The sequence below is a fragment of the Candidatus Odyssella thessalonicensis L13 genome (assembly GCF_000190415.1).
GTDB lineage: Bacteria > Pseudomonadota > Alphaproteobacteria > Paracaedibacterales > Paracaedibacteraceae > Paracaedibacter > Paracaedibacter thessalonicensis.
This window is the reverse complement of the sequence record NZ_AEWF01000001.1, coordinates 403,699-461,369: the sequence shown is the minus strand read 5'-3', so window position 1 is coordinate 461,369 and position 57,671 is coordinate 403,699. Positions and strand designations below refer to the sequence as shown.

51 protein-coding genes and 2 tRNA genes (2 of these 53 only partly in view) are annotated in these 57,671 nt (G+C 41.7%); 29 read left to right on the top strand and 24 right to left on the bottom strand.

Going from position 1 to position 57,671, the window contains the following annotated elements; translation table 11 throughout:
* From HMO_RS0102270 to HMO_RS0102230, 9 genes are all read left to right on the top strand, one after another.
* On the top strand, positions 1-22 hold the end of the coding sequence (locus HMO_RS0102270; protein ID WP_010298216.1) for a class I SAM-dependent methyltransferase. It extends 707 nt beyond the left edge of the window; 22 of the gene's 729 nt are visible here — the last part of the coding sequence; its start codon lies off the left edge, out of view; the stop codon is at positions 20-22.
* A gap of 17 nt (positions 23-39) precedes the next feature.
* On the top strand, positions 40-1,290 hold the full coding sequence (locus HMO_RS0102265) for an MFS transporter (protein ID WP_010298213.1): 1,251 nt from the start codon (positions 40-42) through the stop codon (positions 1,288-1,290).
* Positions 1,291-1,478: 188 nt separating this feature from the next.
* Complete coding sequence (locus tag HMO_RS0102260) at positions 1,479-2,372, top strand: LysR family transcriptional regulator (protein ID WP_010298209.1); 894 nt, start codon at positions 1,479-1,481, stop codon at positions 2,370-2,372.
* Between the two features lie 24 nt (positions 2,373-2,396).
* The gene (locus tag HMO_RS0102255) at positions 2,397-3,125 is read left to right on the top strand and encodes a class I SAM-dependent methyltransferase (protein WP_010298206.1); all 729 of its coding nucleotides are present in this window, start codon (positions 2,397-2,399) and stop codon (positions 3,123-3,125) included.
* Positions 3,126-3,148: 23 nt separating this feature from the next.
* Positions 3,149-4,402: an MFS transporter gene (locus HMO_RS0102250; RefSeq protein WP_010298205.1), complete on the top strand. Its 1,254-nt coding sequence runs from the start codon at positions 3,149-3,151 to the stop codon at positions 4,400-4,402.
* 479 nt (positions 4,403-4,881) lie between these two features.
* The gene (locus tag HMO_RS0102245; RefSeq protein ID WP_010298202.1) at positions 4,882-5,145 is read left to right on the top strand and encodes a hypothetical protein; all 264 of its coding nucleotides are present in this window, start codon (positions 4,882-4,884) and stop codon (positions 5,143-5,145) included.
* 432 nt (positions 5,146-5,577) lie between these two features.
* Positions 5,578-6,108: a TIGR00645 family protein gene (locus HMO_RS0102240; protein ID WP_010298199.1), complete on the top strand. Its 531-nt coding sequence runs from the start codon at positions 5,578-5,580 to the stop codon at positions 6,106-6,108.
* A 327-nt stretch (positions 6,109-6,435) separates the two neighbouring features.
* Entirely contained in the window at positions 6,436-7,764 is a 1,329-nt protein-coding gene (locus HMO_RS0102235; RefSeq protein ID WP_010298196.1) for an F-box/SEL1-like repeat protein, read from the top strand.
* 416 nt (positions 7,765-8,180) lie between these two features.
* Positions 8,181-8,408, top strand: coding sequence for a hypothetical protein (locus HMO_RS0102230; protein ID WP_029448216.1), 228 nt, complete (start codon positions 8,181-8,183; stop codon positions 8,406-8,408).
* 782 nt (positions 8,409-9,190) lie between these two features.
* Here HMO_RS0102230 and HMO_RS16710 read toward each other — a convergent pair.
* The 7 genes from HMO_RS16710 to HMO_RS0102190 all read right to left on the bottom strand — a co-directional run bounded on the left by HMO_RS16710 (position 9,191) and on the right by HMO_RS0102190 (position 17,666).
* Positions 9,191-9,772: a hypothetical protein gene (locus HMO_RS16710; protein WP_139016800.1), complete on the bottom strand. Its 582-nt coding sequence runs from the start codon at positions 9,770-9,772 to the stop codon at positions 9,191-9,193.
* 313 nt (positions 9,773-10,085) lie between these two features.
* Positions 10,086-10,706, bottom strand: coding sequence for a dTMP kinase (tmk, locus tag HMO_RS0102215; protein WP_010298185.1), 621 nt, complete (start codon positions 10,704-10,706; stop codon positions 10,086-10,088).
* Complete coding sequence (locus tag HMO_RS13485; RefSeq protein ID WP_010298183.1) at positions 10,703-11,956, bottom strand: D-alanyl-D-alanine carboxypeptidase family protein; 1,254 nt, start codon at positions 11,954-11,956, stop codon at positions 10,703-10,705. Before HMO_RS13485 ends, tmk begins: the two co-directional genes overlap by 4 nt.
* 17 nt (positions 11,957-11,973) lie before the next feature.
* Positions 11,974-12,987, bottom strand: a complete 1,014-nt coding sequence (locus HMO_RS15370) for a septal ring lytic transglycosylase RlpA family protein (RefSeq protein ID WP_010298179.1) — start codon at positions 12,985-12,987, stop codon at positions 11,974-11,976.
* Between the two features lie 204 nt (positions 12,988-13,191).
* A complete protein-coding gene (locus tag HMO_RS0102200) occupies positions 13,192-14,373 on the bottom strand; it encodes a thiolase family protein (protein WP_010298176.1) in 1,182 nt (393 codons plus the stop codon).
* Positions 14,374-14,624: 251 nt separating this feature from the next.
* Entirely contained in the window at positions 14,625-15,707 is a 1,083-nt protein-coding gene (locus HMO_RS0102195) for a hypothetical protein (RefSeq protein ID WP_010298174.1), read from the bottom strand.
* Between the two features lie 141 nt (positions 15,708-15,848).
* Entirely contained in the window at positions 15,849-17,666 is a 1,818-nt protein-coding gene (locus tag HMO_RS0102190) for an ABCB family ABC transporter ATP-binding protein/permease (RefSeq protein ID WP_010298171.1), read from the bottom strand.
* 140 nt (positions 17,667-17,806) lie between these two features.
* Between HMO_RS0102190 and era the strand changes: the two genes are divergently transcribed.
* From era to HMO_RS0102170, 4 genes are all read left to right on the top strand, one after another.
* Positions 17,807-18,691, top strand: coding sequence for a GTPase Era (gene era / locus HMO_RS0102185; protein ID WP_010298168.1), 885 nt, complete (start codon positions 17,807-17,809; stop codon positions 18,689-18,691).
* Positions 18,688-19,410: a DNA repair protein RecO gene (gene recO / locus HMO_RS0102180; RefSeq protein WP_010298165.1), complete on the top strand. Its 723-nt coding sequence runs from the start codon at positions 18,688-18,690 to the stop codon at positions 19,408-19,410. Before era ends, recO begins: the two co-directional genes overlap by 4 nt.
* Before the next feature lie 146 nt (positions 19,411-19,556).
* Positions 19,557-19,865, top strand: a complete 309-nt coding sequence (locus tag HMO_RS0102175; protein ID WP_029448211.1) for a hypothetical protein — start codon at positions 19,557-19,559, stop codon at positions 19,863-19,865.
* Positions 19,866-19,923: 58 nt separating this feature from the next.
* Entirely contained in the window at positions 19,924-20,595 is a 672-nt protein-coding gene (locus HMO_RS0102170; RefSeq protein WP_139016799.1) for a hypothetical protein, read from the top strand.
* Between the two features lie 161 nt (positions 20,596-20,756).
* Here the strand turns inward: HMO_RS0102170 and HMO_RS0102165 are convergent, their stop codons facing one another.
* Positions 20,757-21,905, bottom strand: a complete 1,149-nt coding sequence (locus HMO_RS0102165) for a flagellar hook-basal body complex protein (protein ID WP_010298159.1) — start codon at positions 21,903-21,905, stop codon at positions 20,757-20,759.
* 396 nt (positions 21,906-22,301) lie between these two features.
* On the opposite strand from HMO_RS0102165, the gene HMO_RS0102160 reads away from it, so the two are divergent.
* The 3 genes from HMO_RS0102160 to nhaA all read left to right on the top strand — a co-directional run bounded on the left by HMO_RS0102160 (position 22,302) and on the right by nhaA (position 25,518).
* Complete coding sequence (locus HMO_RS0102160) at positions 22,302-23,375, top strand: hypothetical protein (RefSeq protein ID WP_010298157.1); 1,074 nt, start codon at positions 22,302-22,304, stop codon at positions 23,373-23,375.
* A 280-nt stretch (positions 23,376-23,655) separates the two neighbouring features.
* Positions 23,656-23,949 carry a hypothetical protein gene (locus tag HMO_RS0102155; protein WP_010298155.1) on the top strand — a complete coding sequence of 98 codons (294 nt, stop codon included), beginning with the start codon at positions 23,656-23,658 and terminating at the stop codon, positions 23,947-23,949.
* 378 nt (positions 23,950-24,327) lie between these two features.
* The gene (gene nhaA / locus HMO_RS0102150; protein ID WP_010298152.1) at positions 24,328-25,518 is read left to right on the top strand and encodes a Na+/H+ antiporter NhaA; all 1,191 of its coding nucleotides are present in this window, start codon (positions 24,328-24,330) and stop codon (positions 25,516-25,518) included.
* 234 nt (positions 25,519-25,752) lie between these two features.
* On the opposite strand, the gene rpmG is transcribed toward nhaA, so the two are convergent.
* The 4 genes from rpmG to tssK form a co-directional block, all read right to left on the bottom strand.
* On the bottom strand, positions 25,753-25,920 hold the full coding sequence (gene rpmG / locus HMO_RS0102145) for a 50S ribosomal protein L33 (RefSeq protein WP_010298149.1): 168 nt from the start codon (positions 25,918-25,920) through the stop codon (positions 25,753-25,755).
* A 169-nt stretch (positions 25,921-26,089) separates the two neighbouring features.
* Positions 26,090-30,406 (bottom strand): type VI secretion protein IcmF/TssM N-terminal domain-containing protein, encoded by a 4,317-nt coding sequence (locus HMO_RS0102140; RefSeq protein ID WP_010298146.1) that lies wholly within the window; start codon positions 30,404-30,406, stop codon positions 26,090-26,092.
* A complete protein-coding gene (locus HMO_RS15365; RefSeq protein ID WP_010298144.1) occupies positions 30,403-31,263 on the bottom strand; it encodes a DotU family type IV/VI secretion system protein in 861 nt (286 codons plus the stop codon). Before HMO_RS15365 ends, HMO_RS0102140 begins: the two co-directional genes overlap by 4 nt.
* Complete coding sequence (gene tssK, locus HMO_RS0102130) at positions 31,260-32,636, bottom strand: type VI secretion system baseplate subunit TssK (RefSeq protein WP_010298140.1); 1,377 nt, start codon at positions 32,634-32,636, stop codon at positions 31,260-31,262. Before tssK ends, HMO_RS15365 begins: the two co-directional genes overlap by 4 nt.
* Before the next feature lie 181 nt (positions 32,637-32,817).
* On the opposite strand from tssK, the gene tssA reads away from it, so the two are divergent.
* From tssA to plsY, 4 genes are all read left to right on the top strand, one after another.
* Positions 32,818-34,023 (top strand): type VI secretion system protein TssA, encoded by a 1,206-nt coding sequence (tssA, locus tag HMO_RS0102125; protein WP_010298137.1) that lies wholly within the window; start codon positions 32,818-32,820, stop codon positions 34,021-34,023.
* 75 nt (positions 34,024-34,098) lie between these two features.
* Entirely contained in the window at positions 34,099-35,214 is a 1,116-nt protein-coding gene (gene ald, locus HMO_RS0102120; protein WP_010298134.1) for an alanine dehydrogenase, read from the top strand.
* A gap of 484 nt (positions 35,215-35,698) precedes the next feature.
* Positions 35,699-36,778: an ATP-dependent 6-phosphofructokinase gene (locus HMO_RS0102115; RefSeq protein ID WP_010298131.1), complete on the top strand. Its 1,080-nt coding sequence runs from the start codon at positions 35,699-35,701 to the stop codon at positions 36,776-36,778.
* A complete protein-coding gene (gene plsY, locus HMO_RS0102110; protein ID WP_010298129.1) occupies positions 36,778-37,365 on the top strand; it encodes a glycerol-3-phosphate 1-O-acyltransferase PlsY in 588 nt (195 codons plus the stop codon). Before HMO_RS0102115 ends, plsY begins: the two co-directional genes overlap by 1 nt.
* A 1-nt stretch (position 37,366) precedes the next feature.
* On the opposite strand, the gene HMO_RS0102105 is transcribed toward plsY, so the two are convergent.
* The 7 genes from HMO_RS0102105 to HMO_RS0102070 all read right to left on the bottom strand — a co-directional run bounded on the left by HMO_RS0102105 (position 37,367) and on the right by HMO_RS0102070 (position 45,644).
* Positions 37,367-37,443, bottom strand: a tRNA-His gene (locus HMO_RS0102105).
* 64 nt (positions 37,444-37,507) lie between these two features.
* Positions 37,508-39,688: an adenylate/guanylate cyclase domain-containing protein gene (locus HMO_RS0102100; RefSeq protein ID WP_029448200.1), complete on the bottom strand. Its 2,181-nt coding sequence runs from the start codon at positions 39,686-39,688 to the stop codon at positions 37,508-37,510.
* A 460-nt stretch (positions 39,689-40,148) separates the two neighbouring features.
* Positions 40,149-40,742, bottom strand: a complete 594-nt coding sequence (locus HMO_RS0102090; protein WP_010298120.1) for a hypothetical protein — start codon at positions 40,740-40,742, stop codon at positions 40,149-40,151.
* Between the two features lie 903 nt (positions 40,743-41,645).
* Positions 41,646-42,926, bottom strand: coding sequence for a proline--tRNA ligase (gene proS / locus HMO_RS0102085; RefSeq protein ID WP_029448197.1), 1,281 nt, complete (start codon positions 42,924-42,926; stop codon positions 41,646-41,648).
* A 242-nt stretch (positions 42,927-43,168) separates the two neighbouring features.
* On the bottom strand, positions 43,169-43,882 hold the full coding sequence (locus tag HMO_RS0102080) for a hypothetical protein (RefSeq protein ID WP_010298114.1): 714 nt from the start codon (positions 43,880-43,882) through the stop codon (positions 43,169-43,171).
* An 11-nt stretch (positions 43,883-43,893) separates the two neighbouring features.
* The gene (locus HMO_RS0102075) at positions 43,894-44,946 is read right to left on the bottom strand and encodes a hypothetical protein (protein ID WP_139016798.1); all 1,053 of its coding nucleotides are present in this window, start codon (positions 44,944-44,946) and stop codon (positions 43,894-43,896) included.
* Positions 44,947-45,218: 272 nt separating this feature from the next.
* The gene (locus HMO_RS0102070; RefSeq protein ID WP_010298107.1) at positions 45,219-45,644 is read right to left on the bottom strand and encodes a hypothetical protein; all 426 of its coding nucleotides are present in this window, start codon (positions 45,642-45,644) and stop codon (positions 45,219-45,221) included.
* Between the two features lie 60 nt (positions 45,645-45,704).
* On the opposite strand from HMO_RS0102070, the gene HMO_RS13470 reads away from it, so the two are divergent.
* A complete protein-coding gene (locus HMO_RS13470) occupies positions 45,705-46,706 on the top strand; it encodes an AAA family ATPase (RefSeq protein ID WP_010298105.1) in 1,002 nt (333 codons plus the stop codon).
* On the opposite strand, the gene HMO_RS0102060 is transcribed toward HMO_RS13470, so the two are convergent.
* Both HMO_RS0102060 and HMO_RS0102055 read right to left on the bottom strand, forming a co-directional pair.
* The gene (locus tag HMO_RS0102060) at positions 46,654-47,970 is read right to left on the bottom strand and encodes a hypothetical protein (protein ID WP_010298103.1); all 1,317 of its coding nucleotides are present in this window, start codon (positions 47,968-47,970) and stop codon (positions 46,654-46,656) included. The two genes, HMO_RS13470 and HMO_RS0102060, sit on opposite strands and share 53 nt — an antisense overlap.
* 485 nt (positions 47,971-48,455) lie before the next feature.
* Entirely contained in the window at positions 48,456-48,917 is a 462-nt protein-coding gene (locus HMO_RS0102055; protein ID WP_029448194.1) for a MarR family winged helix-turn-helix transcriptional regulator, read from the bottom strand.
* Between the two features lie 361 nt (positions 48,918-49,278).
* Here HMO_RS0102055 and proC point away from each other — a divergent pair, with 361 nt between their 5' ends.
* Positions 49,279-50,049, top strand: a complete 771-nt coding sequence (gene proC / locus HMO_RS0102050) for a pyrroline-5-carboxylate reductase (RefSeq protein WP_029448192.1) — start codon at positions 49,279-49,281, stop codon at positions 50,047-50,049.
* Positions 50,046-50,612, top strand: coding sequence for a hypothetical protein (locus HMO_RS0102045; RefSeq protein WP_010298096.1), 567 nt, complete (start codon positions 50,046-50,048; stop codon positions 50,610-50,612). The genes proC and HMO_RS0102045 overlap by 4 nt, the downstream gene beginning before the upstream one ends.
* A gap of 9 nt (positions 50,613-50,621) precedes the next feature.
* Here the strand turns inward: HMO_RS0102045 and HMO_RS0102040 are convergent, their stop codons facing one another.
* Positions 50,622-51,218 (bottom strand): histidine phosphotransferase family protein, encoded by a 597-nt coding sequence (locus HMO_RS0102040; RefSeq protein WP_010298093.1) that lies wholly within the window; start codon positions 51,216-51,218, stop codon positions 50,622-50,624.
* 163 nt (positions 51,219-51,381) lie between these two features.
* Between HMO_RS0102040 and HMO_RS13465 the strand changes: the two genes are divergently transcribed.
* Entirely contained in the window at positions 51,382-51,771 is a 390-nt protein-coding gene (locus HMO_RS13465) for a hypothetical protein (protein WP_010298090.1), read from the top strand.
* A 106-nt stretch (positions 51,772-51,877) separates the two neighbouring features.
* Here the strand turns inward: HMO_RS13465 and HMO_RS13460 are convergent, their stop codons facing one another.
* Positions 51,878-53,089: a hypothetical protein gene (locus tag HMO_RS13460; protein WP_052571970.1), complete on the bottom strand. Its 1,212-nt coding sequence runs from the start codon at positions 53,087-53,089 to the stop codon at positions 51,878-51,880.
* A 180-nt stretch (positions 53,090-53,269) separates the two neighbouring features.
* Here HMO_RS13460 and rnhA point away from each other — a divergent pair, with 180 nt between their 5' ends.
* The 5 genes from rnhA (at position 53,270) to HMO_RS0102005 (ending at position 57,414) form a co-directional block, all read left to right on the top strand.
* On the top strand, positions 53,270-53,788 hold the full coding sequence (gene rnhA / locus HMO_RS0102025) for a ribonuclease HI (RefSeq protein ID WP_010298086.1): 519 nt from the start codon (positions 53,270-53,272) through the stop codon (positions 53,786-53,788).
* 75 nt (positions 53,789-53,863) lie between these two features.
* A complete protein-coding gene (locus HMO_RS0102020; RefSeq protein WP_010298083.1) occupies positions 53,864-55,006 on the top strand; it encodes an FtsW/RodA/SpoVE family cell cycle protein in 1,143 nt (380 codons plus the stop codon).
* Positions 55,003-56,076: an undecaprenyldiphospho-muramoylpentapeptide beta-N-acetylglucosaminyltransferase gene (gene murG, locus HMO_RS0102015; RefSeq protein ID WP_010298081.1), complete on the top strand. Its 1,074-nt coding sequence runs from the start codon at positions 55,003-55,005 to the stop codon at positions 56,074-56,076. The genes HMO_RS0102020 and murG overlap by 4 nt, the downstream gene beginning before the upstream one ends.
* Before the next feature lie 33 nt (positions 56,077-56,109).
* Positions 56,110-57,264 (top strand): isovaleryl-CoA dehydrogenase, encoded by a 1,155-nt coding sequence (locus tag HMO_RS0102010; RefSeq protein ID WP_010298079.1) that lies wholly within the window; start codon positions 56,110-56,112, stop codon positions 57,262-57,264.
* Positions 57,265-57,339: 75 nt separating this feature from the next.
* Positions 57,340-57,414 (top strand) — tRNA-Val (locus HMO_RS0102005).
* On the opposite strand, the gene HMO_RS16020 is transcribed toward HMO_RS0102005, so the two are convergent.
* Positions 57,393-57,671, bottom strand: the 3' portion of a protein-coding gene (locus HMO_RS16020) for a metallopeptidase family protein (RefSeq protein ID WP_010298078.1). It continues 177 nt past the right edge of the window; 279 of the gene's 456 nt are visible here — the last part of the coding sequence; its start codon lies beyond the right edge, outside the window — the gene reads right to left on this strand; its stop codon occupies positions 57,393-57,395. The genes HMO_RS0102005 and HMO_RS16020 overlap by 22 nt on opposite strands.

Here is a 57,671-nt window from a genome sequence, read left to right as displayed (position 1 = left end):
CGCAATCGCAATTAAATCTTAAACAAGAAAGAGAATAAAATGGCAAATAAGTTGTCAAATAAAAAAGTTATCTTGGCTTCAATGGTGGGAAACACTCTCGAGTTTTATGATTTCTCCTTATTCGTTTTTTTGAGCCCTATCTTAGCTCCCTTATTCTTTCCTGCGTCCGATCCATTGATATCTCTTATTGCTACCTTAGCCACATACGGAGTCGGGTATTTTATGAGGCCTTTAGGGGCCATTTTTTTTGGCCATCTTGGTGACAAATATGGGCGTAAATACGCTTTAAGTTTTTCGATCATTTTAATGGCTATTCCCACTTTACTGATTGCTTTTTTACCCACCTATGCCCAAATTGGTAAAACTGCTTCCTTAACTCTCATCATTTTACGGCTTATTCAAGGTTTTTGTGCAGGCGGAGAATTTAATGGGGCCGGGATATTTGTTGTAGAGAATACCCAGCAGAAGAATAGTTTTTATGGATCACTTATCAGTTCTTCCACAGCAATTGGTGGACTATTAGGGTCTTGTATTTCCAGTATTGCTACGCTACCTGGAATGCCTAGCTGGAGCTGGAGAATAGCTTTTATGCTGGGCGGTGTCGTGGGGATAATTGGATTGTATATGCGGCGTCAGCTCATTGAGACTCCTGTGGATTCTCAAGTTGAAGAAAAAAGACTTACGACCTCGCCTTTGCTCCATTCCCTAAAGACAGCATACCCTCAAATATTAGCTACAATTGGCATTGCAGCCTTTGCGGGTTCAATGTACCACTTATCTGTTTATTATATTAGCGTCTTCCTGGCGACTCATGCGGAGTGGCAGCTATCAAATTCTCTTCTGTTAATGAGCATTGGTACGGTTGTCTATATCTTTATGGTTCCATTTTTCGGATACCTGGCTGATAAATATGGAAATAAGCGAGTAAAACTAACCGGCGCGTGGGCGACATTATTAAGTATATATCCTTTATTCTCTCTCCTTCTTTCTGCGACTTCTTTTTATCAGGCGATGGCAATCCAGATATGTCTGGCTTTATTGTCTGCTTGGTTCCAAGCGCCGATGACAGCGTACTTAGCAAAGCTTTTTCCTTTAAATATTCGTTATAGTGGTCTGGCCTTTGGATATAATATTGGTATTGCCTTATTTGGAGGAAGTACACCCTTAATTTGTTCGCTTCTTATTCGCTGGACGGGGTCGTCAATGATGCCTGCTTTTTATATAATTGTGATGGCAATCGTGGGAATATGCGCCGTGCGGTTCTCTAAAGAACGGGAATCATTCGCATAAAGTGGCAAGGTTAATTTAGGTTGGAAACAATTCAACAGCAGCACTGTAGGTCTGTGTTCTAGAAATGAGAACACACCTTTCTTAAAAATAGAAAACAATCAATGAATGTTTGGTGCTATTAAGGACGTGTTAAATTAATAAGGCGTATATTTTGAGATAAATACAAGCCATATGGAATATGTAAATTTATGGAATGGAATAGGCTAAAAACATTTTACTACGTGGCAAAATGCCAAAGCTTTAGAAAAGCGGCTGATGAATTATGCGTTGCTGTATCAGCTCTTAGCCGCAGCATCTCACTTCTTGAGCATCAATTAAAGACCACTCTGTTTCATCGCCATCCCACGGGGATCTCGCTGACCCAGGCGGGCGAGACATTATTTGAGACTGCGCAAGCGGTTTATTCTGAGATAGAAAAAGCTGAAAACCAGATATTAGAAGGTCAGGCTGTTCCAAAAGGACCTCTTACAATTTCAGCCACTCAAGGGATGGTTAATTATTATTTAACACCTTTCCTACCAGAATTTCAGAAGCTTTATCCGGAAATAAATCTAAGTATTTTTGCGCGCGACGTTATCCCTGACTTTGATCATGGGTATGCTGATATAGCTCTGTGCCCACCTAATCCGTTACGAAAGGATTTGGAACAGAAGCATCTCATTACCAATCATGTGGTTCTGTTTGCCAGTCCTGAATACTTAAGTAAGCATGGGACGCCTCAGGATCCCCAAGATTTAGATCACCACCAACTGATTGGGATTGGAGATTTCCCAGGCTTTATGGAAATGAACTGGCATTTAAGTTTGGGAGTAGCGGACGAGAGCAACCGGAATCCCTACATCTCAATCAGTTCTCCCCAATCACGGCTTTTTCTAGCCGAGCAAGGCTTAGGAATCGCGGCTGTCTCGAGAGAGCACCCAGGACTAGATAAAATGAATTTAGTTCAAGTTCTTCCACATATCACCGGACCGGCGATCGATATCTATATTATATACCCCAAACATCTAAAAAACTCGAAACGGATTCAGGCTTTCGAAAATTACATGATTCCCATGTTTAAGAAAACCTATAACCCTGATTAAATAAAATAAAAAAGGAAGCTAAGAATGAAGCATACCCCCCCAGAAATAGATGGCCTTATTGTTACTCTTAACAAGATGGGCTATATGAATACTGAGCCAGAATTTTATAATGAGGCGTTCATTGAATTTTCAGCTCAATCTCCTGCTCCCTGCTTAGAAATAGGAACTGCTTATGGGAGAACGGCGATTGCTGCCTTAAAAAAAGGGGCAAAAATTATTGCAAATGATTTGTCGAAAGATCATTTAGATATCCTTTGGCAGAATACTCCCGAAGATTTGAGGGCAAATTTAACTCTTATACCCGGTGCCTTCCCAGAAGCACTTTCCATTGAAGATAATACCATCGGAGCCGTCCTCTCTTCGCGCGTCTTAAACTTTGTGGAACCGGATACCCTACCTTATGCCATCGAGAAAATCTATAATTGCTTAAAACCAGGAGGCAAATTCTTTTTCCTCGCGGGTTCTCCTTTCATGCATAACTTTTTCCGCTTCCTTCCGGAGTATTGGGAAAATAAAGCAAAAAATGCTCCTTGGCCGGGGCTTCTAAAAAATATACCTGCGTACGTTCCAGAGCGAGCAGAGGATCTACCTTATTTCATTAACCTTCTTGATATCGAAACAGTAAGCTTACTGGTCAATAATAGGGGCTTTATCATTGAAAAGATTGGTTATTCAGGGGCTACTTCTTTGCATCCTGACGATATGAGGTTAGATGGTCGTGAACATGTTGGAGTGATTGCAGTAAAACCATAATATAATAAACAAGGATAAAGAAGATGCAGCAAACTGCGCCACGCAAAATTGTTACAGCCTCTATGATCGGTAATATATTGGAGTATTACGATTTCACGCTTTTCGGATTTTTAAGCCCGCTTCTAGCTCCGTTATTTTTTCCAGCTTTTGATCCTTTAACTTCGCTGATTGCCGCCCTCGCTACTTACGGCGTTGGATATTTTATGCGTCCCTTAGGGGCAGCCTTTTTCGGGTACGTGGGCGACAAATATGGGCGTAAAAGAGCCTTAAGCTTCTCGATTATATTGATGTCGGTTCCAACCGTGTTAATAGCTTTCCTCCCTACCTATGAACAGATCGGAATTTTAGCGCCTATTATTCTAATTCTGCTCCGCCTTTTACAAGGATTTTGTACCGGAGGAGAGTACAATGGGGCAGGAATCTATGTGGTCGAAAATGTAAACATCAAAAAAGCTGGCTTTTTTGGCTCTCTAATTACAATATCTAGCGCTATTGGGGGGCTTTCAGCGAATGTGGTTTCAAGCATTGTAACCTTACCCCTCATGCCCACATGGGGATGGCGATTAGCTTTCTTAGTCGGGGGGGTCATTGGCGGAATTGGTTTATATATGAGGAAAAAGCTACCTGATAATAGTTTACAAGAAATTAGAGCGAATAATGAAGTCCGACCCAAGGTACCGCTTTACCAAGCTATTACACAACATTATCGCTCAATGATTTGTACGATAGGAATTGCCGCTTTTTCCGGCGCAATGTATAACATCTCTTTTTCTTATACAAGTGTATTCCTGTCAACGCATGCGGAGTGGCACTTATCGGATTCACTTTTTTTGATGAGTTTGGGAACCATTGTATATATTCTCACTGTTCCCTGCGCCGGTTTTCTAGCAGATAGGTTCGGAAATAAGCGGGTCATGCTCACAGGAGCGCTCGCAACCCTTATTTGTATATATCCCTTATTCTTAACACTTTTATCGGCCAAGACTCTCTATCAAGCTTTAGTAGTCCAAGTTTGTCTTGCTTTACTCGCAGCATGGTTTCAGGCGCCAATGAATGCCTATATGGCAAAGCTATTTCCTGTAAAAATCCGCTACAGTGGGTTAGCTCTCAGCTATAACATAGGCATTGCTCTATTTGGGGGAACCACGCCGATGATCTGCTCTATACTTATCCGTTGGACAGGCCAACAAATCATGCCCGCATTTTATATTATTCTTATTTCATTGATTGGCATAGGGGCAGTCTTGCTTTCTAAGCCTAGGGAAGCTCTAGCGTAAAAGCTTACGCTGTCTTTCCAATAGAGAGGGGATGAGGATAAAGAGGAGAGCTACTTCAGATATAGCTTTTCCAATATTAGCTTGTACTCTAATAGAATAATTTTTTATCAAAGTGCTGCCATTTCATCGCCTAAGAATCAGCATTAATAAGATAACCTGTTTCTTGATCTTAGATTAAAATCCATGATTTGTATGCGGTAGAAGAGGGGGCAGCTTAGAGCATTAATTGAAAATTAGGCTCTCTAATCTAATTTATTGGACGTCTATTAAATTAATAACCGTCTTAATTATTTGATGGAGAGTTTGCAATGTTTCTTAAAAAGCTTTTTGCCCCATTACTGTTAATCTAATTCTTATATGCAGCGGATACCAATGATCCAATTATTCAAGAAGCGGCCACTAAGTTCTCACAAGGTTTACAATCTTTATCGGCTCCTCAAAATGTGAAAAGTGATATAGAGATAACAACTGTAGCTTTCATGCAAGGGCTCAAAACTCTGGATAATCTCCAAATAGAGGCTAATACTATCATTGGAGTCCTGGATTCTATTGAACAATCAAATCCAGCTTTCTCAATGCTTATAGGGAAATTGCAGCACAATGCTGATCAATTTGAACAAGAAAAGGCGAAAGTATTAGTAAGTCTCAACACGCTAAAATCCAAGCTTAACGGGGTTGCAGGCAGCCAAACCTTGATGGCACCGCTCCATCGGATGGAGATACGCCTTACAACTGCACAATAAAGGATTAAAACCAACCAAGGGGAGAACAAATACTCTACATATGCTTGGTTGGTTTAAAGCTTAGCAATAACGAGAGATGACAAAAATTAGAAAAACGTATTAATGATCACGTTTATTTCTTGTCTCTCTCTCATCCCTCATTTAATTCACATCTAAGAATTGTTTCAAATTGTTCAATGCCTCTGTCGGTATCTAAGATTACCCCTGCAATGTAATCAATTTTAGCTCACCCTTAACATGGTTTAGGAAGCTAATTCTCTGTTTGGTAGCTCATCAATATTGCTAATGCTTCAGCGAAGGCTGCCTTGCTTGTGGAACGGTTAATCATAAATTAAGAACTGATTACGATTTGTCATAAATTGTTATTAGCCTTATTATACTTATGTAGATGTTTTTTATGTAAAAATTGGGTTGATAGCGGAGAATAAGGCCATGAGTTTTTTAAGCAATAGTTCTCATCGAATATTGGCTTTTGCGATTTTTTCAAGCCGATGGTTACAAGCGCCGCTTTATCTTGGCTTAATATTTGTTCAATGCATTTATTTATATCAATTTCTGAAAGAACTCCACCAGCTCTTTAATGAAATAAGTAAAATGGGAGAGGACGATATTATGCTCGTGGCTTTGGGGCTGATTGATGTGGTCATGATCTCCAATCTCCTTATTATGGTCATTATAGGAGGGTATGAAACCTTTGTTTCGCGCTTGAGAATGGACCGGCATCCAGACAGTCCTGAATGGCTGTCCCAGGTCAATGCCAATACTATGAAGATTAAGCTAGCATTAGCCCTGATTGGAATCTCCTCAATTCATCTGCTCAAAACATTTATTAACCTTCATAAGATTCCAGATCGCGAAGTTTTATGGCAAGTTATTATACACACCGTCTTTTTATTTTCAGCTTTCTTCTTGGCCTATACTTCTAAATTGGCTCAAGACATAAGCCATAGTCCGGGTGATTAAGTCGACTGTCTTTTTAGAGTTAGGTTCTTTTGATCCTAACTCTTATAATTAGTCGCTATCGCCAAAAAGGTCTTCTGATGCTAAGTTGATTCCGGCCCTTCATGTGTTATAGGGGGACTATATCCTAGGTCCATGTGATGACTCTGGTAAAGGCCAGAAGAGCTCTTCTTAAGGTAATCCTCTTAAAATTATTTGCAATTTACAGCCTTCTAAGCTCTTGCTCAGGTGACATAAATGTGTTACATGCATCTAATAATTTGTCTTGCTCTATATTAGAGGAATAAGTAAATCTTTATAAGAACTCGATAATAAAGGATTAAAATAAAAATGATAAAAATTTATAAAATATTGTCAATTTTTCTGTGGACTGCACTTATTTCTTCTTTGAGTCTGGCTATGGAGCAGCAAGAAGACAGATCAAATGCAAGCGATGCAAGAAATCAGCAAGTTAGTGACGTATTATCCTCCGTAGAGGAAGGTTCTGTTGGTGAGCAAGAACAGATTGCTCAGCAAAGTAGCCAGCTTGATACGACTCCTAATTCCCGACAGATTCTTTCAATTTTAAGTCTGCCAGAAGAAATTTTAGTAGAGATCTTGAAGTATGCCTCACAAAGAGAAAGCCATAACCATCTGCTCCAATTGCGAAAGGTCTGCTCAAGATTTAATAGCACTCTATTGTCGCAGGGCCAATTCTGTCGAGATTATGAAGGGAAGATGAGATTAATAGCAAATAGAAATACTGAGATTTTTAAAAAAATTACAGATTTCATTATAGCCCATAAAGATAGAAAAAAAGACGAAGTGCATCATTTTAGTGAAGATGACAAAACCTCTTGGGGAACTTTAATAGGAAGTGCTTACTTTCATCTAGGAGAATTGTATCTAGATGATATATTTAATATACCTAACTACCAACATGCTCTTAAGTGCTATATTAAAGCTTGTCAGTATGGATCCAAAGCAGCTTTAGCAAGACAAGTTTTAATGTATCAATATGGTTTAGGGGTCCAAAAGAATGAGGATGAAGCCCAGGTCTTGTGCGAAAAGGGACCATTCCATCCCCGTTATGGTGCCTATGAAGCTTTAGGAGACGGTCACAATGGCACACATGAGATGTTGGGGGAAATCAACAAACCTTTGATTGCAGTTGAAATGTTGCAAAGAGCTGTCCAAGAAGGATCAATAGAGGCCATTTATACCCTCGGAATAATGTATTATTACGGCAAAGGCATAGAAAAAAATCACACAATGGCTATCCAATTCCTTGAGAGGTTTAAAAATACTCCACCCGAAGCATTTGCAGATGAAGTAATAGATGAAAGTGTAGGAGATATGACAGATTTCTATATGGGTAAGGCTACATTTCTGTTAGGAAAAATCTTTTACGAGGGGACAGCTGGAGAAAAGAATTTCAAGAAAGCAGTAGAGTATTTAAAAGAATGCTATCCAACAAAAAAATCCGGCTTTTATCTTGGTGATATATATGAAAACGGGGGCAGGGGTATTGAGACAGATAACAAAGAAGCTGCATATTGGTATGCAAAAGCAGCTGAGGACGGGAATGAAGAAGCGCAGAGGAGATTAAATGTTATGGTGGCAGAAGGACGTATCTCCAAGAGCACCCTTAAACAGATAAGTGAGAGAGAAATGTATTAGGTAGTTATGGACAAAACTCCAATGATAATTGGGGTCAGCAATAAGATCGCTTAAGGATGCTCTACCTGAAGAATGAAACTAAAAGGATAAGTTATGCTTATCCTTTTATATTTTTATTAAGCCTCACAATAACTGTTTAAAACTCTATAAACTAAACTTCTGATAAATAGTGACAAGCGTACAAGAACTTCAGGAGTAGAGAAAGCAGCTCTGCTTGGAGAAAGTATCTGCACGTCCTTCGTGATGAATCGGAGTATAAGCCGAGAAGAGTTAAAATCTTTAGTTTTTTTAAACTCTCACAATATGTTTGATTCTTGACCCTTCTATTTGAGTGATTTATAAAACTCCAAGAATTAATAAAAATTACTTATGCCTAAATATCTATTTAATATCAATTCTGTAATTAAGGTAAAATAATGATAATAATTTATAGAGTACTAGTCCTTCACTTGTGTGTGGCAATTTTATTTTCCTTGAGTCAAGCAGGGGAAGAAGAGATGATCTCAGCCGTAGGTTATAAAAGGGGCTACCAAATTATGGAGAACTTAGCTGCAAATGCATCGGAAGAGCAAGGCGACACTCAAGGAATCCTTGGCTCTGAAGACAGACCAGCCCCCTTTAAAAAAGTCGCACCGGGATTATGATCCTGCTTTTTCTTGGTCTCTGTCCGCAATACCGAGGAATATTCTTGAGAAGATTTTAGATCATACATTTGCTATCAGTACCAATGAAGAGCTTCTGCAATTACGGCTAGTCTATTCCCTTTTTAATGACACAGTTCTAGCCCTAGGCCAAATATGCCTCTAAAGGGACAAAAAGTAGTGGTAGCCCACAAGAATGTAGAAGATTTTAACAGACTCGTAAAAATTATTAACATTAACACAGATAACACGTTAAAGACGAAACTTTGCTGGGAGAGACTTACTTCGCTTTAGGAGAGTTATATTTTCAAGGTATTTTTAAGTCTCTGAATTATCAAAGTGCTCTTAAGTATGGCAATAGGAAAGCCGTTGCAAGATTAAAGAGGATGGCTGAAAAAGGTCAGGCCGCCGAAGAGGTGTATCTGCAGGCGTCTGCAAATCTTAAAATAGATGGATAGCTCTTATATGGGGAATAAGCTGAAGAGTATCTAAGACTACAAAAAATGACTGGGACACAGGTGTTCCCCCTCTAATAAGAGAGTAATAGCTATGACTTATTAGTTGGAAATATAAAGCTCAGAGGAAGATAAAGACAAGCAAAACAGAAACTCTCTTGTTGCGTCTCCCCCTCTGTAGCTAGCGATCACCAAGTCTGACCCTAGAAGAGGAGGTGCAGAAAGATGCCAGATTTAGGTTGCTTACTAAAGGGCTTAGGTAGAAAACCTCTGCGTTCAGATGCTTATCTTCTGAACTCTGAAAGCTAAGAGTCGACCTAAATAAACTCCTTAATATAAACGAGGCTGCTTGAACTTTGTCAAACAAGAGTGTGAAAAGTCAGAAATTAATTTGTTATCCCTTTTTTGTAATAAAATCTTTTCAATGTTATCTGAGCCAGTTTTCTTGAGCTCGAAAACTTCTATATTACAGCTAGGTTTATTCCAATGGTAGCTCAATTCGTAATCTTTACCCTCTTCAAATGTTTGTTGTATAACGACTCCACATTTATAAGAATAGTACCCTGTAGCTTCAGTATGTTCAAACATATAAACTTGAGGGATATTAGCAGTGATAAGGAATTCTTTTGCAGCATTTTTATGATAGCCTCCTAAAGGCATGCCAAGGCTCCTCGGATCACTATTAAACAAGAAGCCATTTCTGAGTCTCATCATTTCATGTTCATCATTACATTCTTTAGAACTGTATCCTCGAATAACAGTTATGTATGGTGTATCTGTAACGAATCTGACTCGCGCGACCGGTCCAGATTTGGGCTCTTCATAAGTCACTGAGGCGCATCCTGTTACTGTTGCTGCTATGAATAGTAGGGTAACAGGGGCATTAATAAGGCGGATAAATATAACTTTCATCTCAACATGTTAACTCAATAAAAAATATCTTGTTCTGGTATACATATTAATATTTTTATATTCAAGACTTTTCTTGTTAAATGGCCGAATTTTGATTAGGTCCTCACTTCTGAGCGTTCCCCTAATTTCTAGCACTTTTTAAAAACTGTGAGAACACATTGGTAGGCTAACCCTAAACAAATCAAAAAACAGTTGGGTGTAAGGTCGAAATATCTCTCTATGAGGGGATATAAAAGTGGCAACCCTTTCTATCTTTTAGCGGGAGAATAATAAATATTATAACAGATATAATGTCTACAATCAGATAACAGGTTTATAAGCCTGCTATCATTTGTTGAAGGTGATGGTGAATCGTATTAATGTCTTGGCCGGCATCAACAAGGCGGCAGCGTTGGGGATGATTCTTGGCAATTTCTAAGTAACCATGGCGCATCCGATTATGGAATTCAATATCCATCTTTTCAAACCTGACCTCACTGGTACGCCGCGACAAAGCTCGGTTAATGCCAATCGCGGGATCGAGATCAAAGACAAACGTAAGGTCTGGTTGGACGCCTGGGAGAACCGAGTTATGCAGATTCCACAGAAAATCAATGTCAAGCCCCCGCCCAAAGCCTTGGTAAGCAATGGTGGAGTCCGCAAAGCGATCACAAATAACCCAAGCGCCGCGATTGAGTGCCGGAGAAATTACTTTTTCCCAGTGATCAACCCGCGCTGCATTCAGCAACAAGGCTTCAGTAACGCCGGACCACCGATTAACATCGCCGGACACCAACAGGGCGCGAATCAGTTCGGCCCCATCTGTCCCCCCCGGTTCACGGGTTAGAATTACTTCATAACCTTGTTGGCGTAAATAGTCGGCCAATAATTGGCACTGGGTGGACTTGCCGGTGCCTTCACCGCCCTCGAAAGTTATAAATTTGCCTGCACTCATGACTTAGCTCCAAAGATATGAGTCACCGACCGCCAGATCTTTTTAAAGATTCCTGCTTTTTCAATATCTTTTGTGGATACGAGATTAAATTCTAGCGGTTGGCTATACATGGGGGCAGTCACAATAAGCTTGCCCAAGGTCTGTCCGGTTTTAAGGGGAGCTACCACCGTTTCATCAAACTTAATCTCATATTTAACTTGGTCTTTTACCACCGTTGGTACGGTAACAAAAGCATCCGCGGCTGCGGCTACAGGCACAATATTCTCTGCGCCTGAATAGACCGGGGCATTCTGAATAGGCACACCTTTTTTGGCTAAGGTTAAGGTTGTGAAAGTCTTCAAAGCCCAGGTCGAAAGCTTTAAAGCTTCAACTGCTCTCGTTTTACTGGTTTTAAGGCCATTAATGATGACGATAAATCGTTTATCATTGCCTACCGGATCAGTTTCCTTGACAGAAGCTACCAAACCGTAACCGCCTAGATCTGTCATACCGGTTTTAAGTCCGTCACAGCCAATATTTTTATCCAATAATGGGTGGCGGTTCGGTTGGTTAATGCCATTATAGGTATAGGAGGTCTGGGCGAATAAACCATAATGTTGCGGGTAATCATGAATCACACGATAAGCAATTTTAGCCAGGTCGCGCGCCGTGGTCTTATGGTCAGAATCAGGTAGGCCGCTCGCATTCTTGAAAGTCGTATTAACACAGCCAAACTCTTGAGCCTTTTGCGTCATTTCGGCTGCAAAAATTTCTTCTGAACCTGATAATCCTTCAGCTAAGGCAACGGAGGCATCGTTTCCCGATTGGATAATAACCCCGTGTAAAAGTTCATCAATAGTGACCTGTGAGTTAACGTTCAAAAACATTCTTGAACCACCGGTGCGCCATGCTTTTTCACTAATAAAAACAGGTGTGTCGGCTCGTACTGCACCTTTTTGCATTTTCTCGAAAGCCATATAAGCGGTCATAATTTTGGTCATGGATGAAGGATACATCGGCATATCCGCATTCTTCTCATATAAGACTTTGCCAGAATAATAATCCATGACAATCGCTTGCTCGGCAATAGTGTCAACTCCCAAAGACGCTGCAATAACAGGGGATACCCCGGGAATTTCCAAAGGAGGGGGAGGGGGCGGAACCTGCTCTTTAGCTGGCAGTTCTGCTTGGGGCTTGGGTTTTTTAGGTTTAGCTTCAGCATTAAAAACTAAAGACAATAGCAATAAGCTTAAGATAGCCTTCTTGTTCACGAGAGTACTCCTGGTTGCTAATTTATGATGAGGCGAGCACCGTAATGCCCTTCATTGGTAACATTGGAAAGTTTTTGCTTGGCGATTTGGCGGTTGGCATAGGGGCCAAGTTTGATGGTGTACATATTGCCGCTAGCTTTGTCGCGCACAATAGTAGAGGTACCATGACGTTGGAGCTGTCGTTTGAGCCGTTCAGCATTCCCTTTTTGCACAAAGCTGCCGACTTGGATAAAATGGCCTCCCTTTGATGGGGAAGTGGCGCGTACTTTGGCAGCCACTTTATTTCTTTTGGGGCTAGCTGTATCTAATAGCTCTTCGAAAATAATCTCGTCATCTCGGGTAAAGGTTAATTGTTGTACTTTAGGTTGAGGACGGTTGCTGCGCATAACGGTTTGGTGAATAGTCGGTTGGTGTTTTGCATCACTGCGCATAACGGCCTTCATAACTTCCGGATCTTCAGCCATAACTTCTTCTTGCGGGGTTTTACCAGAGATTTCTTGGAAGTAAATATCGTCCCATTTGCGCCCAGAAGGATCAATTCCATAGCGACCATAACGTTTTAAATAATTAGCTAAGGCATGGCTTTCGTCAGGAATAGCTCTAACTCGGACCCGAACTAGCCCTTTATTAAAGGTCCCTAACTCTTGCGCTGCCTTTTTAGAAAGGTCAATGATACGGTCATCAACAAAAGGCCCCCGATCGTTGACGACTAATTTAATATTTTTACCATTTTCTAGATTGGTAACTTCGACAACTGAGGGGATGGGAAGGGTTTTGTGGGCCGCTGTATAGGAATGCATATCATAGATTGATCCACACGAGGTGGGGCGTTGATGAAAGCCTGGTCCATACCAGGAGGCAATGCCATCCTCTTCATAATCATAGTGATCTTGGGGATGATAAGTTCTGCCTTGAATAGTATAAGATTTCTTCGTACCCGTGCAGATTTCTTTGGCAGCCTTCGAGGGCGGGCTGCATGTACAGCTCACAAGCAATGCAGATGTTGCAATGACAAGTAAAATATTCTTCACGGAAAACCCTCTCTATTCCTGGACATCTTATCCTTTTTTTAGTTGCTTCTCAAGGGCGGTTTAAGGGGAAGAATAATTATTTTAATTTAAGAAATGGGGCATAAATGGTGGCCATCTCCTAATAAGAGAATAACCTGAAAGCTATAAATCCTTTTTATAACTTTCAGGCTATATTGATTCACTAAGAATAAAGTGCGAAGATCTCTATATTTCAATGGCCAGCGCGACGGCTTCGCCGCCACCGATACACAGAGTTGCTATGCCTTTTTTCTTGCCCAAGGTTTTTAACGCATGAATTAAGGTAACAACAACACGCGCTCCACTGGCTCCGATCGGATGGCCTAAAGCACAAGCGCCGCCGAAGACATTAACCTTTTCGTGAGGAATATTGAGATCTTTCATGGCAGCCATGGTCACTACAGCAAAGGCTTCATTGATTTCAAAGAGGTCCACATCAGCAATAGACCAGCCAATTTGCTTGCACAGTTTTTGAACGGCACCCACGGGAGCGGTTGTAAACCATTCTGGTTCGTGAGCAAATGACGCATGGCCTTTAATGGTGGCTAAAGCTTTAAATCCAGCCTTTTCCGCATGGTCTTTATCCATTAACACCACGGCAGCGGCTCCATCAGAAATTGAGGAAGAATTTGCAGCTGTAACCGTTCCATCCTTTTTAAAGGCAGGCTTTAATAAGGGGATCTTTTCAGGATTAACTTTGCCTGGGGTTTCGTCTTCACCAATGATGACATCGCCTTTACGATCTTTGACAGTAACCGCAGTAATCTCGTTTTTAAAGGCGCCACTTTGAACGGCTTTGATGGCTCTTAAAGAAGATTCTTTGGCGAAGTCATCTTGATTCTCGCGCGTAAATCCGTATTTTTCAGCGGTGGCTTCGGCAAAAAGTCCCATCACGCCATTTTCGGTGTAAGCATCTTCTAAGCCATCGAGAAACATGTGGTCAATGATCTTGCCATGACCCAAACGATAACCATTACGAGCTTTCGGTAGCAGGTATGGCGCATTGGTCATGCTTTCCATGCCACCGGCGACAATGGTCTTTGTGTCCCCAGCACGGATTTGGTCGACACCCAACATAATTGCCTTCATGCCTGATCCACAAACTTTATTAACCGTTGCACAGGGCGTGTGTTTGGTGATGCCGGCGTGAATGGCCGCTTGGCGAGCAGGAGCTTGCCCAAGTCCTGCTGGCAGAACGCATCCCATGTAAACTTCCTCGATAGCATCTGGGGATAACTTGATGGTATCTAAAGCGCCTTTTATAGCAGCAGAACCTAAAGCGGTTGCTTTTACGTCATTAAAAGCCCCTTGAAAAGCCCCAATAGGAGTACGTTGAGCAGAAACAATTACAACTTCACGAGCCGGCATAATTTTCCTCTAAATTTGTATCTAGTAATAGTTTTATAGAATCAAGTCTGCGGCAAAGAAGCAAACAAAAACTTAAGGGTTTAACAGAAGGTTAAGAAGATAAAATATTAACTCTGTGCAGAGCTCCTTCTGCAAACCAACGGGTGTGCTTTATGAGAAAGCTGACGTCAAAAAAATAAAATCTCTGAGACTGTATTTCAGAGATTAAGTTTATTAGCGCTGAACTTTCTTATCAAAGATTAGATACTGATTTATTGTTTCGCGCTTTGTTCAGTGTCTTCTTCAACTTGAGCTTGTTCAGAGAGTAAAAGGGTAAGAGTTTCAATAATATTGTCTGGTTTAACTAATTCTAAGTAGCGCTCTTCCCACTTGGTCTGGTGATTTTCGAGCCAGTAGTCAAATCTAAGCTCTTGCTTATCAAGACTTTGGCTTAAAGAAGGGATAGGGTAGGCCATCAAATAAGCTTGAGGGTCGCCCGTCATTAGTTTTATATGGTGCTCAGGCGTGAAATTCGCTTTTGCATCACTAGCGTAATCTCTACAAATCCATTTTGAATGACCACCAAAACCACTTATACTTTCGTTTTTCACATATATGCTGGCGTCATCTAGGTGGGTAGGTATTTTTTTAAGCGAGCGGACAAATTCTGAAATATAATGTTTTGCTGCTTTATTGCCTGTTTTAGCACTCCATCCTTTAAAATTTTCAAGGTTAGTCTTTGTCATTTCAGCTATGGTGGTGGCAATGATAGGATTATCCTTAAAACTTACCAGATCTGTCGCCCGGATAAACGCTAGCATTTGCTTATACAGATTAGACTTCCTTAAAGCATGCATTCTCTGAGTCTCTTCATCCCCGCAATTAAACTTGCCGATGCCGACATCTTTCATTGTTTTGGTATGTTCGGAGCGATTAAATGAATCTTTAAAGATTTCGAGTTTGAGATCACTGTTTTCCAGTTTATACTTTAGGAAGTTAAGAATGCCTCGAGATTTCTTCCTTTCTTCGCCTTCATATTCAAAGGTTGCTTCTTTCAGTTGGCTCATAAATAAATTGATCAAATCTTTTTTGTAGGCTAAAGCTACTGTGGCCCATTCAATCATCTCTTCTTGCAGTTCTTCTTTGCTTTTAGGGGAATCCTTAGTCGACGCTAACAGGCGGCCATAAAACCCTTTCTGTCCAACGACACTTTCTTCAGCAGCCTGCCCTTCAACAATCTCTGCCTCTAAAATAGAGTCACTGGTTGAGGAAGAAGAGGAGTCAGGAGTTTCCATGCTAACAGCTAACTGCACTAAGCAGCTAGTAAATAGAATCTTTTTAAAAAAATTAAGCATTTAGTATTATCCTTTATATAAATTGTTTTTTCAGAAACACTTGCTCATAATAATTTACCGAGAGCAACTGTCAAGAGTGCCCGATTTACCTAAACAGGAGGGGATACTGCTCCAAGTTTGTTTTTTCGTGCTGCTGGGGAGTTAACGCGACGAAGGATTGTTATCGGGGACAGCGGGCGACTGGGTGCTTTGGCGTTCCCACATGGTGGTGTAAAGTCCCCCTTGCGCCAACAATTGTTGATGGGAGCCGCGTTCAGCAATTTGACCACCTTCTAAGACCAGAATTTCATGGGCATGGACGACGGTTGACAATCGGTGCGCAATAATTAAGGTGGTATGATGTTGCGACAAGCTTTCCAGGCTCTTTTGAATCTCTTTCTCCGTGCGGGTATCTAAGGCTGAAGTCGCTTCGTCGAATAAGAAAATCTTAGGTTTCTTTAAGAAGGTCCTAGCAATTGCCACGCGCTGCTTTTCACCCCCTGACAGTTTAAGGCCGCGCTCTCCTACCATGGAGCTGTATCCTTCTGGAAGAGATAAAATAAACTCATGAATTTGGGCTGCTTTAGCGGCTCCAATAATTTCCTCATCAGAAGCCAATGGCCGACCATAAGCAATATTATAACGGATTGTATCATTAAACAGGACCGTATCTTGAGGCACAATACCAATTAAGCGTCGCAATGAATCTTGAGTTACAGTTTTAATATCTTGGCCATCAATTAAAATCTGTCCAGCGATCGGATCATAGAACCGAAACAGCAGACGACTAATGGTCGACTTGCCTGCGCCACTAGAACCGACAATTGCCACAGTTTTACCGGCGGGCACCTCAAAGTTGATGTCTTTTAAAATGGGACGGCGATCATCATAATGGAAAGAAATATTCTTAAAACTAATCGCGCCATGATGGCAGATAAGCTCAGAAGCATTAGGGAGATCTTGGACTTCCCGGGGCGCATCCAACAGACTAAACATCTGTTCCATATTAACTAGAGCGATTTTAATTTCACGGTAAGCAAAGCCCAAAAAGTTAAGAGGTAAGTAAATTTGCAGAACAAAGGCATTGAGGGCCACGAAATCGCCCACTGTTAAATGGCCATTTTTTACTTCTGAACCAGCCATTAACATAATGACAACTAACCCCACGGTGATAATAGCCGCTTGAACAGAATTAAGAAGGGACAGTCCTAAGCGATTTTTAACTGCCGCAATTTTATATCTATCAAGCGCATCACCAAAACGCTGAGATTCATGCTCTTCATTATTAAAATATTTAACTGTTTCATAATTAAGCAGACTATCAACCGCTTTTGTGGTGGCTTCATTGTCAGTTTGATTCATTGTTCGCACATAACTAATGCGCCACTCGGTAATCATTAGTGTCAGGATGATATAACTAGCCAAGGTAAAAATGATGACGATAGCAAAGCTTAAGCCATAGACGTAGGCAAATAAACTGGCAACAAGGATGATTTCCAAAAACGTTGGAATAATATTGAAGGTTAAGAAGGTGAGCAACGTTTCAATAGCTTTAGTGCCCCGCTCAATAACGCGGCTCAAGCCACCGGTTTGGCGCTCAAGATGGAAACGCAGCGAAAGCCCATGAATATGTTTGAAAACCATTAATCCAATTTGACGGATGGCCGATTGGACAACTTCAGCAAATACGCCATCCCGAATCTCGGCGAATAATTGTGAGGTTAATCGGGCCCCACCATAGGCAAGGATAATAAAAATTGGCACTACAGTGTGGGCTCCCAACTCGGGTGAGAGGAAATTGACGGCTTTTTTATAAAGGAAAGGCACATACAGCAGTAAGATTTTACTGGCAACAAGAAGCGTCAGTGCTATGGCGAACCTAACTTTCACGGGGGTATCGGTTGCCCATAAATGGGGCCATAACCGTTTCATATAACGGAAATTAAATTTTAAATCTGTTGGGATCGGTGTTCCTGCCATAATATCCCTATCATTACAGAAAATCGTTTTAGCAACAAGCTAAAGAAATTCTAAGATTTCACGTGGAGATATAATGCTCTGTATTGTTGCAATTTTTAAGGTGCCTGAGCTAATATTAGGGAAATTTTGAAGGAAAAATAATGACAAAGTTCGGATTTATTGCTGTTATCGGTGTGCCAAATGCAGGCAAATCAACACTTATAAACCAATTGGTTGGGCAAAAGGTATCAATTGTCTCCCCTAAGGTGCAAACTACACGTCAGCGCGTCTTAGGAATTGCCATGGTTGACCAAGCACAGCTGGTGTTGATTGATACTCCGGGCATCTTTACTCCTAAGAAGAGATTAGATCGTGCCATGGTCGCCACCGCTTGGGAGGCCGGTAAAGAAGCAGATCAAATTATCTTGATTGTGGATGCGAGTCAGAAAAATCAGTCACCTAGTGAGCAGATTTTAGCCAGCCTTGAGAACCGTCAAATCGTTCTGGTCCTCAATAAGGTGGATGCGGTCGATAAAACTCGCTTGTTAAAGTTAGCTGAGAGCTATCAGCGCTATACGCAAGTTAAAGACATCTTTATGGTATCGGCCTTAACCGGCGATGGGGTCAGCGATTTAGCCGCCTATCTCGCTGATAAGGCGCCTGAAGGACCATGGATGTTTCCCGAAGATGATATCACCGACATGCCGCAGCGATTGTGGGCGGCAGAGATTACCCGTGAACAGCTTTATCATCAGCTCCATCAAGAGCTTCCTTATGATACATTTGTTGAGAGCGAAGCGTGGGAAGAATTTGAAAATGGCAGCGTTAAGATTCATCAGGTCATCTATGTCAGCCGTCCCAATCAAAAATCCATTATTCTTGGTAAAAAGGGTGCAAAGATTAAAAGTATTAGCCAAGCGGCCCGGACTGAATTATCAGCATTATTAGGGCGGCAAGTCCATCTCTATTTATATGTCAAAGTTGCTGAAAATTGGTCAGAAAAGTCAGCGTTCTATCGTAATATGGGGCTTGATTTTAACGCATGAAATGGCAAGAGGAAGGGATCATTTTAAGTGTGCGACAACAAGGGGAGAATTCAGTTGTCGTTTCCTTACTGACCCGAAGTCATGGACGCCATGGCGGGCTCGTCAGAGTTTCTTCTAAAAGTAGACCGGTGATCCAACCCGGAAATTATGTGCAGGCTAGCTGGTCGGCTCGCTTACCAGAACACTTGGGTACCTTTCAGTTAGAACTGATCCAATCTCCGATTGCACGCATTATGGCAGATTCGCTACGTTTAACAGCGATGACCTCTTTGGTAAATACGCTTGACCGTCTTCTAGCTGAACGGCATCTTTATCCCTCTATTTATAATATGACCTATGATCTCATGCAGCAGCTAGCGACAGAAGGGGGTCCCGTATGGCTTAAAGCTTATGCAAGCTTTGAGATAAAAATATTAGAGATATTAGGATATGGCTTAGATTTTTCTCAATGTGCTGCCACCGGACAGCAAACCGATCTAGCCTTCGTTTCTCCTAAATCCGGACGCGCAGTAAGCCGCGAAGCTGGACTCCCTTATGCGGACAGATTATTGGAAATCCCGCAATTTATTCTTACAGAATCAGAGGCAATCTTGCCGGTGGCAGAAATTAAGAAGGCCTTGCAATTGAGTGGCTATTTTCTGGCAAAGTACTTTTTTAACGGAATCATGCCTAACTACCGCTCTCGGTTAGGGGAAGCCCTAAATACTACTTTTGACTAAGAATCAATTACTTGCACTGATATAAGCAAACATATTGATACTTTTGTAGCATTTTTCATAAGTAAAATTTTAGTTTTATTTTACGCAACTTCTGGCATCATATTATAAATCTTTAGTTAAAAGCATATGTCAGAGGGGCAAATAAGGTGTTTTGGAACAGAGTCATTAAGATAGCGTTAATTAGTTTTTGTATGAGCCAATGGGGAGGGATTGTCAACGGAGCAACCATGGAGGTGTCTATGCCGTCTGCCCGCTTATCTTGCTTCGCCAAGGTGATGCTTGATCGCCATAATGGTGAGCGTATTGTTAAGGAAGCTTTTCACTTTGAGCAAATCTATAAGCTCCCTTTTTTCAAGGCGGAGTCTTTCAACTTAGCCGAAGAGTTGGGTGAACTTGAAAAGGGCGAAGTGCTGAACCCAGGACCATTTGCAAAGGAGAGGGGGCTCATCTTTTAAAATTTATTACCACCCTGACCATGCCTCTAATGAAGTGTTAACCTTTGGCGAAATCGAAATGTTCAATGCTTTATTCCAAAGCTTAGAAAATATATTAATGAGCTGCCCTCTGAAAACGTATCCTGATGCCAAGAAGCCAAGAATTTTTAAAGTAGACCAACCCGACTCGGAAAGTGGTGATGAAGAGGGGACGAAACCTGAAGAAGCAATAGATGCCAGTTCCGATGAAGAAGATTCAGAAGCGGAATCCGATGAAGATTATTTCGAGGCGACCCTGTCAGTTATGGAGCGGATCAGGAATGCAGTTCCTGAGGCTCGGCTGATTAAGATTATGGAAAAAAGCATAGAGGAGAAAAAATTTATTGCTGGTTTAACTGCAGCAATTATCACGAAGGAAAGAGAACTTAAGCGCAAGCGACACGAAGAAACCCTATATGCAACTACGGATCAGTATATAACTGATTATCAGAATTATTTAAGCAATCATGAGGATTTCACCATTAGGAGTTCTGCGCTAATTAACGGCGAGGATGGGGTTTTAACAGTTGAGCTCTCCTTACAAGACATTCAACCTGCAGTCGAGACCTATTCTCTGCCTGGAAGGTTGGTCGATTTCCGCTATCACCTTCAGCAGTGGTCAGTAGGAAAACTTATTACAGCACATAATAAACAGATAGAAAAGATTAATGCCAGGAGAAAGAAAGCCAATCATTCTGGCTACTTTCTATAAAGCTTTAAAAAAGTTCGATTGATCGTACAGAAGTTTTCTGGATTACATCCGGTAAGAGAGCATCATTATCAGGACCGTAATTAAATTAGCAGCTGAAGCTTAATGCTTACAGCTGCTTTTTTATAGGAAACTCTTTGATAATTTCGGGCAGGTGCTAAAGTCTAATCTGCCCTCTTATTTTCCCAGGCAAACTTCCTGTGTCCATCCCAATCATTATTAAAGCTTAAGGGATCAATGACATTAGGGTTTATCCTGCTTCCCCTCGACCCGGGTAAAGAGAGTTGGCAGCTTCCGGAATCTTCACTTTCACAATATAGGCCCCATCTTATTTTTTTGAGTTTATGGGGTGCCGGGAAATTCGCTAAGGCAACTCGGGCAAAAGCTTGACAGTGGCCATTATCATAAACACCAACTAAGCTACCGTATTTATCAATAACACATTTTAAAAGATATCCACCCATATTGCCATTGGCTCTCACAGCTGTTGCCATAAATTTATCACCCCAAGCCCGCACGCCTCTGTTGACCTCTCTTCCCCCTAAATTTATTGTAATATTGCTAACAGCTTCACTGTTCTTCCAGATTATGGTTAAAGGAGGGACATTATTAATGTGAAAATCTATAGGCTTACCATTAATTGTGGTTAAGTAGCCCCATTTATTAAAGCTAAGTGGGATCCCTGAGTGATACGGCTCCTCAATGGTGAAAGTTTGATTGTTCTCTGGGCTTTGTACTTTAAGGGTCCAAGTTTCTGGTTTGACTGCTACCTTTTGCCAAACAAGATTTAGACCGTAGGCATAACCTTGTTCATCATTAATCTTAAATGATTCAACATATTCACTGTTAAGATATGACTTATAGGGCAGCGTTGTATCATCAATAAAAATTGCTGTTGTGGCCTTGGCCGCCTGTGCTTCAAAATTTGTAAGTGAAAGCGTCTGTAAGTTGCTAAGTTCTAATGCCTTTTCAGTTAATGTCCCAGAAGCGTCGATAGGGAATCCTTTCAAAAACTGACCCTCATGATTAACAAAGTTTCCATTTTTGTCCGGCACAAATGTGCCTACCCGTGTAAATAAAAGATTCTCATTATCCTCCGGAGCAGAACTGGTTATGAAAAAACCATCCCCATCAATAGCCATATGGGTGCTAAAGTCAGAATCTATGCGCTCTCCACAAGTTTGGTTAGAAACAATAATATCGGCTAACTTAACTGGCTGATCATTGAAATTTCCTTCCTTTTCCATAGCGATGAGCTGAGTTAAGAAGAAAAGGCTAATTATACCTAAGTCAATACAGGATTTTTTGAACATAAAAACCTCAATAAAATGATTAACAATTACAGAATAAAATCTGTTTTAAGGCGGTGTACAGTGGTTAAAAGTCCGTTAATATTGGTTAGCTACAAACTTAAAGAAATGCTTTGAGGAAGGGGAATACTTATCAAGAAAGATAAGTTTCTAGTGCCAATATAAGGCAGAAATTAGGTATTATATGCCCCTATAAAATTTGACGACTGGAAAATGATCAATTTATTCTGCTCAATATCGCCTTAACATTTGCTTTTAAGAGTATATATTAGTAAAAATATTTTCTTTTGATTTTTTAAATTGATAGATATATGATTTGGGATTAATAAATGAAGAAGTTTATAAATAATTCCTGGTGCAGGAATTTAAAGTTAAATAATATATTTAAGGAATATTGCAATGCCGGTAAATAAGAGCTGTAATAAATTGCTAAAGAAATTAGTTTTCTTTCTTCCTATAATCACTATACCTTCGGTGAGTATGGACGCTCCAAGTAGTAGATTAGCTATAATATCCTCTAAAAGCTCGACAGTTCCTACCATTGCTCAAATGATGACACATGCGGTAAATGGTAAGCGTCTTATTCAAGAAGGTTTTGACTACCGTTGCGTTTATGAAATTCCGCCGCCACCATCTATAGCAGAATCGGTAAAAGAATCACTATCGATAGCACCACAAATAAATGCTGATTCTTCTAATAGAATAGAGCTAAAAGCCAAGGAGTCCTTGAAGCTAGAGCAACTAAATGCACAACGTTCTAGCAAAGCATTTGTTTTTGAAGTGAGCTATCTACCTAATAAGAAAACAGGCGCCACTGAAGAGATTATTGCTCTGAGTGATGAGGCGATGTTGCAAAAAATATATCAAGATTTGCAACGAGCTTTATCGGATAGCAAGGAGTCACCGGCAAAGAAGAAAAGAAGAATTTTTGACTCAGAAGAGGAAGAAGCAAAGAGCTCTGATAAGCAATCTTACTCAGAAGAAGAGGATTATCTCTTAGCAGTATTGCAATCGAGTGAGACTTTAAACCATTCTGATTATGCGATGCCTAAATCGTTAACTGAATCAGTAATGCAGAAAACCATTGATATAGAAAAATTTTGCCGTGGTTTTGAGCATATGATCCAAAGAAACGCTCAAACAATAAAGCGAGAGCGTGAGGAAGAAGAGGGTAGTAGTGTAGGGCCACAGTACCTAGCTAATGATTACATTAATAGTTTATCCAGACTAAATAGTTTTAGTTCGGCATACTCTGTTCTCATTAATGGGGTAGAAGGAATCTTGTCAATGGAATTAAGGTTAGAGGCTTTAAACAGCAACGAACCCCACATCTCTCCTTTACCTCTTAGCACCTATGCCCTAAAGGACAAATTGAGGGAATTTGTATGGGGTAAGATATATACACTGTTCAAACAAAATTGCCAAAAGTTAAAAGTTTCAAGTGAATCTCCAGCTTCACATATATATAAGTAAGTATCTTAGAGTCTGTTAAAGACCTCTAAAATCATCCCCCCTTAGGGGAGGATTTTTTACCCCATAATCTCAGACAGGATCAGGGGTTACAGATATTTATTCACTATTTGCTTATACCTTGAACATTCTCAGGATCATGATTGCTATGAATGTTTTGCTACTAAGCTAATATCGTGAAAGATCGTTAAGAATAACTTTCTGAAAAGTTCTGCTTTTTAATAAAGAATTAAGATGTCGATGATAAATTGGAATTAGAATATTGTCCGAAAGGTTAGCTAAGATGACAAACCCATGCCCGATTTGCAATTTTAAACTCCATCGCCATGAAGAATCTCAAAAAGATAAGTATGTTGAAGTACATTGCCACGATTGTGGTGAATATAAGATGGATAAAGATTTAGCAGCAAATTTTCGCCGTAAATTCTTGAGCTTTGATATGTCATCCGTCGGTGGACGCGAGCTTTATGACTCTAATATCCGTAGTATTAGGCGTTTCTTAGCGCGGCATCATCGTGATGTCATCAGCGAAGCCATGATCTCTCAGATTATTGGACTGTATCGTCCGCGTCAGTGATAATTAAGCTATAATTACCACTATCCATTAATTTATAGTAAGTGACGGGAATAACTTGTAGGCGACGTTGTCCATAAGGTTGACCCTAAACTATTGAGCGGAGATTCTATCTTAAGCGTTAGTAGACCTAGGTCTGCTAGAGAATCCGTCTGTGTGCTTTTCCTTAATCCCTTAAAAATAGAAGATCTTGCTGGCCCTTAGGCATATTCTGAAGCAAAAGGGTAAGATGAGAAGGTGCCTACACTAGAAATATTGGCAATCCATGAAAGAACTCAACCCTACGAGCAGAAAAGGAACAGGGCGGTAGTGGCTGTATTAATACTTAATTTATATAAGGATGACATAATTTATACTAGCAAAACGTTTGCAGGATAAAAGATGTCCATCCATTCTAAGCGAAGAATTTTATCTTTTATAAGATTAGAGATAGTTTCTGGACTACTGCTGTTGGTCAGTTTGCTCCTTGCGATAGCGGTTAGTAATAGTAATTTATATGATGAGTATCAAGCGCTAGTTCAATTGCCTATCGGTATTAGATTTGGTGACTTATATCTGGATAAGCCTCTTATCAAGTGGGTTAATGACGGATTAATGGCTCTTTTCTTTTTACTGTTAACCTTGGAGGCAAAGTTTCACTGTTTGGAAGGGGAATTCAAATCGAGAGCAGCTTTTGCCTTGCCCTTTCTGGCTGCTTGTGGTGGAGCTATCATACCCTCTCTGATTTACTATCTTATCAATTCTACAGATTCCAATTTTATAAAAGGTTGGGCGATCCCAATTGCCACTGATACAGCTTTTGTGTTAGGAATCTTAGCCTTCTTTTCTAACAAAATTCCCTTATCTGCTAGGCTGTTTGTTGTTGCTTTATCTATTATTGATGACTTCATAGCTGTCCTTGTATTAGCTGTATTTTATACCAATACATTACATTTTATGCCCTTATTGGTTGCCTTTATATGTTTACTAATTTTGGGGCTCTTACATGCGATGAGGATAAGTAATTTATCATTATATCTTTTATTCGGCACTGTGTTGTGGTTAGCACTTGTGGAAGCAGGGATCCACGGCACAATTGCTGGGGTGTTATTAGGTAGTTTTATTCCATTATATAACTCAAAGTATGGGGATAAAAACGCTTCGCCTTTGAAAAGGTTGGAGTCTTACTTGCATCCCCTTGTGACTTTCGTGATACTTCCTCTTTTTGCCTTTCTTAATGGTGAAATTAATTTTCAAGAATTAGCAGTTAAAGATTTCTTCTCTCCAATTAGCTTAGGGATTATTGGCGGTCTTTTTGTCGGTAAACAATTGGGAATTATGGTTTCTTCTTATATTGCTATCCGCTTAAACATCTGCCAGCTTCCTCATAATATGTCCTGGAGAATATACTATGGGACCAGCATTTTATGTGGCATAGGCTTTACATTTAGTATATTTATTGGGTTGTTGTCATTTGAAAAGATCGCCTATATTAACCAGATGAAGTTAGGCGTTATTGGTGCCTCATTTCTCTCAGCGTTTGCAGGTCTCATGATTCTCAGAGGGGCTCCTAATTTATCTCACAATAAGTAAGGTATAAATTAGCTTATATAAGTGATAGAGCACCTTATCATTTCTTAGCAGCGCAGCAATAATTAAGGCATTAGGATCTACAGCTTATGAAAAGGGCATGTTAATAAAGAAGCTTTTGAGATCTCATAGGTAGTATTAGTCAAGGAACAATAAGATTCAATAAATTTGCCAAGGATAAAACTATATAAAAAAAGCTTCCCTGAGGAAGCTTTCAAATGTCTTTAAAGCACAAGACTATTTAATCTTTGTTTCTTTGAACATTACGTGCTTGCGAGCTACTGGGTCGTATTTACGGAACTCAAACTTTTCTGGCTTTTTACGTGGATTTTTCTTAGCAACGTAAAAATAGCCTGTGTCTGCAGTGCTCAACATTTTAATTGCGATTGTTGCGGCCTTTGCCATATCTAATCTCCATGATGTGTTGTCTAAACACAAATTTATATTTTACTATATATAACAAATAGACACAGAAGGGTCAAATGGTTTAAATCATTTTTCCCTGCTTAAAATCTTAAGTTTTAGATGAGGCTGCCTTAGCCAGTTAGCCTCCGCCATTGTGAACCGAAAAAATTTATTCTTGGTCGGCGGAAGCGGTGGCTTCAGGAGCCGGAGGGCTTTCGGTTGCTTGGTCTGCTGACGTAGGGGGAATCGGCTCTTCTTGATCCTCTGTGGGCTCAGTGGGCCGTTGATTACCCAACGTTAAGACTGCTTGGTTAGCTTTTTGCAGAACTGAGTCTGGTAAATCAGGCGCCAAAGTCGGGAAGGGCGGGATGCGAACCGGTTTACCCGATTGGCGACCTTTACGGGGCGAGAGAATGGTTACCCGGATAAAGGCAAGAGTTTTATCTTCTGGGCCATTGGGAATCTCATACTTCAGAATATAAGGCGTTGGTTCGGCTAACGCACTGTACTCACTTTGTAAGGCTTGCTGTTGGCGGATCATCCAGAACAGCGACCACCGGCCGGGATAGCGATAAGTAACGGTGCCTTCTTCCACTTCCATATTGGCTTGATTAGGATCTTTATAGGGCTGCATGCGTGCCATGGGCGGCCAGCGGAAGCTTACTTGGATCTCATTACCAAAGCTCCATTGACCCACTTTAGATTTATCATGATTGGTAATAACGTGCGTATCATTAGGTGTGAGCGTCCAATCAATAATTAAATTAGATCTCATTTCCCGCTCACGGTTAACACGGAAAGCGACTTCAATATCAAAGGTTGGAACTTCAGCAGGAACCGGGGATTTTAGAAAGCTTTCAAAGAAAACCTTAAGTTTTTCCATAGCGGTAAGGAAGGTAAAGGAATCTTCCGCTTCAGCGCCAAGCTGATAAACTTGATCATAGATTACTTTAGGATCATTTCCTAAATCTTTATAAATGCGGAAAAATTCTTTAATGTTATCCGGTTCTGCTTCAGGCGAGTCAGGTTGTGGGTTGGCCAGGAACGGAAATTTATCGCGAATATTGTCATTAAAGTATTCGGCAAGGCGCTGATAATTACTGATGCTTTGTTGGCGACGTAAAATCTCGCATTGTGCTCGGATGCCGCGCTTCATCTCATCCCGGCGATTTAAGAGGTAATCGCCGGAGCCACTGCGCACATCCTTAAGGGGAATCTTGGTAAAGCATTTCTGTAAGTCGATATCACTTAGATCCTTGCTCAGGCTTTCCTCAAGGATCTGTAAGGAATTGCCTGGCTTTTTCTTTTCATAACCATCCACATCATCAATTAAGCGTTTCCATTTGAACACAAGGTCATCTTGACCGGCGTACTCCCTAAGGATTGGGGCGGCTAGAAACTGCACCATAAATGTGGCGTATTCATGGGTTAGGCGGCGAAGCAGCGCCCTTTGTTTTTCTAGATAATTTCCTAAATCAATGGCGTCTTTAACATTATATCCATCAAGAATAGGCGAAGAGATTCCATTCCACCAGCTGAAATTGTCTTCTTTAACTTTATAAAGGCCGTAGCCTTCTAACAGTTGATCCACTTGCTCTAAAAGACGCGTCGAGAGCGTTCCTAAAAGCGTTCTTAATTCGACGAAGCCTGTGCCCACGCCGCCATCATTCATCACTTCTAATAGCTTAATAAATTTAGGAACAATTGTTTTAACGTCATCAATTTTATTTCGCAGGGTTTCTTCAGCTGCTGCAATTGTTGACTGCGATAACGGGCGTGGGGTGATGGTTTGCGCTTTAGCAATTAAGCTGACAATGTTTTTCTGAAGGTTGGCTCGTATACTTTCCTTAAGGGTACCACGGATTCCCGGTGGTAATTCATCAAAATGCTGCTCCATATATTGCTCATAGCTTTTAACCTCATCCGTGGCAAAATCGATCAGTTTCGAATTCCAGAATACGACGTGGGTCTCCGGAATCTTCGAGACAAACATCTCTCCGGTAGGCTCCGTCATAAAGGATTGATTGAAGAGCAATGTTAAGCTTTTTTCGAGATTAATCAAGCCGTCAGAAGGGCGAGCCCTTTTAGGGTCATCCATCGGCTTGCGCGGTGCTAGCATATTGTTAAGCTCTAACATGCTTTGCTGGAATTGACGGTAGCCAGTTGCTGTTGCAGCTGCAAAAAGATGGACCATATCTGGCCCAAATAGCTTAAAGCTGCTTATTTGTCCCATCAATTCTGAAAAATCCACGCCTGCATCAAAATAATCGCCGTCCATCCAGGTTTTACCTGGTTCACCAAGGTGAGGAATAGCTTGGCGGAGATCCCGGGCAATTTCTCTTAAAGGATCAAGAGAGGGAACTTCTTCCTTGGGGCTTTTGCCATAGGCCCGAGTAATCAATTTTAGTTTACCAATAATCGAATTCTCAGTCCGGGCCGAGAACATACTATTAATAAAGTGGCTGTAAAGATGGTTTAAAGTTTCTCTGGCCGTGCCTTGATAGGGATTGAGATCAATTTTAGGATAAGGCACATCTTTTAACACTCGACGAAAGCTCGAGTAATTTTTCAAGAATTCCTTAGGAAGTTCAATGCCTAAAGTATACTGGACCACATCTTTTAACAGTTCAGGGTCGGCACTTTCTTGCAGGCGATTGTACTTGTCGATATGGTTGCTCAGGTCAATGAAGCGTTGCACATAGCTCTTGAAAAGTTGGTATTCCACCGTATTCACGGGCGTTAACATATCCGCCAGAGCGCGCGTATAATCGTCGGCCCCGACTCGAAATGTGAGCATATCGCGCGCCTTTAAAAGCAGATCCATATAAACTGTTCTGAGGATGATTTGATCGTAGGATACTTTAAGCGATGTCTTCAAATTATCGCTGATGGGACTAAACCAGGACGAAGGCATAAATATTGAAAAGAAATCAGCCTTTTGCAAATTATCCATCATATCGAGCAGTTGACGCGTCTGCTCATCAAACATTTGGGCGGTAACTCGGTTTTGGTCCAAGCGTGTTGCAGGGATCTGGTACAGAATTGAACTTACTTTACCAAGTACCGGTAACAAGTAATCTCGATTTTGGCTAAAATTGTCATAGGTTTTTAAGATGCCCCACGTGCCAATACCCATAAACCCAACAATTCCAGCTTTGGCGTAATTCAAATGTTTGTTGGCTGAGATTAGACGCTGGCGAATAGGTTGCGCCAGACCCGTTTCCTTAAAAATCTTAGCTTCAAGAATATCTTTCAAGAAGAAGATAGGGGTTTGGGCGTCTGATTTCTCAGGGGACGTTTCCAACGCCCCAATCGGGGTGGTGATTACCGATTCTGGCTCATCCTCTTGGGCCATAATATTTAACTGTTCCGGATTAAGATGAGCCCCACTATCACCACAAAAATAGATGCCCCGAAGCAGCAATGATTCATCATAAGAGGTAATCTTAAAAATATGGTTCATATAGATGGAGAGCGGCTTCTGGAGATGCATCAGCTCAGAAGGGAATACAAACACGCCATCGCGAGATAATTCATCGGTGCCTTGGCCGAGTATTTCTAATTTTAGGCGGGTTAGAGTGTTTTTTATTGAGCCAAATGCTTCAGAAATCCAAGCCGCGGAGTAAGCGGTCCCTGGCAGATAGGGCGACGACCAGCCAATCATATTATGGCGGTTATTATAAGGAATACATTTGCAGAATTGTTGGAAACCAGGTATCGCATCCGTCTTAGTGATGACTACATAGACAGGAAGTCTTAAGCCCATATAATTCTGGACAGCGATCAATTTCTGCGAGATAAAGCGAGCGCGATCCCCAATCTCCTCGGCCGAGAGCTTATTTTTACCATATAATTCAGTGGCGGGTATGGTCAGAATGATCCCGTCCGCCGGGCGACGATGACGATAGCGCGCTAAAAGATTAACAATTGTTTGCCATCCGCGTTCATCAGCCTCTGTGCCCCGAGATCTAATCAGCAAATCACCGCGGATATCGAGAATGACGCCGCGATTTAAGAACCACCATTTTAAGCCAGGATTATCCTCATGAACGCCAAAGGTGGGCTTACCCAGCGGTAAAGCAACGCCACCACGCTCTATTAAACTACTTTTTCCAGAACTGGACGGGCCAATCATAAGATACCAGGGCAAGAAATACTTGTAATTTACAGTATCTAGACGGTTACGTAATAATTTGAGGGCTCGCAGAAAGATAAGACTCAAATCGCCGACCTTAAAATATCCCCGAAGGGTCAGATAACGGGAGAAGAATCCCCCCCAAGGTGGCGTTTTATCTTCCGGTGGTAGCAAATCTTCAGCTGCTTTGGCGGATCCGGGCGGCACACGTTTGTCAATTTCAGTTTGCACCTTACGAGATGTTACATATAAAAACAGTAACATCAAGAGTAAAGCAATAATTGCCCCCGAGATGACAATAAGGTGAAGATATGCGTTCAGTCCTGAAATAAAGTCCATTATGGTCTTCATGATAAGCCTAACTTTTGTGCTTGGGTCAGAATTTGTCCTAAAGCATCATCCATATCGCGGACAAGCTTGAACCATAGGAATGAGGAGATAACGATAAAGATGAAAAGGATCGCCGCAAAAGCCGTAAACCAACTGCGGACATCCGGGATACCTTTACCGGCAGGTAAAGAAATTGCATGGTCATAGCACGCCGGAATTAAGTGTTCTCGGCCTGTCGTAAATAAGGCAGGCGAGTGTCGGTGAATCATTTTATATAGTTCACGTTGGTACCACAGGATCTGAGGATCAGCGTTTTCGCCGCGATACTTACCTTTAAATCCTAAAGATAGAACTAACATATAAATGGTCGCCACATCATTCCTGACCGGATCATTAGCATTTAGAAGATCATCAATTTTACTGAAGATCAGCTCACCGGCAACTTGAGTGTGAAAGAGCTGCTTTTCCATTAGATTGCGCTCCCAGCGATTCTTTCCAACCCAAGAAAAGGCTAAAAAGGTCTCATCAAGAAGGGCAGCCATCCCATACAGAGTATCTTGGAAGTGGGTAACAGCAAACTCACCCACTTGATTTTGGGCATTTAAGGAAAATCGCTCAAACATCAGACGAAATTGATGCTGGATTTTATCGGTAATACTTTCTAATTCGACCGGCGTGTTGGTGGCTTCATTGAGTAAACTTTCATCACTTTGTGACGCCTCAACTGGAGATTGACTGGGGGCGTTTTTTAAAGGGATGTCGCGGCTGTCCTCTAAAGTACGCAGAGCGATTTCCTTTTGAATAAGTAATTCCCGGTAGAAATCTTGGAAGTTTTGCATGAGAAAATTAGCGGTAATAGCGGAGGAATCAATCGTCATGCTTCTTCACTTCTCTGCAAGTAATTCACAATATCTCGCCCCAATTCGGCATGCCGCAGGTATAAAATGACTTCTGCGGGCCGCTTTTCTTTGGTGTCGGCGGGATTAAATATATAAAGGCGCTCATTGGGAATAATGAAGGCATTATCTGTTTTAATATTAAACAGGACCACCCCTCGGCCAGGCATTAAATCAATAATATCAGAGTTATCCATAACTTGTCGTGGGGTCCCTAAGATTCGTCGCACCCGCACGGACTCCAGCATCGGCTCACTGACAATAATTGCATCTTTCATCCATTCAATGAGTTCTGATTCACTTAAGGTACCATTACTCTTAAGCCCAATCATCAAACGCTGGGTTAAAATCTCGGGTTGTAATTTTATCGAGAAGTAATCATCCCGGGCCGCAAAGAGCATAATACTGAAAGCTTTTTCTAAGCTATCTGTGATAAGCGATACCCATTCAATTAATGGTAAACAACTGTTCAATATTTCATTGTGTTGATAAGGGGGAAATACTGGTGGGATTTGACCTAAGCGTAAGGTCGATAGCTTTCCCGCGATCTGGCAAAGCGCCTGATGTAAATCAGCAGGATGTGGCTGTCCTGATTGTAAAAGCGGCTCTAATAAGGGTAAGCTTTCAAGCAGAGGCTTAAGTTGGGCTGCTGTTTCCCCGAGTAAGGGGGTGCCAATCTGGGTTTGCCATTTCTCAGATAAAAATGCTGCTTTTTCGCGAAAACGACGGATCAACTGGCTGCATTTCTCCGCCAAGGGGCTCAAGGCATTTATGCTAAAGCACGGAGGGATATAACTGGCTAAGGCATATACATTATCAATATACTCAACCTTAGCGATTGGAATGCTAACATAGCGCGGCGGTGGCGTATCAGCTAGGATTAACGATAATTTGGGTTGCAAGCGAGGAATATGAACGACATTATCTGCCGCATTGTAATCCGGTACTTCATCCCCCTCGATGGCCACATACCGCGGCCATTCCCCAGTAATCGGAGAAATTCCCTGCATTAACTCTGGAACGCATAAATATATGGTGCGGGCGTGCTCAGCGAGGCTGGCTTGGAATGGTTTAAGGTCAAGCTGTAGCTGAATATTGTCAGGCCGGGCAGAATAATCAAGGATTAAGCCATCAGGCAAAATTGCTTTAAGTTCGATAACTGTTAGCAGCCCAGTGGGAAGCGTCACATTATCGAGTTGAAGATCAATAATTCCCCAATGATGAGGGCTCAGACTTTTTAAATGAGCCGATAGAATTTGCTGAGATCTTAATTCAAGTTGTTGAAAGTGTTGCGGAGAAAGCAACATTCCTTCGTACCATTGAATGGCTGGTACTAAAGGAAAATTCTGACTCATATCAAAATCCTTAAAAAATTAATTAAAAATTTACGTTTCCTTTTTAGTATGCAAATATTAATTGAAAGACACAAGAGGAAATGCGCGGATCCTTATTTGCTGAAAACTGTGTTATGGATCTTAGCAGCTGTTGAAATGGATCTTAATAATAAGGCCATTTGGTAATTGATGAGTATAAGAAATGGTGGAATCTCAGGCTCCTGATCGTTTGATAAATATTGAAGCGTTGCTTAGCCCTATAGAAGGTGAGAATCCTAGCGGGAGGCCCTTAAGATATGAGCGCATTTATGATGAAATTCGTGAAGCACGCCGTGAAGATGATGATTCTTTGTCTTATGGTATTTGGCAGCATGAATTAAAACGAGCTGATTGGAAACGCGTTGAATCGTTGTGTTTAGACGCTTTGCAGCACCAAACTAAAGATTTACAAATTGCCGGATGGTTGGCTGAAGCTTGGACCATATCAGAAGGGATAGAAGGCTTAGCTCACGGCTTGCAACTCATCACAGGATTGACAGAAAAATTTTGGGAAACGATTTATCCCGCTTTTGCCTCAGATGACCTTGAATATCGGTCACAATTTTATAGCTGGTTGGATACAACGCTTGCCGCCCGACTGGTGAAATTGGTATTTGCCCCTGATGAATTTGGTGAAGGGGTTACTTTAGCAAGTTGGTTGGCAGCTCAAAGATTTGATTCTGTCCTAAAAAGAGCTCCTGATGCGGAAAGATTAGCCAGAAAAGCTGAAGAACGAGGGCAGATTACTTTTGAGCAATGCCAAACAATTTTATCGATGGTGTCGACAGCTTATGGTGAGGCTTATCTTAAAAATTTATTATCTGCAGAGGCATCCTTAATTGCATTAAAGAAAACACTCGACGCCCAGTTTCCTGATAACACAGTAGCATTTGAGGGATTAACAAGTAACTTTCAGGAATTAATCCGCATTTACAAAGCCGAAATCTCTAATCGTCCTGTCCCAGAAAGCACTACTGCCGCTGAGGCGCAGACGGCTAGCCCTGAGCAGCGATCCGTCGGAGAAGAGGGGCAAGGTATCTCACTGCACAAAGAATCCTCTATCTCCACCACACCCTTAAGTGAAATCTCCCCGCAGAACCAAGCGGCATTTGCTGCAGAGATACAAGTGCAAACCCGTGAGCAGGCTTATGAACAGCTCTCTAAGATTGCTGCTCTTTTACAGACACTTGAGCCCCATAGCCCTGCCTCACATTTGCTGCATCGGGTAATATTATGGCAAAATAAGTCAATGATTGATATATTAAATGAGATGGGCTCTTCACCAGAAGATATTATGGCTTTAATGAAATTTCTAGGAATAGGCACTACTCGCGCCGCACCAACGATGACAGCAGAAGGAATACGGTAAATGACTCTGCTGATAATTTGGTCATTAATATAAACTTTCCTACAGAATTAATTGGTAAACGATAAGGAGTAATCCATGAAAATTGGGGTCCCCAAAGAAATTAAGATCCACGAATACCGCGTCGGTATGACACCTGCCTCCGTCAAAGAACTCGTCAAACTAGGACATACCGTTATTATCGAGAACAATGCTGGAGCGGGCATAGACTTTACGAATGAGGATTATCATAAAGCAGGGGCTGCGATTGTCGGCTCGGCTGAGGAAGTTTTTGCTCAATCAGAGCTTATTGTTAAAGTTAAAGAACCTCAACCATCTGAATGGCAGAGGCTTAAGCCAGAGCAAACTCTGTTTACTTTCCTTCACCTGGCCCCAGATCCCGAGCAAGCGCATGGACTGATGCGCTCTGGATGTACAGCAATAGCTTATGAAACGGTAACAGATAACTTTGGTAGCTTACCCTTATTAGCGCCTATGAGTGAAGTGGCAGGACGAATGTCAATTCAAGCTGGCGCCTCGTATCTTGAGAAGGAAAAAGGAGGGCGAGGGATCTTACTGGGTGGCGTTGCTGGCGTGGCTCCCGCAAATGTTGTTATTCTGGGGGGTGGCGTGGTCGGCGCTAATGCCGCTAAGATGGCTGTAGGACTAGGCGCTAAAGTTGCCATTATTGATAAAAATCCTCGGCGTTTAAATGAGCTCGATTGGATGTTTAAGGGGCGCGTTCAAACAATTTACTCGACCTCTGATAGCGTTGAAGACTATGTAAAGCGTGCTGATTTAGTGATTGGTGCCGTGTTAGTGGTGGGTGCAGCTGCGCCTAAGTTAGTACACCGCGACTTGTTAAAGGCGATGAAAAAAGGTTCCGTGTTAGTCGATGTGGCCATTGACCAAGGCGGATGCTTTGAATCAAGCCGGCCAACCACGCACTCAGATCCAGTGTATATTGAAGAAGGGGTTGTTCACTACTGCGTGACCAACATGCCGGGAGCAGTGGCGCGGACGTCAACTCAGGCGCTGAATAATGCAACCTTACCCTTTATTATTGCCCTAGCGCAAAAAGGGCCCCGTCAAGCCTTAAGGGATAATATTCATTTGCGCAATGGCTTGAATGTCTTTAAAGGAAATATTACTCATCCACTTGTTGCGCGCGATTTAAATGTCGACTATGTAAACGCGGCTGAGCTGGTGATATAAGAGCCTTCCCCTGAGAAACTTCAGGGGAAGGCGCAAGCTGATGCCTTCTTGCTTAGTTGACCTTTCGTATGATTTATTGATAAGTGTTATGCCCGGAGAAATGAAAGGCTAGCATAGCAAGAGCCTTAATCATTTCCCAATGGGATAAAGCTGCTTATAAGATTACTTTATAAAAAGAAGCTATCCATTCTCGAGACTTATTCTAATTTTTATCCTCTGGCTACATATTATTATCTTTTTCTCAAGGTTAAGTGCTGGCATAATATCTCTATTGATTAAAACAGGATGGACGCTCCCTTAGACAATCATTCTTCGTAAAGATCCGTATAATTACTAAGGTTTGGTAGCTGCTATTTATCATAGGTAGAAAGTTGCTTCCACTCTCAAGGGCTGAAGCTTGTGACGCTATGGGCGGAGGCATAAGAAGGATGTTGCTTTATAATTAAGGTGTAGTCTGATCTAACTTTAAACCCAGAGGTGTCTCTTGATTAAGAAAATAGGTGTCCTAACGAGTGGTGGGGATTGTGCAGGCTTAAATGCGGCTGTGCGAGCGATTGTACATCGGGCAGTTTGTGGTTATGGATGGGAAGTTTATGGGATATGCAATGGCACGACTGGATTAATTAATCGCCCCATTCAATATCGTCAGCTGACGCCCCAGATGTGTGATAGTACCATGCTGCGGGCCGGCGGTACCATGCTCGGGACAACCAACAAAGCTAATCCTTTTGCTTTTCCGATGTCAGGGCAGGCTGTTGATCGTTCGGATGAATTTGTGGAGGGATATCGCGAGTTAGGTGTTGACGCTCTCATCGGTATTGGCGGTGATGGCAGTATTGGAATTCTGCACAAGTTGGCACAGAAAGCAGATATCAAATTTGTGGCCATTCCTAAAACCATTGATAATGATTTGGGGATTACTGAAAATGCGATTGGTTATTCGACGGCCGTCGAAGTTGCCATGGAAGCGTTGGACCGTTTGCAGCCAACAGCCGCCAGTCACCAACGGGTGATGGTTTTAGAAGTCATGGGACGAGATGCAGGGCATATTGCTATTGCAGCGGGAATCTCCGGCGGAGCCGATGTCATTCTCGTTCCCGAAATACCTTATAAGATCGAAAATATTTGCAATAAAATAAAGCGTTTGCAGGAACAAGGACGTAATTTTGCCTTGGTTATTGTGGCTGAAGCCGTAAAGGATGAAGGTGGCGAACCCGTGGTGGTTTCGCAAAAGTGGGAACGCATCCGTTATGGCGGCATTGGGCATTATATTGGCAATAAAATAGCAGAAGGCACGGGGGCGGATGTCCGTGTAACCTCCCTGGGGCATATTCAACGTGGTGGGCAACCAAATGCTTTGGATCGGATAATCGCCTCAGCTTTCGGAGTTCATGCTGTCGATCTGCTTGCAAATGGGCAATTTGATCGGATGGTGGCTTGGCAAAATCGTAAAGTTGTTGATGTGCCAGTATCTGTGGCCATCAACGGGTATCAAAGTCTACAGCTGGATGATATCTTGGTTCATACGGCTCGTGGGCTGGGAATTTGTTTAGGGGATCAATAATGCACTCTTATCTTGTTCTCGGGTTTGCTTATCTTTTAGGTTCAATTCCCTTTGGACTTATTTTTGTTAAGCTTTCAGGACGGGGTGATGTTCGCGATATCGGCTCTGGTAATATTGGTGCTACCAATGTGCTACGGACCGGTAGCAAAGTTTTGGCTGCGTGTACCCTTTTGGCAGATGCGCTCAAAGGAGCGCTCGCTATCCTGACGGCAAAATATGTGGGGCTTGACGAAACCACCTTGGCTCTGACAGGCCTTGTGGTGATCATTGCCCACGTGTTTCCAGTTTGGCTTAAATTCAAAGGTGGAAAAGGAGTGGCCACTGCCCTAGGGGTTTATCTGGCGATCAATCCTTTATTAGGTCTATGTATTGCCTTGACATGGTTGGCTGTAGCAAAGGTGTTTAAAATTTCTTCTTTGGCAGCATTAATTGCGCTTTTTATGGCGCCTATTTATACTGCCGCCTTAAGAACTTCGATAGAAGTATCCATCTTAGGGATTGCAATTTATCTCTTAATATTTTGGACCCATAGAGACAATATTCGACGGATTATGAAAGGGGAGGAATCATTAATTAGGAGGAATTAGATGGGGCGAGAAACCGGGATCGAACCGGCGACCTCAAGAGCCACAATCTTGCGCTCTAACCAACTGAGCTATTCCCGCCACATATCCATATTATTACCTTTTCCCAGGGGCGGGAGTCAAGAAGAAACTCTAAAAAACTTATCTATTTTTCGCTAGCAATGAAGACACCATCCCAATTGGGGGGCGGAGGGTTTTTCTTATAATAGTTACAGCGATCAATGTAAAGCTGTGCCGTATAATCCTTGCCGTATTCTTGTTCGATCAGCATAAACTGTTCGATGGCCTCGTCCCAACGTTTATCGCGGTAAAGATAAACAGCTCGATCAAAACGAGCACAAAAAGTAATATCTTTATCGCAGGGCAATAATAGGGAATTGCTGTTTTTGAGCGCAATTAATTCATAAATCTTGATGCCTTTTTTCTTCCCCTTGACCGCAACAATATCCAGTGGACGGGCGACGACATCATCTTGAATTTGATGATAAACGTCTTCACTGATGATGACTGAAGTATGATAATATTTGTTGAGTCCTTCTAAACGCGCTGCAAGATTAACATTATCTCCCAAGACTGAGTAAATCATGCGCCAACTTGCGCCCATATTGCCAACAATAGCTTCACCGCAATGAATACCGATGCGCGTATTAAGAAGAGGCTTCTTCTCAAAGTTCCATTTCCGGTTAAGGTCATTTAAACGCTTTTGACACAGAAGAGCAGCTGTACAAGCATGCATGGCCTGTTCCCGATCAATATTAGGAGCCCCCCAAAATGACATAATCGCATCCCCGATAAATTTATCAACAGTACCATTGACAGAGTCAATAATTTGCGTCAATTCTTCAAAGTATTCAGACAGGTGATTAACCAGCTTGTCGGCAGGATAAGTTTCACTAATAGTTGTAAAATCAGCAATATCTGTAAACATAATGGTAATTTTCTTAGACTTGCCGCCAATCTTAACCTCTTCACCTTTATCTAACAGGGTGCGCACCAGTTTTTTAGGAACATACTTCCCGAATGACACTAAGCTGGTCCTCATGGTGTTGATTGACTGTTGCAATTGCTGAAGTTCTTTGATGCCTGAATGAACTTGTTCTGGATAAGAGAGGTCAAAAGAAGAAATTCTATTTGCTTGTTGCGACAGTTGTATGATGGGCCGTGAAATCCGATGCGCCAGATAGGTGATGAAGATGATCGATAGAATGAAAATAACAAAACTGATAATAAGGGTATCCTGTTGAGTCTGCTTGATTTCACCGATTAGCGTATCAATAGGCATAATAAAGACGTAAATCCAATCTTTGAAGGTCGCCGTATCGTATTCTTTAAATGAAGCAATATAAGTCTGATTTTCATAAGTAAAGATGAATTTGTCCAAATTATTAGTTTGATAAAGGCGGAATGCTTCTGCGGGCAGTTTATTGGTTAGATCCTTAACAGTCCTCAGTTGAGTGTCAGCTGCTGTAAAAGAGACTCTGGCCGGTCGTTCTTCAAAAGGAGAAGCAACTATTTCACCTTTCTTTGTTAAGATCAGCGACAAGCCCTCAAAATGGATATTCTTTAGTATTTCTGTAAAGCCATCTAAGGGAATGTCAGAGCCGATCACACCAAAATACTGCCCTTCATAAGTGCTCAGCGGCGTTGCATTAGCAACCCCAGGTAAACCGGTAGTTGAGAAGATATAGATGCTGGTCCATATTTGGCTACGTGTTTGGAGGGCCCTTTGATACCATTCTCTAACTTTATGGTTATAAAGCACTTGGGATGGCGGTAATTCCTCTGTTTCCAGAATTTTGGAATCATCATCAAAATAGGACCAGGTTTCGCGGGTATCATGGCCACTTCGCTCAACCATTCGCACCGCAATTTTAGCCTTTTTAGGAAGTAAGCGCTGATTAGAGCGATAAGTTGAATTCGGCGGCAAAATCTTGACTTGTAAAAAGTTGCCTGTTTCTGTGCCGATAAAAATACTCTCGACAAACGGATATTGGCGAACTACAGCAATAGAATAGTCTAATAGGATCTTGTTCTGAGTATTAATGCTTTGAGGGTTTTTGAGAATATAGGATCCCATGAGAACCGAAGTCTGAACTCCATCAAAACGCGTACGAATGCGATCAATTTTTGATTCGCTTAAATCTTCCATCATTTTCTGGGCTAATTCTAAAATGGATTTAGAATTATTCGTATAGGTATAATAGACAATGGAACTGGCTGTTAAGATCTGGATCACAAAGAAACTTGATAGAATATCAAATCGCAAATTTCGTTGCTGGACGAACTTTTTAACCCATTTCAAAATAAATGCTAAAATACGCTGCATTGTATAACCCATGGCCATTATATTTGTTTTTATTATATTTTTGCTGGGTTAATATAATGTAAAAATTTGAAATGAAAACTACAGAGAAATTATGGTGTAAAGAAAGTTCTTTATTTAGCTGAGGGGAATAATAAGGAACATATCGACGAATAATGTAGATGCTAAATTAAGTCGTATAGTGGAGCTTAAGTAAATAAGGTGGTGTATGATATGGATTTATCTGACGGATCGGCTATAGGGTAACTATCACAGGATTAGACAAATGCCAGGAAAAGCTATCCCGTGGTTTAATAAGTATAGCCCAGTATTTGCCATTAGTTGTCGTGAAGATAAGAAGGAATATCAAGCCTTTCTAGCCTTAGGCGGCTAAAAAGGCTTAGAATCCACCTTGCCTAACTCTCTGGCGCAGCTTTATATAGACTGTAAGCAAAGAAAAGCGTTTTTAGGGACGCCTTTTTTATTAAGAGCGAGCATAACTGTGAGAATAACTATTTGTTCGTTGCTCTTTTTCTTTCTCTTCTCTTTCACGTTGCAGTTTTTGCTGCATAAATTGCTGAACCGCTTTATAAGCAAGGACACGCTGTTCTTCGGCCTTGAGCTTCGTTATAAGGATTATCATTCCTAGCGCTTCATCGTCTTTTGTTTGATAATATTCTTTATAAATCCTTACTCTCTTCTCTAATTTAGCTATTTCTTGCGCTAAAGAGTTAAGATAGACATATGAGTTCTCCGGGTGAGGTCCGTTTTCCAAATCAAATTTTTCTACGTTTAGAATCATGTTGTGAATTAGCTTAAGCGCTAGCTCAATTTTTTTATTGTCTTGAGACTCAAGGGTTTGGTTAAGAAATTCAAAAGCCAGATTAAAAGTATAAATTATTTTCCTTCTATCTCGTATCTGTCCCACCGTATAAGCTGGCGCTCCTCTTTCTATAAGAGAAATAGCCACTTCAGGTTGATGGTTTATGATTGCGTACTGTACTAATGAATAGAAGGAGCTATCCTCTGGGTTCTCTATACGCATATGCAAGCCAAGTTGAGGATCATTATCCAACATACAATACATAGCTCCCAGTTGGCTGGTTTGAATAGAATACTCAAGGCAATCTGAGCTAATGGTGTTAGAATAGGCGAACTTTTTTGCCTGTATAAGGCGTAAATAATGATTTTGGAAGCTCGTTAAATTCTGGTTTCTTAAAGCCTCTAGAGCTAGTTTTCCAACCTCTACATACTGCTCATAGGTTGTAATTGGGGAAAATTCTTGTTGGTTGGGTGTAGAAGCTTGTAAATTTCTTGTCGCATGTTGACTCTGTTCTCTAAGTTCCTGCTACGTGTTATGTAACACATGCCCACCATTAGAATAGGGTTGAGGTTTTCTTTCAAAAGGATATTCCATAGCATTTGTGTTAATGCCCCCTAAAAGAGTGCAAGCGAGTAGCAACTGATATTTCATTTTATTTTCTTTCTCCATAACTATTAATTTATTTTGGAGGCTTTCGCAGAAGGGCTAAAATAATCTCTACATGTTTAGATAATCATTAGGGAAACAAAAAGCAATATGATAATAAATTTATACAGTTATGGGTTAATATTATTATTATTATAAATATTGGCAGTGCTATAAAGGGTAAGAAAAGCCTATCCATAATTAAATAGTAGGCATTATCCCAGTGATGGAAGGTAAGGTGCTGATAAGTGAGTAAGGTTACCTTCTTCACAGCATATCCCCTTAATAGAAGACTGACCACATGCTTTTAATGTGATCAAGGGGAGGCTTAATGGCATTGCGTTGTTCAAAAGCGCACTTTTTGTCCTGCCATCATCACTTAAGTAGTCTCAACGCCATGCTGGCGATACAATGAGAACCAATTAATACTGTTATACTTTTATTTGTCTGGTAAAAGGGTAACCGCTTAGAATTAAGTTTATAAGTAAGGGGAGGGAGCCTCCCCAGAAAAGGTTATTTAAGCAGTTTTAAGACTTGATCTAAGGCAATCTCTTGCTTATCGCCAGTTTTGCGGTTTTTCACTTCCACAGTTCCTGATTCGATGGTCTTATTGCCGACAACAACTTGCCACGGCAGCCCGATAAGATCCATATCAGCGAATTTCGTACCGGCGCGTTCATCCCGATCATCATATAAAACTTCATGACCATGGTTCTGCATCTGCGTATAGAGTCCTTCAGCCAAGGTATCAGCTTTGGCATCGCCAGACTTTAGATTAATCAACCCAACCTTATAAGGGGCCACAGCTTCAGGCCAAATGATTCCCTTATCATCATGAGAGGCTTCAATAATCGCCCCCACCAGACGCGATACCCCGATGCCATAGGATCCCATTTCTAAAGGGATGCTTTTTCCATCGGGGGTAGTGACTTTGGCCCCTAAAGGTTCAGAGTATTTGGTACCAAAATAAAAGATGTGGCCGATTTCGATACCGCGGGCTGTTTTCAGATCACTGCCAGAGATCGGACAGTCATCCTCTTTATGCATTTCGTCAGCTGCAGCATAGAGATTACTTGCCACATCAAACGTCATCTCTTCAGCAGATAGGCTGTCAAACTTCCCGTCATAAAAGATGGTGCTCTCTCCAGTAGGCGCCACAATTTGAAATTCATGGGACAGGTTGCCCCCAATGGCCCCGGTGTCGGCTCTAACCGGGATTGCCGTCAATCCCATTCTCCTAAAGGTTCTCAAATAAGACTCATAGATTTTCTTATAAGTTTCAGTGGCCGCCTCAACGTTTAAGTCAAAGGAGTAGCCATCTTTCATTAAGAATTCCCGTCCACGCATAACGCCAAATCTAGGGCGGATCTCATCACGGAATTTCCACTGAATTTGGTATAAAACCAGCGGCAAGGCTCGATAACTTTTGACAAATTGAGCAATGACATCGGTGATGACTTCTTCGTTCGTAGGACCATATAGCATTTCACGCTCATGTCGGTCTGTAAGACGGAGCATTTCTTTGCCATAAGCTTCGTACCGTCCAGACTTTTTCCACAATTCGGCTGGCTGAATGGTTGGCATTAAGACTCTGTGGCATCCGATGCGATCTTGCTCCTCGCAGATTATCTTTTCAATTTTTTCAAGAACTCTTAGCCCCATAGGCAACCAGGTATAAATACCGCTTGTTTCCTGATGGATCATGCCGGCCCGTAACATTAAACGATGGGAAGCAATTTGGGCTTCTGCTGGCGTCTCTTTGAGAGTTGGAATAAAATAGTGTGATAATCGCATAATTTTTACCATGTAATTAATTCTGAGAACACTTTATACGCTCACCTGGCTAGATTGCAACATTTTAGCTGTGGATGATAAGATAAAAGCTTTTTTATCTACAATATTGACGCAAGCGTCATCATAATTGCCGAGATAAAGGCACAGCTTTTGTAAGGAAAGAGAGGGAGTATTCCTGTTCAGTAAGTTAAGACTTCTTAGCGGGGATAAAATAAGGCTCTCTTTTTATCAGCATACACTTTTTAATAAAGATGTTCCTCCCTAAGCCCCCATTTTTCTTGAAGGGCTTTTCTAACCTTCTTTATGAAATGATGGCCTACCTCGGAGGTTGCGGGGCGAAATATTAGCTCCTTTCGCCCATTCGGCATGACCATTGTCCGCTTATCTCCGTTTCCTCGAGCAATAAGCTTAACCTTAAGTTCTGCAAGAGCGCTTACAAATATATTATAAGAGGTCGTAGGGGGCGCTTCTCCTTTTAAAAGAGAAATAAGAAGCTCATAATGATTTGTCTTCATTTTAAATCTAGCATTCTGAGGCAGCAGCGGATGAGGATTAGCGACAGCGAGGACTGCCATCTGTTGTACATGTTCAGCTTTCTTCTTATCTTTCGCGCGGAGTTCCCTTTCAACTTTGGCTTTTATTTTTGCCTCTCGTTTTAAAAGAGAAAAATACTCTTCAGTGGCTTCCTGATTCCACTCAACAGCTGCAACGTTGGACTCTTCGGCAGTGGTTGAACTTTGCTCAGTAAGAAGAGGCGAGTCTTCCTGGGAGATTAAGGAAAGAGGAGGCTCGGAAATTGGCAAAGGGGTTGACAACAGCTCTGTACTCAATCCCTTTTCTTTTGTTGGCTGCAGGGGCGTAGCGAACTCAGGCGAGGGGGAAGTTAGCAAATAAGTTGTGTGAATTGCTTGATCTTCAAGATTTGCTGCAGCCATTTCTGACTGTGCAATTTTCAAGCTGCTCTCTGTTAAGGCTTTTTCTTCAGTTTGTTGTAATTGGCTCTCAGCAGAATGAGGTGTGGCTTTCTTTTTGTGTCTTTGTCTTTTTTTCTATTCTTTAATCCTTTAAGGTAATCCTCAGGTATGGGGCTTTGAGGTAAAACTTGGGCGAATCTCTTTTTATAGAAATCTATCCATTCTTCTCTTTCCAAGGCAAAGGTGGGGTCTCTTACGTCTTGTAGGCAATTAGCATCAATAATTAGAGAAGAGATAGTTTCTGAGGTTATTTTATCTATTTCATGGTGGCTCACTTTAAAACCCGGTGCGTCTATATAACCACCGTATTTATCAAAAATGACGCCATCAAGAACATATTCATCCAAGGAAAAGGTTTTAGTTGGTTCAGCAAGAGAACGGGACAACACTGGGAAATAGCTAAGAAGCTTCTGAATGCGTTTATCTTTATCCTGAATAAAGGGGTATAACCATCCTAAAAAGTCTACAATAATATTATGCTTTGTCTCTTCAATGGCAATCTTGCGCTGCTCATGGAAATTGTCGTGAGCGCCCGCTACTGAAAACACTGGTGCAGGATCAGTGCGTAAAACATCGACGCGGCTTTTTAAAAATATTCCATGATGAGTTAAAAGAGCTAAAAATATGGAATTCAGATTCTTTTCATTTAAACAATTCAGAATTTTCTTTAAGGCGGGGAGTAAGGCCGTTATAGTTCGCTGTTTCTTGCTTAAAATTAGTCCTGTGGTCAGCCGCCATTCTGCAAAAGCCCTAATTTGATTGGTTTTATCCCGAGAAGCGCTTTTCATTTTCTCATATTCTTGCAAGAGAAAACTTTTGTCATAAGGGCTCATACCATCAAGTTTTCTTATGCACAGCATTTCTTTGGCATGAAAGTTTTTAAGAGTTATGCTTTGCTTTTTTCCTTCTTCTAAACTGAAAACTCTGCCGAGATCTTGATAATAATGATTAGCATCTGCAACATAATGGGCATAGGCCTCTAATTCTTCCTGGAGCTTGATTTTTGTGCTTTCAAAGTCCTTGCTCTCTTTGTCCGGTATCTCCATAGAAAAGCAGAATGAGAATAACATAGTTAAAATGGTTATACTTGAAATAAGCCTAACCAGGACAGCATAAAATGAGGGGATCATGTAGTATTTATTTAGTTAATTGTTTTATTTTATAAAAGCAAAGGTATAACTATTAAGCAACTACAAATATTTTAATTTTATTTTAGTAAAACAGCGCTAAATTCAAAACTGCTAAGGGCATAGGGTATGCCCTTAATAAATCTGCCGAATTTAAAGGAAGTCGCACTTTAAATCGCTACTTTTTTTTCTTACAGCATTAAGTCCGGGAATTTTTCTTTGCATTCTTGACGAATTTGTTCCTCTTCATCATCTTGAACCGGTTGACCATTAATTGTTGCCGATCCATTTTTTTCGACTTCGATAACGCCAGCATAGACTTTGCTATTGTCAATGATTGAGTCTACATACGGATTACCGCCAGTTGGAAAGGAAGGAGCTACATCTTTTAAAGGCATTTCAAGTGGAATAACAACTTTATCACCCAGCCCATAGCTTTTATTGTTGGGCAGATCAGCGGGGACGACAGGCTTGCCCTCACTACTTACACCGGCTTTGTATTCTACAGAATCATCTGCTTTGTGGTTAACGATAAGCTTACGGCAATCTTCACGGCTTAAAGATGACTCTTCTTTTTTAGCATGGCATAAGGATATCAACAAAATAGCAAACCACATGCTTGCCTCCATAAGTTTATGCGTCTATTTTAAGGATAAAATCCCTAAGGAATTATGAACATGCCAATAGATTTGTCCCGCACGCCTCGCTTACAAACTGAGCTCATCGGGCACGCTGCATCCATGCAGCAATTAACTGAGCAATATCAAAGTGGACGCCTTCATCCTGCCTGGTTACTGAGCGGGCAGAAAGGTATTGGTAAAGCGACATTGGCGTACCAATTTGCGCGCCATGTCCTTACCGCCGGACAAGAAAATTCAGCTTTTTATAATTCCTTGATTGATCAAAATGCTCATCCTAATCTTTTTATTCTTGAGAGATTAGCTGACGAGGATGGAAAGGTAGACGCAGAAATTAAGATTGATCAAGTGCGAGGATTGTCTGACTTTGCTCGTCAATCCCCAGCTTTACCAGGCTGGCGAGTGGTAATAATTGATGCCATTGATGAATTGAATCGAAATGCTGCTAATTCGATCTTAAAGATATTGGAGGAGCCACCCCGCCAGTTGCTATTTCTAATGGTGTGCCATTCTATAGGATCCATTTTGCCGACAATAAGGTCGCGTTGTTGCTTACTATCTTTACAGCAATTGACTTCCTATGATTTAGCGGCTGCCGGAGTGGTGCAGAACTCAGCCTTAGTCTCCGAATTGTCAGGGGGGAGTATTGGTCAATCGTTAGCGTTACAGAGCATTAACGCGCTAGAGCTTCTTGGTACCCTGACTGATTTAGCGTTCCATGTGTGTCAAGGAAGAATCCAACCCATGACAACGTTTTGTGCCACCCTCGAAAAGAAGGACCTGCGAACGGAGCTGATTCCCGGCTTGCTGGTATGGTTATCGCGCCAACTTGTACTGACGTCAGTGGAAGTGGTCCAAGAAAATGAGCTCTCTCAAAAGCTGCAAGCATTGTCTAGGCTTGCGCCTCCTCAGCATTGGATAAAGGTGCACCAAGCTATTTCCCAAATGGTAGATTTAGCTCGCGGTGCTCATCCGGACCCAATCCATCTCATTCAGGCCTTATTTCTGCTGGTGAAGGCGCCCCAGCGCTTTCAAGCTTAAGTGGGGGCAAATCGTCAGGCCAGAATAATTGGCTGAAGTGGTCACAAGCCTCATTCAGCCCCCATATGGTAGCATAGGGAAGTTTCTCCCTTAACTCGGTTGTTTCCAGTTCAGGAGTGAGCTCAATATATAATCTAATTTGATGTCTAGTGCCAAAAATTTCTGCATGCGATCTTTCATGGGCTCGATCGTCTTCCTCTTCAGTATCGCCCTCAGCATCATAAACATAGTTCTGCGCAAGAGTCAGACGTGGCGACTTTATGAAAAGCTTATCTAGCTTAATATCGCTGCATAATTCTTCCATATCATGGGCGAGCGGATAAGGTGGTACAAAAGGGACCATGCTGAGGTGTATCTTTAGCCTATAAAGTGCATCATTGTAATAAAGTAAATCATTGTGCTTACCAAGAAACTCTTGGCTGTTGATATGATTGAAAATAGGGGGAGAGCTGAAGGAGGTAGCCTGGTCCTTAAGTTTGCTAAAATCTTTGTATGCAATTCTGTAACAGGCCCTATGCTGCCTATTCATCAAATCAAGAATGCTAAAAATCGAATGTAAACAATTCGAAGAAAGCTGTCCGGTTTTTAATAACCAAGAAAAGAACTTTATATGACCGTCGTAGGCGCTATATATAGCCGCTTGGTCCAGAAATTCTGGAGTTAGTACCCATGGCTGTTGCAACAGCTCAGTGATGAGTTGATCGGATTTATAATTCATAGCCGTTATAAATAGTGAAAATAGATCGCAAGTGGAAAATTTCGATTTAAAAGCATTTAAGATTGACGTGAACTGTGGATGATGCTTTAGAGTTACCATCTGATGGAGAGCTTGTGTAATAAGTTTAGGGTTATAGTGGAGATACAGCGGTAGAAAGCAAGTTTCCCGATCGGGGTAATAGATTAAATACTGCAGTATTTTAAGACAATCCTGAACTTTTAGCCTTTTATTAGCACACAGATACGTAAAATAATCAGTTTCATCACAATTAATAGCGGTCATATAGGTCTCACATGACCTTTCTGGATCGAAGTTAGGAAGGTAAGTGGGAATAGGTTGATAGTCTCCCTTACTCAGCGGCAATACTTGAGCTTTTTCCGGGATAGAAGATGATAATGAAAGAGGAAGCGTATCAATTTCTTCTGCCTGGCAGCTAGGAATGGTTATCTCATTTTTTGAGAGGAAGGTGACCACTATTAATAACAAATACCGACAGCGAAACTGATGAGCATTAGCTCGTAATTTTGAATTTTTCGGTAATCTCATCGGGGAAAATCTCCTTGGTTATATACGAACGGTCGGTCTTAATTGCAGCTTCTTTAAGCGCTGATGCAATTCTCTGCATCCAGCATAAGAAAGGGCTCTAATTATGTTTATTGTGCGCAATTTAGATATAAATTTAAGAGAATTTTTCTTTTTTCAAATATTAACAAAGAGTTAATGTTTATCCACTAAAGCTGTGGATAACTTTGTGGATATGCTGTTGGGAGGATGGGAGATATGAGGGATGAACTGGGTTAAAAACACGTTGCTGTTTTTTTGAGCAGGGTCGTGTCAGGCGCAGAAAATAAGGATTTTGGTTAAATTATAGGATTTAAAGGAAAAGGATTGAATTATAAAGGTGTCAAGAAAAAAATGCTGTGAATAAATTTTTCTTTTAAGGGTATGGATGAAATAAAATTATCACACCGCACAGTAAAAAGGGGGAGAATAGTCCCCCCCCTTTTTATCATGATTCTTCGTGGTAGGCGTTAACGGTGTGAAGCTTCACCTTTCATTAATCCTGTCCAGAATGTTTCAAGACGATGTAAAGTCTCGTCAAGAAGCTTTACATGGTTATCCTCAATACCTACCGTTTTCAACGTTTCTGCATGAGTTTTAAAAATAGAGTCGAGCTTGCTGTGAAGATCAATACCTTTGGCAGATAATCTAACATGGCTGGAACGACGGTCATGGGCAGATGGTTCTTGTACTAGATACCCATTTTGCACCATTTTGCGTAGGTTATAAGAAACGTTTGATCCAAGGTAATAACCTCGGTTGGTTAATTCGCCAACGGTAACTTGTCCTTTGCCTATGTTATAAAGAACTAAACATTGAACGTTATTAATATCCCGTATGTCTAACCGATCGAGTTCTGTTCGGACTACATCGAGGAATAATCTGTGTAACCGCTCGATCATGACCACTGATTTGAAGTAAGAATCCTTCATGCCACACCTGTAAAACTTGATTTATATTACCAATTTAGCCACAATTGGTTAAAATTAATTTAATTGTCATGAAAAAAATTGGGGGTCCTTTTTCTCAGACAGCAATTTCTCATTTACAATGTTTTGAGTTTTTTCTCAAAATATTAAAAGCAATATACTGATTTTTTTATATAAAGTAAACAAAAATAGTTGCCTATTTATCTGTTGTTACTAATTTTTTAGTAACCATATATGCAGAGATATTTTTGTTGCAATGAGAAAAATAAATAATATTTAAATTGAGACTTAAGAGGGGTCTTATTTTATTAAAGATTCAGCATTTAATAAATGGATGCGATTATTACGCAAGAGGGATAAAGAGGTGAAAATCTTACTGGTAGGATATGGGCGAATGGGGCAAGCTTTGGCTCAACAATGGTTAAGCTTGTCTGATTTAACTTTAACTGTTATCTCTCCCCATAGTCCCAAGCACCCCAATTTCTTTAATCAATTAGGCGACCTTCCTTCTCCCAATAAGCCGGATCTTATTGTCTTTGCTGTTAAGCCCCAGGTGCTAAGCAGTATTGCTGCCGATTATAAGCCTCTGATAGGTGAGCATACTATCATTGTTTCAGTGGCTGCTGGGATTTCGCTGGCTAGCCTCAAGCAATGGCTAGGAGAAAGTGTGGTTCGTCTGATGCCGAACCTGCCGGTAACCGTCAACCAGGGAGTGATTGGCGCTTATGCCCCGCAGCTTACTCACCGCCAGCGTCTGGTCGTGGAAAAATTGCTTAAAGGATTGGGATCAGTTATCTGGGTAGAAAGAGAAGTCTTGATTGATGCCATTACGGCAATCAGTGGCAGCGGACCAGCCTACTATTACTATTTCACTGAATGCTTAGCCAGAGCCGGTCAGTCGTTGGGGTTGCCTCTTGAAGTTGCTCAAGAGTTAGCCCAGCAAACATTTATAGGGTCAGCTGCTGTTTTGGCGCAGCTTCCCGATAAGGAAGTTAGTGAGCTCAGGGCTCAGGTTACCAGCCCGCAAGGTACCACAGCTGCCGCTTTACAAACCTTTGAGCAGCAAAACCTTAATCAATCTATTCTTAAGGCAGCTAAAGCTGCTTTTCAACGCGCCCAAGAGTTATCAAAATGACATCAGAGTTTTATTCCCATATTATGTCTTGTGTATGGATGGTTGCAAACAGAGGCTTAGCTCAGCTTACGCCAGAAGTCATTGCCAACCAATCAGGAGCCGAGCCTCAAGAGATTGAGCGCCTTTTTCCTGAGCAGTATCATATACTGTTAGCAATGCTTGAGAACATCAAGCACCATGTTAGCTTGCCAGAAGTTGATAAACGGTTGTCACCACGGGACCAAATTTTTGAGGCAGTAATGCTCTGTTTTGATGAGGCTCAACCTTATCAAGCGACGATTCATAAGCTTTATCAGGAAGTGGGCTGGCATCCGCATCTGCTGCTGAAATTAATTCCTGCTTTTACTGATTTTATCCGATTCATCTGTGAGCGTTATTTACCAGCGGAGAGAGTGAAAACAACGGCAGAGATGCTGGTTATCACCGGAGCGTGCGCTTACGCTTTTCGGAGCTTTGTTCAGGATTCGAGCTTTGATCTTTCTGCCACTATGGCTAGCTTAGATCAAGCCTTAAAGTGGGGAGACGACTTAAATAGTCGCGTTAGGGAATTTTTCCCTTGGTAGCCTAAAATTCTATTTAAAACTGATGCGCACATTATTGGGCTTGTCAAAATTAATTAGTACGTTAGTGTCCAACTCATCTGCTAAAGTTTTGATAAAGAACCCGATCACATTGCGGGAGTCAATCTCTTCAAGGGGAAGTGTGCCTGCAATTGCTGCTAAAACGCTTTCATGAAACTTAACCAAGGTGCCCCTGACCGTTAAACTATAATCTTTATTCAAGATAATTTCTCCGCCTCGCGGTAATGCCTCTGCGGTGATCATCATTAAGGCCACATACAGTCGAGCCGGAGTGCCCTTAATATTATCGCCGCCATCGGCTTGCCATTTAATGCTTATCTTTTCTGGATCAATACACTTCTCAAGGATAGACTGAGCCTCAGCTAAGGTGGGGCGATTGAGCTGAGTGGCATAGCCACTTAAACAGCGCATCATTTCGAGTTTATTCATGGCAGACTTGACACTATGAATCAGAAGAGATTGGGGGCTATCGGGAGCAGGATCGTCCTCAAGCATTTCTAAGCCAATAGCAATGGCCCCCAGCGGAGCAGCCAAATCATGACAGAATCTTGAGCACATTAAATACATTAGCTGAAGTTGTTGAGACATACTATTCGCCTTAATAAAACCATTGCTTTAATCCATTCTAGAAAAAATTTAACCATCTTAAAACCCCTTGACGCTAAAAATTTAGTATTATTATAGTTATTTAGTGCCAGAACAAAATTAAGTTCTGAAAGTACTTTGAATTGATCAATTTATGGAGTTATCGATGACAAAAATTTCACTTGCTGCCTTGTTAGCAATGTTTGCAGTAGCCCACGCCGATAATCATGCAACAGATGGAAAAAAAGCGGAAGCTGCCACTGCAGAAGCTAAAAAAGATGGAGCACCTGCAGCAACTGATAAAGCCAAAGCTGACGCTGATAAAGCCAAAGCTGATGCTGATAAGGCCAAAGCTGATGCTGATAAATCTAAAGCTGAAGCAGACCTAAAGAAAGCAAAAGAAGAGCTAAAAGACGCTAAGAAAGAAGAAAAAGACGCTCATAAAGAGGAAGTAAAAGCAGCAGTTGAAGAGAAGAAAGCTGCGCACGAAGGAGCTGCTCATGAGGGAGCCAAGAAGGACGAAGCTAAGGCAAAGAAAGAAGAAGCTAAGAAATAATAGTTTCTGACTCTGGTCCTAATAATTAAAAAAGCACTCTCTTGAGTGCTTTTTTAATTTTATGGTGAAAAGCTATTAAGTGATACCCCAATTAAAGGGCCCCGCCTTAGGCGGCTTTTAAATAATTACGCGTCAAGATCTTGCCTTCTTCAACGGCAGGTTGATCAAAAGCATTCACCCGAAGCAAGCTTGACATGGCTAAGGTTTCAATAACATAGTGCATCATCAAGTATCCGATCGCAGCTTCGGTAATTTCTGGCAGATGCATTACTCGGACCGGACAACCATTATTTTGTAAAGTGTCAATGGTAGCCCGTTGTTCGGCTTCTAATAACTGGCCCATGGTTCTGCCATTTAATAAAGCGATATTAGGATGGGTGAGAGCCGCCGATACTTTAAATTCGGGATCACAATGGCTTGATGTTATAACGGTATAAAATTTATCTTTGGGCCCGTCCAAGAATAGCTGCAGTTGAGAATGTTGATCTACCGTGCCTAACGCTGCCAGCGGCGTCGTTCCTTTACCATTCTTGCCTAGGCTTTCAGCCCATAGCTGGCGGTACCATAACGCGAAAGTATTGAGGCGATCAATATACGGCATAATGACAGATAGGCTTTTCCCTTGCTGCAGGAGCCTATACTGGAGCAGTGCCCCTTGGACGGCAGGATGGTCCAGCAATTTCTGATCGAGATCTTCTAAGCAGTTAAGGGCGCCACGGCGAAATTCTTGAGCATTCAGGCCAGCAATCATCGCAGGCAATAAACCGACTAGGGTGAATACAGCAAAACGGCCACCAATATCCGTTGGGTGCTCCAAGATATTAATGCTATGAGCAGAGGCGAGCTCACGCATAGCATTTTCTGTAGGTTCAGTGATGGTCAGAAAATGGTCTTTAATTGACGCAGAGTGGGTCATCCAATGCTTGATGCAGACGAGCATTTGCATGAGAGTTTCCGCCGTGCCGCCAGATTTAGAGATTGCAATCACCCCTGTTGTTTCAGGGTTTATGGTTTTGAAAAGTTTTTTAAACGAGTGGGGGTCAATATTATCATAAAAATGCAAATGGGGAAGACTTTGCTCGGATAACTCGCAGATGGCTCGGCCTCCAAGGCTAGAACCGCCCGTGCCTAAAATAATGACGTCTTTAAAATTTCTGAACTTTTGGGTTGTTTCTTCCAGAATATTAATATCACTGTGTTGACGCACCAGGCGAAATAAAGGCAACTCATCTTTTAAGCTTGTCAAATCTTGACGCAAGGTCGAAAGGTCAGATGCTGAATCTGCCAAGTCTATATTATAATCAATCTCGATCATCATAGAGGATCCTTAAATGTACTTTTTAATAGCTTTAACATAGCTACTCGCTGCAGCAGTTTCCATAGGATTTTTCTCAAACTGTATTTTTGCGGCTCAGCTATCCTTGAAGCTAAATTCCAATCTTGACGTTTAAAATTGATGTAGGCATTCTGAAGAAAAGTTTTAATTGATATTTTAAGAATGAAATCTGCTTTGTTACCAAAAACTATTGATGCCCTTGAGCTTTTATCAAATTTAAACTCAGACCACTTACCAGCTGTTAGTATCTATACTGATGGCGCTTGCAGTGGCAATCCGGGCCCTGGAGGGTGGGGGGCATTGGTGGAATATCAGGCTGCAACTACGGATCTGAGTGGAGGGGAAGCCCAAACTACAAATAATCGCATGGAAATGTCGGCGGCGATTTTTGCTCTCCAGGCATTGCCCGTGCGATGCAAAGTAACCTTGTATACTGATAGCATGTATCTAAGAGATGGCATAACCCGCTGGATGGTTAATTGGAAAAAGAATGGCTGGAAAACGGCAGATAAAAAACCAGTCAAAAATCAAGATTTATGGTTGAAGCTGGATGAGCTTTTAACTCAGCATGAGATTAGCTGGCAATGGGTTAAGGGGCATGCTGGGCATCCTCAAAATGAACATGCTGATGCCTTGGCCCGTAATGCTATTATTGCTGTGCAGATGGGAATTACCCAGTAATTGTTTTCCCATTCCAGCACAAAGAGAAAATATTGGCGCTAGGTTGGGGGCTCTGAGAGAGGGGAAGAGCAAGATATGTTCAAACACAGTTTTTCAAGGCGTGATAATAGTGTTTTGGGACGGTGGTGGTGGACCGTTGATCGGTGGAGTTTAGGTGGCATTATCATTATTATGATTGTGGGAGTGTTGTTAAGCTTTGCAGCCAGTCCTCCCGTAGCCGATCGTCTGGGCCTCGGGGGCTTTTTCTTTGTTAAACGTCACATGATTATGATTATTCCCGCTCTAATTGTGATGGTTTTATCGTCTTTACTAATGCCTAGAAATATTCGGCGGTTAGCCGTACTCGTTTACTGTGCTAGCTTAATGCTGATGGTGGCAACCATTTTGACCGGCGCCGAGGTTAAAGGAGCGCGCCGCTGGATTAATTTAGGAAGCTTTTCTCTTCAAGCATCAGAATTTGTAAAGCCCGTCTTAGCCGTTATTAGTGCCTGGATGATGGCAGAAAAATTAAGGCACCCTAACTTTCCCGGCATTTCTCTATCTTTTATGTTTATGGCTTTATATGTCATCCTTCTAATTTTACAGCCTGATTTTGGAATGACGATTGTAACCGTTGCCACCTGGGGATGTCAGCTATTTATTGCTGGCATCCCGCTATTTTGGATGGCGCTGGTCTTAGGTGTCGGCCTGGTTGGGGCTTTAGGCGCCTATCTATTTTTACCGCACGTTACCCGTCGTGTTGATCAATTTCTAGATCCCAGCTCAGGTGATCCTAAACATGACTTATATCAGATTACTCAGTCTCTTGAAGCTTTTAAACATGGCGGGCTTTTTGGTCGAGGTCCGGGAGAAGGAGTGGTAAAGAAGCATATTCCCGATGCCCATGCTGACTTCGTCTTTGCTGTTGCTGGTGAAGAGTTCGGAGTACTGGTTTGTTTATTAATTGTAGGGCTGTTTGGTTTTGTTGTTATCAGGTCTTATTTAAGGGTCGTCAATGAGCAAAGTCTATTTGTCATGCTAGCAACCTCTGGTATTGCTTTTCAGTTTGGAATGCAATCTTTAGTCAATATGGCCTCTACGCTTCATATTATTCCCACGAAGGGAATGACAATGCCCTTTGTTAGCTATGGAGGCTCTTCCATGCTAGCCTTGGGCTTAGGTATGGGAATGGTTTTAGCATTAACTCGAAAACGATATGGAGTTGTTGACCATTTATGACCCAACAAATTATTTTATCCACGGGCGGTACTGGCGGACATGTTTTTCCCGCTTTGAGTCTTGCAGATGAACTAAAAGAGCGCGGTTACGCGGTCGAACTTATCACCGACCAGCGGGGCGCTTCTTACAAAGACTCTAAAGCTTTTAATGGTATCCACATTATTCAGCTTCCTAAGGCCGGGGGAGTCATAGGCAAAATCAGACAAATCTTAAGCATTGTGTGGCAAGCTTTCCGTTGTGGGGGAAGATTTTTAAGGCAACGTCCGGCTATGGTGATCGGCTTTGGCGGGTATACATCTGCCCCGGTGATCCTCGCAGCCCTAGGGTTACGTATTCCTTTTATTGTTCATGAACAGAATGCTGTTTTAGGGCGCGTTAATCGAATGATGGGGGCTTTTGCTAAAAAGATCGCCTTAGGAATGCCGGTAACCCGCTATGCTAACCCTGATAGGTCAGTATTTGTGGGCAATCCTGTTCGCCGCAGTATTTTAGAAGCGCAACAGCTAAAGCAAACCACGGATAACCTAAGACTATTTATCTTTGGGGGCAGCCAAGGTGCAGATTTATTTGCGCGCATCGTCCCTGCGGCTGTTGCTTTGCTCCCTGAAGTATTACAACAACGATTAACTATAGTTCATCAAGTCCGTGAAGAAATATTACCGCAAACACGCCAAGCATATGAGAAGACTAAAGCCAAAATAGAGGCATTGGCTCCTTTTTATGCAGATATGCCGAACCAGCTCAGTCAAGCAGACCTAATTCTTTGCCGAGCTGGGGCAATGACGGTGAGTGAAGTCTCGGTGATAGGGCGGGCAGCAATTTTTGTCCCCCTGAAAATTGCCATGGATAATCATCAATTTTGGAATGTGAAACCGATGGTAGAGGCGGGCGCGGCAGAAGTCATCTTAGAGACAGATTTTACACCCGATATGCTCGCTAATAAATTGCAGCAGCTTTTAGAAAATGAGCCGTTGCGCCACGCGTTAGCTGAGAACATCTATCAATTTAGCCACCGAGATTCGGCGCAAAAACTTGCCGATTTAATTGATGCCAGCCTTAAGAAATATTAGGACAATAACTTATCTACAACACAGGAGCTGATAATGAGCGACTTTGACTTTGATCTGGGTGAAATAGCCAATAGTGTACGCGATATGGTGCGCCAATTCGCAGAGGAAAAGATTGCCCCCCGAGCTGCAGAAATTGATCACACTAATGAATTTCCCCGGGACTTGTGGCCAGAGTTAGGACAGCTAGGCTTACTGGGGATAACGGTGTCAGAAGAATTTGGGGGCGCCGGTATGGGCTATCTTGAGCATGTTATTGCCATGGAAGAAATCTCGCGGGCGTCGGCATCAGTAGGATTGAGTTACGGTGCCCATTCCAATTTGTGCGTCAATCAGATCTCTTTAAATGCCAATACCGAGCAGAAAAAGAAGTATCTGCCAAAACTGATATCTGGCGAACATGTAGGAGCCTTGGCCATGAGTGAGCCAGGATCAGGGTCAGACGTGGTCAGTATGCGCTTGAAAGCGGAGAAGGTAGACGGCGGTTATGTTTTGAATGGCAATAAAATGTGGATCACCAATGGTCCAGATGCAGAAGTATTAGTGGTTTACGCGAAAACAGATGTCACAGCGGCTTCAAAAGGGATTACCGCTTTCCTGGTGGAGAAGGGATATAAAGGGTTTTCAACCGCCCAAAAACTCGACAAGCTGGGGATGCGTGGTTCTAATACTTGTGAACTCGTTTTTGAAGATTGCTTTGTACCTGAAGAAAACATTCTGGGAGAACTCAATAAAGGCGTTAAAGTTCTTATGAGTGGGCTAGATTATGAACGGGCCGTGCTTGCCGGTGGACCCTTAGGGATAATGAGTGCCGCCCTCGATTATTGCTTGCCTTATGTGCGAGAAAGGCATCAGTTTGGTAAACCTATCGGTGAGTTTCAGTTAATTCAAGGCAAAATCGCCGATATGTATACCACTTTGAATTCTTCACGTGCCTATGTTTATGCTGTGGCCAAAGCATGCGACCGCAAACGAGTCACGCGGCAAGATGCGGCTGCGGCCATCCTGTTGGCTGCTGAAAATGCAACGAAAGTCTCCCTTGATGCTATTCAAATCTTTGGGGGAATGGGGTATATTAATGAAACGCCGACAGGGCGATTATTGCGAGACGCTAAGCTTTATGAAATTGGCGCAGGAACCTCAGAGATCCGTCGCATGCTGATCGGACGCGAACTTTTTGCTGCACTTTAAAAAAATTGTTCTCTTTCCTCATTTCTCTGTTGAAATGAGGAGGCGAATTATGGCAATAATATAACAACATTTGATGGTCGCATAGCTCAGCGGTAGAGCACTACGTTGACATCGTAGGGGTCACAGGTTCAATCCCTGTTGCGACCACCATCATCTAGCTTTTGAAGCCAATCCAAATCATTATCAGAATATCCAAAATGATGGCCAATTTCATGGATCATCACGTGATAGACTATTTGGTCTACTTTTTCATTGTTCTCATTAGCATACTTTATTAATGGGCAGCGGTATAAATAAATAATATCCGGCAGGTTGCCGCGAGCGGGAGTTGCCTTTAAAGGAAGCGGGACGCCCCGATATAGTCCTAGTAAATCATATTTATCGTTTAAGTTAAGACTTTTAACAGT

Excerpts from the sequence above, each read along its gene's own strand:
- HMO_RS0102265 (WP_010298213.1), top strand. The coding sequence starts at position 40 with ATGGCAAATAAGTTGTCAAATAAAAAAGTTATCTTGGCTTCAATGGTG.
- HMO_RS0102260 (WP_010298209.1), top strand. The coding sequence starts at position 1,479 with ATGGAATGGAATAGGCTAAAAACATTTTACTACGTGGCAAAATGCCAA.
- HMO_RS0102255 (WP_010298206.1), top strand. The coding sequence starts at position 2,397 with ATGAAGCATACCCCCCCAGAAATAGATGGCCTTATTGTTACTCTTAAC.
- HMO_RS0102250 (WP_010298205.1), top strand. The coding sequence starts at position 3,149 with ATGCAGCAAACTGCGCCACGCAAAATTGTTACAGCCTCTATGATCGGT.
- HMO_RS0102245 (WP_010298202.1), top strand. The coding sequence starts at position 4,882 with ATGCAAGGGCTCAAAACTCTGGATAATCTCCAAATAGAGGCTAATACT.
- HMO_RS0102240 (WP_010298199.1), top strand. The coding sequence starts at position 5,578 with ATGAGTTTTTTAAGCAATAGTTCTCATCGAATATTGGCTTTTGCGATT.
- HMO_RS0102235 (WP_010298196.1), top strand. The coding sequence starts at position 6,436 with ATGATAAAAATTTATAAAATATTGTCAATTTTTCTGTGGACTGCACTT.
- HMO_RS0102230 (WP_029448216.1), top strand. The coding sequence starts at position 8,181 with ATGATAATAATTTATAGAGTACTAGTCCTTCACTTGTGTGTGGCAATT.
- HMO_RS16710 (WP_139016800.1), bottom strand. The coding sequence starts at position 9,772 with ATGAAAGTTATATTTATCCGCCTTATTAATGCCCCTGTTACCCTACTA.
- tmk (WP_010298185.1), bottom strand. The coding sequence starts at position 10,706 with ATGAGTGCAGGCAAATTTATAACTTTCGAGGGCGGTGAAGGCACCGGC.
- HMO_RS0102200 (WP_010298176.1), bottom strand. The coding sequence starts at position 14,373 with ATGCCGGCTCGTGAAGTTGTAATTGTTTCTGCTCAACGTACTCCTATT.
- HMO_RS0102195 (WP_010298174.1), bottom strand. The coding sequence starts at position 15,707 with ATGCTTAATTTTTTTAAAAAGATTCTATTTACTAGCTGCTTAGTGCAG.
- HMO_RS0102190 (WP_010298171.1), bottom strand. The coding sequence starts at position 17,666 with ATGGCAGGAACACCGATCCCAACAGATTTAAAATTTAATTTCCGTTAT.
- era (WP_010298168.1), top strand. The coding sequence starts at position 17,807 with ATGACAAAGTTCGGATTTATTGCTGTTATCGGTGTGCCAAATGCAGGC.
- recO (WP_010298165.1), top strand. The coding sequence starts at position 18,688 with ATGAAATGGCAAGAGGAAGGGATCATTTTAAGTGTGCGACAACAAGGG.
- HMO_RS0102170 (WP_139016799.1), top strand. The coding sequence starts at position 19,924 with ATGTTCAATGCTTTATTCCAAAGCTTAGAAAATATATTAATGAGCTGC.
- HMO_RS0102165 (WP_010298159.1), bottom strand. The coding sequence starts at position 21,905 with ATGTTCAAAAAATCCTGTATTGACTTAGGTATAATTAGCCTTTTCTTC.
- HMO_RS0102160 (WP_010298157.1), top strand. The coding sequence starts at position 22,302 with ATGCCGGTAAATAAGAGCTGTAATAAATTGCTAAAGAAATTAGTTTTC.
- HMO_RS0102155 (WP_010298155.1), top strand. The coding sequence starts at position 23,656 with ATGACAAACCCATGCCCGATTTGCAATTTTAAACTCCATCGCCATGAA.
- nhaA (WP_010298152.1), top strand. The coding sequence starts at position 24,328 with ATGTCCATCCATTCTAAGCGAAGAATTTTATCTTTTATAAGATTAGAG.
- rpmG (WP_010298149.1), bottom strand. The coding sequence starts at position 25,920 with ATGGCAAAGGCCGCAACAATCGCAATTAAAATGTTGAGCACTGCAGAC.
- HMO_RS0102140 (WP_010298146.1), bottom strand. The coding sequence starts at position 30,406 with ATGAAGACCATAATGGACTTTATTTCAGGACTGAACGCATATCTTCAC.
- HMO_RS15365 (WP_010298144.1), bottom strand. The coding sequence starts at position 31,263 with ATGACGATTGATTCCTCCGCTATTACCGCTAATTTTCTCATGCAAAAC.
- tssK (WP_010298140.1), bottom strand. The coding sequence starts at position 32,636 with ATGAGTCAGAATTTTCCTTTAGTACCAGCCATTCAATGGTACGAAGGA.
- tssA (WP_010298137.1), top strand. The coding sequence starts at position 32,818 with ATGGTGGAATCTCAGGCTCCTGATCGTTTGATAAATATTGAAGCGTTG.
- ald (WP_010298134.1), top strand. The coding sequence starts at position 34,099 with ATGAAAATTGGGGTCCCCAAAGAAATTAAGATCCACGAATACCGCGTC.
- plsY (WP_010298129.1), top strand. The coding sequence starts at position 36,778 with ATGCACTCTTATCTTGTTCTCGGGTTTGCTTATCTTTTAGGTTCAATT.
- HMO_RS0102100 (WP_029448200.1), bottom strand. The coding sequence starts at position 39,688 with ATGCAGCGTATTTTAGCATTTATTTTGAAATGGGTTAAAAAGTTCGTC.
- HMO_RS0102090 (WP_010298120.1), bottom strand. The coding sequence starts at position 40,742 with ATGTTGGATAATGATCCTCAACTTGGCTTGCATATGCGTATAGAGAAC.
- proS (WP_029448197.1), bottom strand. The coding sequence starts at position 42,926 with ATGCGATTATCACACTATTTTATTCCAACTCTCAAAGAGACGCCAGCA.
- HMO_RS0102075 (WP_139016798.1), bottom strand. The coding sequence starts at position 44,946 with ATGGAGATACCGGACAAAGAGAGCAAGGACTTTGAAAGCACAAAAATC.
- HMO_RS0102070 (WP_010298107.1), bottom strand. The coding sequence starts at position 45,644 with ATGTGGTTTGCTATTTTGTTGATATCCTTATGCCATGCTAAAAAAGAA.
- HMO_RS13470 (WP_010298105.1), top strand. The coding sequence starts at position 45,705 with ATGCCAATAGATTTGTCCCGCACGCCTCGCTTACAAACTGAGCTCATC.
- HMO_RS0102060 (WP_010298103.1), bottom strand. The coding sequence starts at position 47,970 with ATGAGATTACCGAAAAATTCAAAATTACGAGCTAATGCTCATCAGTTT.
- HMO_RS0102055 (WP_029448194.1), bottom strand. The coding sequence starts at position 48,917 with ATGAAGGATTCTTACTTCAAATCAGTGGTCATGATCGAGCGGTTACAC.
- HMO_RS0102045 (WP_010298096.1), top strand. The coding sequence starts at position 50,046 with ATGACATCAGAGTTTTATTCCCATATTATGTCTTGTGTATGGATGGTT.
- HMO_RS0102040 (WP_010298093.1), bottom strand. The coding sequence starts at position 51,218 with ATGTCTCAACAACTTCAGCTAATGTATTTAATGTGCTCAAGATTCTGT.
- HMO_RS13465 (WP_010298090.1), top strand. The coding sequence starts at position 51,382 with ATGACAAAAATTTCACTTGCTGCCTTGTTAGCAATGTTTGCAGTAGCC.
- HMO_RS13460 (WP_052571970.1), bottom strand. The coding sequence starts at position 53,089 with ATGATGATCGAGATTGATTATAATATAGACTTGGCAGATTCAGCATCT.
- rnhA (WP_010298086.1), top strand. The coding sequence starts at position 53,270 with ATGAAATCTGCTTTGTTACCAAAAACTATTGATGCCCTTGAGCTTTTA.
- HMO_RS0102020 (WP_010298083.1), top strand. The coding sequence starts at position 53,864 with ATGTTCAAACACAGTTTTTCAAGGCGTGATAATAGTGTTTTGGGACGG.
- murG (WP_010298081.1), top strand. The coding sequence starts at position 55,003 with ATGACCCAACAAATTATTTTATCCACGGGCGGTACTGGCGGACATGTT.
- HMO_RS0102010 (WP_010298079.1), top strand. The coding sequence starts at position 56,110 with ATGAGCGACTTTGACTTTGATCTGGGTGAAATAGCCAATAGTGTACGC.